The organism is Aeromonas sp. SCS5, assembly GCF_001887375.1.
In the GTDB taxonomy this organism is placed as follows: domain Bacteria; phylum Pseudomonadota; class Gammaproteobacteria; order Enterobacterales; family Aeromonadaceae; genus Aeromonas; species Aeromonas jandaei.
Map to the genome: position 1 here is coordinate 1 of NZ_LFCS01000021.1, position 45862 is coordinate 45862.

General features: G+C 60.9%; 47 protein-coding genes. 21 read left to right on the forward strand and 26 right to left on the reverse strand.

Translation table 11 applies throughout. From position 1 onward, the window contains the following. The first annotated feature begins 235 nt into the window (after positions 1–235). Positions 236–778, forward strand: coding sequence for a gamma carbonic anhydrase family protein (locus BS300_RS20040; protein ID WP_071914942.1), 543 nt, complete (start codon positions 236–238; stop codon positions 776–778). An 85-nt stretch (positions 779–863) separates the two neighbouring features. Here the strand turns inward: BS300_RS20040 and polA are convergent, their stop codons facing one another. Next, positions 864–3617: a DNA polymerase I gene (polA, locus tag BS300_RS20045; protein WP_071914892.1), complete on the reverse strand. Its 2754-nt coding sequence runs from the start codon at positions 3615–3617 to the stop codon at positions 864–866. A 400-nt stretch (positions 3618–4017) separates the two neighbouring features. On the opposite strand from polA, the gene elbB reads away from it, so the two are divergent. After that, a complete protein-coding gene (gene elbB, locus BS300_RS20055; RefSeq protein WP_071914944.1) occupies positions 4018–4668 on the forward strand; it encodes an isoprenoid biosynthesis glyoxalase ElbB in 651 nt (216 codons plus the stop codon). Positions 4669–4740: 72 nt separating this feature from the next. Here elbB and BS300_RS21395 read toward each other — a convergent pair whose 3' ends face one another. From BS300_RS21395 to BS300_RS20075, 4 genes are all read right to left on the reverse strand, one after another. After that, entirely contained in the window at positions 4741–4950 is a 210-nt protein-coding gene (locus BS300_RS21395) for a cell division protein ZapB (protein ID WP_033113622.1), read from the reverse strand. A gap of 167 nt (positions 4951–5117) precedes the next feature. Beyond that, a complete protein-coding gene (locus BS300_RS20065) occupies positions 5118–6398 on the reverse strand; it encodes a hypothetical protein (protein WP_071914894.1) in 1281 nt (426 codons plus the stop codon). 20 nt (positions 6399–6418) lie between these two features. Then, positions 6419–7198: a serine O-acetyltransferase gene (gene cysE / locus BS300_RS20070; RefSeq protein ID WP_071914897.1), complete on the reverse strand. Its 780-nt coding sequence runs from the start codon at positions 7196–7198 to the stop codon at positions 6419–6421. A gap of 8 nt (positions 7199–7206) precedes the next feature. Further along, positions 7207–8118 carry a cation diffusion facilitator family transporter gene (locus BS300_RS20075; protein WP_071914899.1) on the reverse strand — a complete coding sequence of 304 codons (912 nt, stop codon included), beginning with the start codon at positions 8116–8118 and terminating at the stop codon, positions 7207–7209. A gap of 85 nt (positions 8119–8203) precedes the next feature. Between BS300_RS20075 and BS300_RS20080 the strand changes: the two genes are divergently transcribed. From BS300_RS20080 to trmL, 3 genes are all read left to right on the forward strand, one after another. Next, complete coding sequence (locus BS300_RS20080) at positions 8204–8899, forward strand: response regulator (RefSeq protein ID WP_071914902.1); 696 nt, start codon at positions 8204–8206, stop codon at positions 8897–8899. Continuing rightward, positions 8881–10251 (forward strand): ATP-binding protein, encoded by a 1371-nt coding sequence (locus BS300_RS20085; protein ID WP_239693846.1) that lies wholly within the window; start codon positions 8881–8883, stop codon positions 10249–10251. The genes BS300_RS20080 and BS300_RS20085 overlap by 19 nt, the downstream gene beginning before the upstream one ends. Positions 10252–10325: 74 nt before the next feature. Beyond that, positions 10326–10790: a tRNA (uridine(34)/cytosine(34)/5-carboxymethylaminomethyluridine(34)-2'-O)-methyltransferase TrmL gene (gene trmL / locus BS300_RS20090; protein WP_042030399.1), complete on the forward strand. Its 465-nt coding sequence runs from the start codon at positions 10326–10328 to the stop codon at positions 10788–10790. Positions 10791–10803: 13 nt separating this feature from the next. Here trmL and dinF read toward each other — a convergent pair whose 3' ends face one another. The 4 genes from dinF to lexA form a co-directional block, all read right to left on the reverse strand. Further along, entirely contained in the window at positions 10804–12165 is a 1362-nt protein-coding gene (dinF, locus tag BS300_RS20095) for an MATE family efflux transporter DinF (RefSeq protein ID WP_071914904.1), read from the reverse strand. Positions 12166–12167: 2 nt separating this feature from the next. Next, on the reverse strand, positions 12168–12794 hold the full coding sequence (locus BS300_RS20100) for an SCO family protein (RefSeq protein ID WP_042030396.1): 627 nt from the start codon (positions 12792–12794) through the stop codon (positions 12168–12170). Between the two features lie 206 nt (positions 12795–13000). After that, on the reverse strand, positions 13001–13216 hold the full coding sequence (locus BS300_RS20105; protein WP_083593557.1) for a hypothetical protein: 216 nt from the start codon (positions 13214–13216) through the stop codon (positions 13001–13003). Between the two features lie 461 nt (positions 13217–13677). Then, positions 13678–14304 carry a transcriptional repressor LexA gene (gene lexA, locus BS300_RS20110; protein ID WP_071914908.1) on the reverse strand — a complete coding sequence of 209 codons (627 nt, stop codon included), beginning with the start codon at positions 14302–14304 and terminating at the stop codon, positions 13678–13680. A 204-nt stretch (positions 14305–14508) separates the two neighbouring features. Between lexA and plsB the strand changes: the two genes are divergently transcribed. Continuing rightward, positions 14509–16932 (forward strand): glycerol-3-phosphate 1-O-acyltransferase PlsB, encoded by a 2424-nt coding sequence (gene plsB, locus BS300_RS20115; RefSeq protein ID WP_071914910.1) that lies wholly within the window; start codon positions 14509–14511, stop codon positions 16930–16932. A 68-nt stretch (positions 16933–17000) separates the two neighbouring features. On the opposite strand, the gene ubiA is transcribed toward plsB, so the two are convergent. Together ubiA and BS300_RS20125 are read right to left on the reverse strand one after the other, a co-directional pair. Beyond that, positions 17001–17870, reverse strand: a complete 870-nt coding sequence (gene ubiA / locus BS300_RS20120) for a 4-hydroxybenzoate octaprenyltransferase (protein ID WP_071914913.1) — start codon at positions 17868–17870, stop codon at positions 17001–17003. Next, on the reverse strand, positions 17867–18403 hold the full coding sequence (locus BS300_RS20125) for a chorismate lyase (protein ID WP_043851864.1): 537 nt from the start codon (positions 18401–18403) through the stop codon (positions 17867–17869). Before BS300_RS20125 ends, ubiA begins: the two co-directional genes overlap by 4 nt. A gap of 145 nt (positions 18404–18548) precedes the next feature. Between BS300_RS20125 and BS300_RS20130 the strand changes: the two genes are divergently transcribed. Both BS300_RS20130 and BS300_RS21250 read left to right on the forward strand, forming a co-directional pair. Beyond that, positions 18549–18986 (forward strand): flagellar basal body-associated FliL family protein, encoded by a 438-nt coding sequence (locus BS300_RS20130; RefSeq protein ID WP_033113609.1) that lies wholly within the window; start codon positions 18549–18551, stop codon positions 18984–18986. 111 nt (positions 18987–19097) lie between these two features. After that, the gene (locus BS300_RS21250) at positions 19098–19262 is read left to right on the forward strand and encodes a hypothetical protein (protein WP_104016832.1); all 165 of its coding nucleotides are present in this window, start codon (positions 19098–19100) and stop codon (positions 19260–19262) included. Positions 19263–19280: 18 nt separating this feature from the next. Here the strand turns inward: BS300_RS21250 and BS300_RS20135 are convergent, their stop codons facing one another. The 4 genes from BS300_RS20135 to BS300_RS20145 form a co-directional block, all read right to left on the reverse strand. Continuing rightward, positions 19281–19613: a DUF2799 domain-containing protein gene (locus tag BS300_RS20135; protein WP_071914915.1), complete on the reverse strand. Its 333-nt coding sequence runs from the start codon at positions 19611–19613 to the stop codon at positions 19281–19283. Between the two features lie 138 nt (positions 19614–19751). Continuing rightward, positions 19752–19877: a hypothetical protein gene (locus BS300_RS21560; RefSeq protein ID WP_255940094.1), complete on the reverse strand. Its 126-nt coding sequence runs from the start codon at positions 19875–19877 to the stop codon at positions 19752–19754. Between the two features lie 73 nt (positions 19878–19950). Further along, a complete protein-coding gene (locus BS300_RS20140) occupies positions 19951–20931 on the reverse strand; it encodes an MDR family oxidoreductase (protein WP_071914917.1) in 981 nt (326 codons plus the stop codon). Positions 20932–20965: 34 nt separating this feature from the next. Next, positions 20966–21988, reverse strand: a complete 1023-nt coding sequence (locus BS300_RS20145; RefSeq protein ID WP_041210783.1) for a LacI family DNA-binding transcriptional regulator — start codon at positions 21986–21988, stop codon at positions 20966–20968. 251 nt (positions 21989–22239) lie between these two features. Here BS300_RS20145 and BS300_RS20150 point away from each other — a divergent pair, with 251 nt between their 5' ends. The 3 genes from BS300_RS20150 to BS300_RS20160 are packed head-to-tail and all read left to right on the forward strand — an operon-like array spanning position 22240 to position 24317. Beyond that, positions 22240–22683, forward strand: a complete 444-nt coding sequence (locus BS300_RS20150; RefSeq protein WP_071914919.1) for a PTS sugar transporter subunit IIA — start codon at positions 22240–22242, stop codon at positions 22681–22683. Between the two features lie 35 nt (positions 22684–22718). Further along, a complete protein-coding gene (locus tag BS300_RS20155; protein ID WP_005356014.1) occupies positions 22719–23006 on the forward strand; it encodes a PTS sugar transporter subunit IIB in 288 nt (95 codons plus the stop codon). Positions 23007–23057: 51 nt separating this feature from the next. Further along, on the forward strand, positions 23058–24317 hold the full coding sequence (locus tag BS300_RS20160) for a PTS ascorbate transporter subunit IIC (protein ID WP_071914948.1): 1260 nt from the start codon (positions 23058–23060) through the stop codon (positions 24315–24317). A 78-nt stretch (positions 24318–24395) separates the two neighbouring features. Here the strand turns inward: BS300_RS20160 and waaA are convergent, their stop codons facing one another. Beyond that, a complete protein-coding gene (gene waaA, locus BS300_RS20165) occupies positions 24396–25661 on the reverse strand; it encodes a lipid IV(A) 3-deoxy-D-manno-octulosonic acid transferase (protein ID WP_071914921.1) in 1266 nt (421 codons plus the stop codon). 1 nt (position 25662) lies between these two features. Beyond that, entirely contained in the window at positions 25663–26697 is a 1035-nt protein-coding gene (gene waaF / locus BS300_RS20170; RefSeq protein ID WP_071914922.1) for a lipopolysaccharide heptosyltransferase II, read from the reverse strand. 208 nt (positions 26698–26905) lie between these two features. Here waaF and BS300_RS20175 point away from each other — a divergent pair, with 208 nt between their 5' ends. Beyond that, positions 26906–27682, forward strand: a complete 777-nt coding sequence (locus tag BS300_RS20175; RefSeq protein WP_031227896.1) for a glycosyltransferase family 2 protein — start codon at positions 26906–26908, stop codon at positions 27680–27682. A 333-nt stretch (positions 27683–28015) separates the two neighbouring features. Here BS300_RS20175 and BS300_RS20180 read toward each other — a convergent pair whose 3' ends face one another. Beyond that, entirely contained in the window at positions 28016–29053 is a 1038-nt protein-coding gene (locus tag BS300_RS20180; RefSeq protein ID WP_071914924.1) for a glycosyltransferase family 9 protein, read from the reverse strand. A 134-nt stretch (positions 29054–29187) separates the two neighbouring features. Here BS300_RS20180 and coaD point away from each other — a divergent pair, with 134 nt between their 5' ends. Beyond that, the gene (gene coaD / locus BS300_RS20185) at positions 29188–29673 is read left to right on the forward strand and encodes a pantetheine-phosphate adenylyltransferase (protein WP_071914926.1); all 486 of its coding nucleotides are present in this window, start codon (positions 29188–29190) and stop codon (positions 29671–29673) included. A 73-nt stretch (positions 29674–29746) separates the two neighbouring features. On the opposite strand, the gene BS300_RS20190 is transcribed toward coaD, so the two are convergent. The 6 genes from BS300_RS20190 to radC all read right to left on the reverse strand — a co-directional run bounded on the left by BS300_RS20190 (position 29747) and on the right by radC (position 33418). After that, a complete protein-coding gene (locus BS300_RS20190) occupies positions 29747–30619 on the reverse strand; it encodes a VirK/YbjX family protein (protein WP_071914929.1) in 873 nt (290 codons plus the stop codon). A 176-nt stretch (positions 30620–30795) separates the two neighbouring features. Further along, entirely contained in the window at positions 30796–31608 is an 813-nt protein-coding gene (gene mutM, locus BS300_RS20195) for a bifunctional DNA-formamidopyrimidine glycosylase/DNA-(apurinic or apyrimidinic site) lyase (RefSeq protein ID WP_041210777.1), read from the reverse strand. A 34-nt stretch (positions 31609–31642) separates the two neighbouring features. Beyond that, entirely contained in the window at positions 31643–32098 is a 456-nt protein-coding gene (locus tag BS300_RS20200; protein ID WP_071914931.1) for a hypothetical protein, read from the reverse strand. A gap of 93 nt (positions 32099–32191) precedes the next feature. Continuing rightward, positions 32192–32359 (reverse strand): 50S ribosomal protein L33, encoded by a 168-nt coding sequence (rpmG, locus tag BS300_RS20205; RefSeq protein WP_005307500.1) that lies wholly within the window; start codon positions 32357–32359, stop codon positions 32192–32194. A gap of 11 nt (positions 32360–32370) precedes the next feature. Further along, a complete protein-coding gene (gene rpmB, locus BS300_RS20210; protein WP_005307492.1) occupies positions 32371–32607 on the reverse strand; it encodes a 50S ribosomal protein L28 in 237 nt (78 codons plus the stop codon). 136 nt (positions 32608–32743) lie between these two features. After that, the gene (gene radC / locus BS300_RS20215) at positions 32744–33418 is read right to left on the reverse strand and encodes a DNA repair protein RadC (RefSeq protein WP_033113596.1); all 675 of its coding nucleotides are present in this window, start codon (positions 33416–33418) and stop codon (positions 32744–32746) included. A gap of 148 nt (positions 33419–33566) precedes the next feature. On the opposite strand from radC, the gene coaBC reads away from it, so the two are divergent. The 5 genes from coaBC to pgi all read left to right on the forward strand — a co-directional run bounded on the left by coaBC (position 33567) and on the right by pgi (position 38964). After that, positions 33567–34769 (forward strand): bifunctional phosphopantothenoylcysteine decarboxylase/phosphopantothenate--cysteine ligase CoaBC, encoded by a 1203-nt coding sequence (coaBC, locus tag BS300_RS20220; RefSeq protein WP_071914933.1) that lies wholly within the window; start codon positions 33567–33569, stop codon positions 34767–34769. Between the two features lie 81 nt (positions 34770–34850). Beyond that, complete coding sequence (gene dut / locus BS300_RS20225; RefSeq protein WP_005339498.1) at positions 34851–35309, forward strand: dUTP diphosphatase; 459 nt, start codon at positions 34851–34853, stop codon at positions 35307–35309. Between the two features lie 68 nt (positions 35310–35377). Beyond that, complete coding sequence (gene slmA, locus BS300_RS20230) at positions 35378–35974, forward strand: nucleoid occlusion factor SlmA (RefSeq protein WP_005339495.1); 597 nt, start codon at positions 35378–35380, stop codon at positions 35972–35974. A gap of 165 nt (positions 35975–36139) precedes the next feature. Next, on the forward strand, positions 36140–36976 hold the full coding sequence (locus BS300_RS20235) for a mechanosensitive ion channel domain-containing protein (protein WP_041210774.1): 837 nt from the start codon (positions 36140–36142) through the stop codon (positions 36974–36976). A 338-nt stretch (positions 36977–37314) separates the two neighbouring features. Beyond that, positions 37315–38964: a glucose-6-phosphate isomerase gene (gene pgi, locus BS300_RS20240; RefSeq protein WP_005339491.1), complete on the forward strand. Its 1650-nt coding sequence runs from the start codon at positions 37315–37317 to the stop codon at positions 38962–38964. Positions 38965–39120: 156 nt separating this feature from the next. Here the strand turns inward: pgi and ilvC are convergent, their stop codons facing one another. After that, complete coding sequence (gene ilvC / locus BS300_RS20245) at positions 39121–40602, reverse strand: ketol-acid reductoisomerase (protein WP_041210772.1); 1482 nt, start codon at positions 40600–40602, stop codon at positions 39121–39123. Positions 40603–40823: 221 nt separating this feature from the next. Here ilvC and ilvY point away from each other — a divergent pair, with 221 nt between their 5' ends. Next, positions 40824–41717, forward strand: a complete 894-nt coding sequence (gene ilvY / locus BS300_RS20250) for an HTH-type transcriptional activator IlvY (RefSeq protein WP_071914935.1) — start codon at positions 40824–40826, stop codon at positions 41715–41717. Here the strand turns inward: ilvY and BS300_RS20255 are convergent. Continuing rightward, positions 41706–42572 (reverse strand): hypothetical protein, encoded by an 867-nt coding sequence (locus BS300_RS20255; protein ID WP_071914938.1) that lies wholly within the window; start codon positions 42570–42572, stop codon positions 41706–41708. The two genes, ilvY and BS300_RS20255, sit on opposite strands and share 12 nt — an antisense overlap. 191 nt (positions 42573–42763) lie before the next feature. On the opposite strand from BS300_RS20255, the gene BS300_RS20260 reads away from it, so the two are divergent. Both BS300_RS20260 and BS300_RS20265 read left to right on the forward strand, forming a co-directional pair. Further along, the gene (locus tag BS300_RS20260; protein ID WP_019446537.1) at positions 42764–42955 is read left to right on the forward strand and encodes a hypothetical protein; all 192 of its coding nucleotides are present in this window, start codon (positions 42764–42766) and stop codon (positions 42953–42955) included. A 73-nt stretch (positions 42956–43028) separates the two neighbouring features. After that, positions 43029–45605 carry a bifunctional acetate--CoA ligase family protein/GNAT family N-acetyltransferase gene (locus tag BS300_RS20265; RefSeq protein WP_071914940.1) on the forward strand — a complete coding sequence of 859 codons (2577 nt, stop codon included), beginning with the start codon at positions 43029–43031 and terminating at the stop codon, positions 45603–45605. Positions 45606–45862: the final 257 nt, after the last annotated feature.

A 45862-nucleotide genomic window follows, 5' to 3' on the forward strand; every position in this document is an offset into this window, starting at 1 on the left:
GCCTTATTTGCAAAGGCTTTTCGAGGTTATCGACTTGGCTTTCTGCGTTACCGCTTGCCGTGTCGATGGAGGCGCATTATAGGGAGTGAATTCGTTCTGGCAACCCCTCTCCTGCAATAAAATTGCAAAAAACTGCTCTTTTTTAGTTATTCATCTCCAACCACAGCTTTTATACAAACTTATCCACAGAAACAGCCTTCAGGTTGTTAGAATGGCCGAAAACAAGGAGGCCAAGATGGACTTGCGACTGAGACCTTACAAAGGAAAACGCCCACAACTGGGCAAGCGAGTATATGTAGACCCCTGCGCCACCCTGGTGGGCGATATCGAGCTGGCCGACGACGCCAGCATCTGGCCCATGGTGGCGGCACGGGGAGATGTGAACCATATCCGCATCGGCGCCCGCAGCAATATTCAGGACGGCACCGTATTGCACCTGACCCGCAAGAGCGCCAGCAACCCGACCGGCTATCCGCTACTGATCGGTGAGGATGTCACGGTCGGCCACAAGGCGATACTGCACGGCTGCACCATCGGCAACCGGGTGCTGGTCGGCATGGGTGCCATTCTGCTTGATGGCGTCGTGGTTGAAGATAATGTGATGATCGGCGCAGGTTCGCTGGTGCCACCGGGCAAGCGACTCGAGTCGGGCTTTCTATATATAGGTAATCCCGTCAAACAGGCTCGCCCGCTCAAGCCGGCCGAGGTCGCCTTCCTCAAAACCTCGGCCGACAATTATGTGCTGCTCAAGGATGAGTATCTGCAAGAGACCTTATAGGGCTGGCAGAAACAGGAAGCCCGGCATGATGCCGGGCTTCGCTTCTTATATAGCTATATAGCCGTGCAGAACGGCTGACCGGAGATCAGTGGGCCTGATCCCAGTTGTCGCCGGTGCCCGCCTCCACCACCAGCGGCACATCCAGTTCGGCTGCGGCAGACATCTTCTCCTTGATGATGGCGATGTACTCCTCCAGCTTCTCTTCACGGATCTCGAACACCAGTTCATCGTGTACCTGCATCAGCATGCGGATCGACTCATCTTCAATCCCACGGATCCAACCATCCACGTTGATCATAGCGCGCTTTATGATGTCGGCAGCCGTACCCTGCATGGGCGCGTTGATTGCGGCCCGTTCGGCGGCCTTGCGCAGACCGGCGTTGCGGGACTTGATATCCGGCAGATAGAGGCGACGGCCAAACAGGGTTTCGACATAACCCTGGGCTTCCGCCTGCTGACGGGTGCGCTCCATATACTCCAGCACGCCCGGATAGCGTTCGAAGTAGAGATCCATGTACTTCTGCGCCTCGGCACGGCCGATACCCAGCTGCTTGGCCAGACCGAAGGCGCTCATACCGTAGATGAGACCAAAGTTGATCGCCTTGGCGCTGCGGCGCATGTCGCTGGTCACCGCATCGAGTGCGACCCCGAATACCTCGGAAGCGGTTGCCTTATGGATGTCCTTGCCCTCAGCGAAGGCGGTCAGCAATCCCTTGTCGCCAGAGAGATGCGCCATAATGCGCAGCTCGATCTGGGAGTAGTCCGCCGCCACCAGCTTGTAACCGGCGCACGGGATAAAGGCCTGCCGGATCCGGCGCCCCTGTTCGTTGCGCACAGGAATGTTCTGCAGGTTGGGATCGGTGGAGGAGAGCCGACCGGTCGCCGCCACCGCCTGATGATAGGAGGTGTGTACCCGTCCGGTCTGCGGCTTGATCATCAGCGGCAGCTTGTCGGTGTAGGTGGACTTGAGCTTGGCCAACCCACGGTGCTCCATCAGGAGGCGCGGCAGCTCATAGGTCTCCGCCAGCTCGGCCAGCACCTCTTCCGCAGTGGATGGTGCTCCCTTGGGGGTCTTTTTGATGATCGGCAGCCCCAGCTTGGTGAAGAGGATCTCCCCCAGCTGCTTGGGCGAGGAGAGGTTGAACTCCTGTCCGGCCAGCTCGTGGGCCTGTTTCTCCAGTTCCGCCAGACGCACTTCGATCTCCTGACTCTGCTGATGCAGCAGCTTGGGTTCGATAGTGGTACCGAGTCGCTCCATCCGCGCCAAAACCGGCAGCAGCGGCAATTCGATCTCGCTGAATACTTTGGCGAGGCCCGGCTCGGCAGAGAGCTTGCCCCACAGCGCCTGATGCAGACGCAGGGTGATGTCGGCATCTTCCGCTGCGTAAGGAGCCGCCTGCTCCAGCTCGATCTGGTTGAAGGTGAGCTGCTTGACCCCCTTGCCGGCGATATCCTCGAACGAGATGGTCTCGGCGTTCAGATACTTGCGAGCCAGTGAATCCATGTCGTGACGGCTGGCAGTGGAGTTGAGCACATAGGACTCGAGCATGGTGTCGTAGGCGATACCCTGCAGCTCGATGCCGTGATTGAGCAGCACGTTGCGGTCGTACTTGAGGTTCTGCCCTACCTTGAGGCGGGCCGGATCTTCCAGCAGCGGCTTGAGCTTGCCGAGTACCACGGCCTCGGTCAGCTGCACCGGCGCCCCCAGATAGTCGTGGCCGAAGGGGACGTAAGCCGCCTTGCCCGGCTCGATGGCAAAGGAGACGCCAACGACCCGCGCTTCCATATAGTCGAGACTGGTGGCCTCGGTATCGAAGGCAAACAGCGGAGCCGCCTGCAGACGGGCCAGCCAGTCGTCGAATTCAGCCTCGTCCAGAATGCAGCGATAGTCGGTCTCGATGGCGGCTACCGGGGCGGCACCGTCATCATCACCTTCGGCTTCGATCTCATCAGCGCCGCCGGATTCCAGCTCTTTGATCAGGTTGCGCAGCTCGTACTCGCGATAGACCGCCAGCAGAGCCTCCTTGTCGATGGGGCCGAGCTGCAGCTCTTCCAGACTCTGATCCAGCGCCACATCGGTCTTGATGGTGGCCAGCACATAGGAGAGGCGCACCTGCTCCTCCTGTTCGCGGAACTTGTCGGCGAACACCTTGGAGCCACGGAAACCGAGTGCAGCCACCTTGTCGAGGTTGGCGGCGATCTCGTCGATACTACCGATCCCCTGCAGCAGGGCCAGTGCGGTCTTCTCGCCAACGCCGGTCATGCCGGGGATGTTGTCCACCTTATCCCCCATCAGGGCCAGGTAGTCGATGATGAGCTCGGGCGGTACGCCGAACTTCTCGATCACCCCTTCCCGATCGGTCTTCACGTCCTTCATGGTGTCGATCAGGGTGACATGGTCGGAGACCAGCTGCGCCATGTCCTTGTCGCCGGTGCTGATCAGCACCGGCAGCTGCTTCTCGGTCGCCTGACGGGCCAGAGTACCGATCACGTCGTCGGCCTCCACCCCTTCCACCATCAGGAAGGGGAAACCCATCGCCTTGATCATCTGGTGGATGGGGGCAACCTGGCTGCGCAGATCGTCCGGCATGCTGGCCCGGTTGGCCTTGTATTCGGGATAGATGTCGTCGCGGAAGGTCTTGCCCTTGGCATCGAACACCACGGCCACGTGGCAGTCGGGGTACTGCTTGCGTAGGCTGCGCATCATGTTGGCCATGACACGGACGGCGCCGCTCGGCAAACCGGTCGAGGTGCGCAGATCGGCCTGCTGGGAGGCAAAGAAGGCGCGGTAAAGATAAGAGGAGCCGTCGACCAGAATAAGGGGATTGCTAGGGGCCATGAAATCGTCCTGCCAGAGATAAACAGCCGCTAGGATGCCACAGGGCCCCCCTCACACCAAGGGGGGCAGATACCCGGCAAAAAGAGCCAGACAAGCCTCAAATCTGTGGATAACTCTGTGCTCAAAAATGGAGTCGCGGAAAAACCACCGTGACAACTCTGTGGATAAAAAACAAAAAATACATACATAACAATATGTTGGGATCACAAAAACTGATCGCCAGACCATGAGAATGATCTCGATCAATGTGGAAAAAAATTTAAGGGAGTAGGTACGGCAGGATCCGAAACGAAACAATCCTAGCACAGCAAGATGACTTGACCAGCGGATGGCGAGCGATAACCATACAAAAGTACAACAATCCATCTTGGCTCACATTTTCAACAACAAGGAGTTTGCCATGAAAAAAGTGGCCGTGATTTTGAGTGGCTGCGGCGTCTTTGACGGGGCAGAAATTCATGAAGCCGTCATCAGCTTGCTGGCACTGGCACGTCAGGGTGCTGCCGTACAGTGCTTCGCTCCGAATGTCACGCAGCTCCATGTGATCAACCACCTGACCGGTGAAGTGAGCGAGGGGGAAAGCCGCAACGTGCTGGTCGAAGCGGCGCGTATCTGCCGTGGCCAGATAAAGGATGTGGCCGAGCTGGATGCAGCCGATTATGACGCCCTGCTGGTACCCGGTGGCTTTGGCGCAGCCAAGAACCTGTGCGACTTCGCCATCAAGGGGGCGGAGTGCCAAATCCAGCCTGATGTGCTGAAGGCGTGCCAGAGCTTTGCCAGTGCCAACAAACCGGCCGCCTACATCTGTATCGCTCCGGCCATGATCCCGCTCATCTACGGCGCCGGCACCCTGGCCACCATAGGCCATGACGAAGGCACCGCCAACGCCATCGAGGCGATGGGTGGCAGCCACCTCAACTGTCCGGTCAACGAGTTCGTGGTGGATCAGGAGCGCAAGGTGATCTCTACTCCTGCCTACATGCTGGCCAGCAATATCGTAGAAGCGGCAGACGGTATCGAGAAAACCGTCAAGCAGCTGCTGGCACTCTGATTGACCAGCCGACCAAAACAAACGGGCCGCTCATGGAGCGGCCCGTTTTCAATTCTCGCGGATAGCGACCGATCAGATGCTTTCGCCCATCTGATCCATCTTGCCCAGCAGGGCACGCAGACGCTCCTGCCATGCAGCGTGCTCGTTGCGCAGCTGATGGTTCTCGTCTTGCAGCTTGGTGTTCTGCTCTTTCAGATCGTCCAGTTCCATCTTCAGCAGGGAGATGTTGTCGACGGCGGATTGTACTTTGGATTCGAGTTGCTCAAGGACTTCTAGTGACATATGCATACCTGTTTGTTCAATTGCGATGCCCCACAGAGGGCGATTCAAGCGCGTGGAGCCAGCATACCCCGAGCCTATCGGCACAAACAAGCCAGTGCGCTGCAAAATGCCTCTTCCACAGAGGTATTGTCTAAATATGCGTCTATTTTTCTCGCATCCTGCGCAGCTTACCGGTGAAGAGCGATATAGCCCCCCATCAGCAGGCAGCCAACCCCGTACATCAGCAGGCCATAGAGCAGGTTGCCACGCAAGATGGCCGCAGCACTCAGGTTGTAACGGGAGGCCAGCGCCAGATTGGATCCGGAGAGCGGGCTGGTGCCCGTGGCAATCCCCCACCCCAGCAGAAAACACATGCCGAGCAGGCTGGGATCCGGTGACAGAGGCCAGAGCAACGGTGCCAGTCCGGAGATACTGATGAGCGGGTGTACCCCGACGATGGCGACCAGCAGGATCAGCAAGAGTGCGAGAGATGCCTCCAGCCAGCCGAAGTGGTTGAACAGCGGTAAACCGTGCCCGCCACCGAGACCGATGACCGACACGGCGCTGTTGATGCCGGCAGCCAGCAGGCCAGCCCCCAGAAACAGCACCAGCTGACCACCGATGGCAGGAAAGCGCTCCACCACCTGCCTTTTGAGCGCGGCCTTGCGGCCGGTATGCGGCATAAACAGCAGCGCCAGCAAGGGTGCCACCAGCGCGATAACGGCCATGATGCCGAGATCTGGCCAGATCTGCTTGATGAGCAGCACCAGCCCGGCCAGGGTGATCGGCAGTCCCAGGGTCTGCAGCCGCAGCGGATAGCCGGCAAAATCCGCCACCCCGATCCGCTCTACCTGCCAGGCCGTTATCGTCATAGCCAGCAGGGTCGCCACCACGCCAAACGGCAAGATGTTCGACAGCCTGAGGCCCGGTGCGTAAGTGAGTGCCACCGCCATGGCGACAAAGAAGGGGGACCAGAAGGCGGCGACACAGAAGATGCGGCTCAGCACCAGCACCTGACGTCGCTCAAGGGTACCGTTACGCTCCAGCCGATCGCCGATGATAAAAAGCACCGAGAGGTTGATGACGGCCCCCAGCAGATTGAGGCTGGCCATGGTGCTCCACAGCCCCTTGCGCCCTTGCCATGAGGTAGTGCCGGTCAAGAGACCCGAGGTAGCGAGATTGAGGGTGCTCACCGCAGCAAACATGGTGAGCATATTGATGTTGGGCAGCAGCCAGGCATCGGCACTGAAGCTGGCACCCCGCCACCAGGAGAAGAGCAACAGCACAAACGCAGCACCGTAAAGTGCCAGCGCCTGCCGTCTGGCTGCACCGGCCAGCCAGGGCCAGGTAAGCAGGGAGGCAGCCCAGGCAGCAATGGCCGCCGGCCAGGGAGAGAACCCCAGATAGAGATGCAGCAGGTTTAGCAGCCACATCCCCAGGATCAGATAACCCGACCAGCGTTTGGCCATCGACTACTCCGGCCGGGAGATCAGAGGCACTGATCCATATCCAGTGAAGGCTTGTCGCACTCCGGGCGACCGACGATCTTGGCGGGTACGCCCGCGACTGTGGTATGGGGTGGCACCGGGTTGATCACCACGCTGCCGGCGCCGATTTTGGCGCCCATGCCCACTTCGATATTGCCGAGCACCTTGGCGCCCGCCCCTATCATCACCCCTTCGCGGATCTTGGGATGGCGATCGCCACTCTCTTTGCCGGTACCACCCAGCGTCACGCTCTGCAGGATGGAGACGTCATCTTCAATCACCGCCGTCTCGCCCACCACTATGCCGGTGGCGTGGTCAAACATGATCCCCTTGCCGATGCGGGCGGCCGGATGCACATCGACCCCGAATACCACCGAGATCTGGTTCTGCAGGTAGAGCGCCAGCGAGCGGCGCCCCTGACGCCACAGCCAGTTGGCGACCCGATAGCCCTGTAGGGCATGGAACCCCTTGAGGTAGAGCAGCGGAGTGGAGAAGAGGTCAACCGCCGGATCGCGATCCTGTACGGCACAGATGTCGGCGGCAACCACGGCCAGCAGCTCCGGCTCGCTGCGCAGCGCCAGCTCGATCACCTCGCGCAGGGCGATGGCGGGCATGGTGGCGCTGTCGAGCTTGTTGGCCAGCTGGAAGCTGAGGGCCGAGCGCAAATTCTTGTGATTGAGAATGGTGGAGTGGAAGAAGCTGGCCAGCATCGGCTCCTGGGCCGCCATGCACTGTGCTTCTTGCTGAATTTTCTGCCAGGTTTTGGCAACCAGATCATCCATGTTGCAGCCTACTGTTGTTCAGGGTGAGGGCTCTGTTGTTCTTTTGTCAGCACCGAGATGGGGTCCATGTGGATAATTACGTCCATTCGCTCGAAAGCCTGGCGCACGGCCAGCTCGGCTTCATCGGCGATTTGATGGGCCTTGACCAGAGGGATCTGGTCATCCAGCTCCAGGTGCAGCTGCACAAAGCGGGTCGGCCCCGACTGGCGGGTGCGCAGATCGTGGACGCCGTGAACCCCTTCGACGGCGCAGCAGAGGGCCATTATTCTCGCTTGTTCTTCGGCTGGCAACTGACGATCGAGCAGCGCCTGCACCGATTCGTAACCAATATGCAACGCACCCCACAGCAGGAACAGACCGATCAAGATGGCAAACAGGCCGTCGGCCCAGTACCACCCCAGTCCTGCCAACACCAGCGCCAGCAGCACCCCGGCGTTGAGCAGCAGATCAGAGCGGTAGTGCAGCATGTCGGCCTTGATGGCGACGCTGTTGGTCTTGCGAATGACAAAGCTCTGGAAGCTGACCAGCAGCAGGGTCAGCACGATGGAGCCACCACTGACCCAGAGGCCCGCCTCCAGCCGCTCGATGGGTGCCTGCTTGAGCAGCGACGAGATGCCGTGCATCACCAGCAGCAAAGCGGAACCCGAGATAAAGGCCGACTGGATGAGTCCGGCCAGCGACTCGGCCTTGCCGTGACCGAAGCGGTGCTCGTCATCGGCAGGGGCCAGCGCATAACGGATGGCCAGCAGGTTGATGATGGAGGCGCTCACATCCATAAAGGAGTCAGTCAGGGATGCCAGCAAGGTTGATGAATCTGTCATCAGCCAGGCGATCAGTTTGCCGATGATGAGCAGGGTGGCGGTCGTGACGGCCGCCATGCTGGCAAAGGTAACCCAACGGGAATATTGTTGATGGCTCAAAACCGGCTTTCCTCTGGCGATGAAAAACTTATTATACCCTGACCCCGGCGTCAGTTTGGCGCGAAAATCTGCGGAATAATACCCGATGAACAGAATACTCCTGGTCGACGACGATCTTGAATTGACCCAGTTGCTCACCGAAATTCTGACCCTGGAGGGATTTCAGGTCACGGTCGCCGAGGATGGTGAAGAGGGGCTGCAACGACTGGCAGAGCAGAGCTTCAATCTGGTACTGCTCGATGTGATGATGCCCAAACTCAACGGCTTCGCCATGCTGGCCAAGCTGCGCAAGACCCATGAAACACCGGTACTGATGCTGACCGCCCGTGGCGACAGCCAGGATCGGGTCAACGGTCTTGAGGCGGGGGCCGACGACTATCTGGCCAAGCCTTTCGATGACCGGGAGCTGCTGGCCCGAGTGCGCGCCATCCTGCGCCGTACCCAGAGCGCCCCGCCCCAGCGCGGCAACTCCTCCGACGAAGTCAGCTTTATGGACATAGTGCTGCAACCCGGCCTGCAGCAGGCCCGCTGCGGTGAGCAGCTGCTGGAGCTGACCGCCACCGAGTTCGGCCTGCTGGAGTGCCTGCTGCGCAACCCTGGCCAGATCGTCAGCAAAAGCCACCTCTCCGAGCATGTGCTCGGCAAGAAGCTGGAGCCCTTCGATCGCGCCATCGACATGCACCTGAGCAACCTGCGCAAGAAACTGCCGGAGCGCGCCGATGGTCAGCCCCGCTTCAAAACCGTACGGGGGCGCGGCTATCTGTGGCTCGAGCAAGAATAAAGGGGGGCACCTCCCTCAACGGGATCTCGACCCACATCTTCCTCTGGTTCTGGTTTATGTTGCTGGTGATCCTCGCGGCAGTGATCAGCCTGCCGACGCTCGATCCCCGCAACCAGATCCCGCTGCCCACCCACGAGGTGGCGCGGATGCAGAACAATGTGCAGGCGCTGCTCAATGCCGCCGACCCGGATCAGGATTTCGATCTGGCCAAGGCGATGGACAAGATTGCCATGCTGCCGGTGGACAACGTCTATATCCGCGACGAGAAGGGGCAGATCCAGTCCACCACCCATCCACGCAAGTTCGTGGTGCGCTTCATGGTGGATGCCGATGACCCGGGTAAGCCCATGCTGCGCAACGAGCACCGCAAGGCGATCGCCGGCCCCTTTCTGATGCAGCATCACGGCCACAGCTACCACGTCTATTTCGGGCTCAATGCCGAAAACCCCTACCTGTTCTTGTTCATTCAGGTGCTGGATCACCCGATCCGCATTCTCGGGGTGGCCATGCTGATCAGCACACCGCTCTGTCTGCTGCTCGCCTGGCGGTTGACCCGCCCGATCCTGCAGTTGCAGAAATCAGTCTCCCAGCTGGCAGCCGGCAACCTTGAGGTGCAGATCCCCAACCTTGGCCGCCGCGACGAGATCGGCCAGCTGGCCGACCATGTCAGCCGCATGGTGGATACGCTCAAGAGCATGATCCAGAAGCAGAAACAGCTGCTTTCAGACATCTCTCACGAGCTGCGCAGCCCCTTAACCCGGATGCAGCTGGCGCAGGCGCTGATCCGCCGCAAGCAGGGCGATAGCGCCGAGCTGGCCCGGATCGAATCGGAGATAGGCCGACTGGACAAGCTGATCGGTGACCTGCTCGACCTGTCGCGGGTACAGCAACATGTGGAGGCCCCCGTCGTGCAGCCGCTGGCCGACCTGCTGGAACCCATGCTCGAAGATGCCATGTTCGAGGCGAACCAGAGCGGCAAACAGCTCAGGCTGCCGCAACTGCCGACCGAGGCGATCCAGATGTGGCCGGAGCTGCTCTCGCGAGCCATCGAGAACCCGCTGCGCAACGCCCTCAAATATGCCCGCGAGTTCATCAAGGTGGAGTGGTATCGGGATGGCAAGGAGTGGGTGATGACCATTCGGGATGACGGGCCCGGCGTACCCGACGAGCAGCAGCCGCTGCTGTTCCAGCCCTTCTTCCGGGTCGATGATGCCCGCAATGCCAAGACCGGCGGAACCGGGCTGGGGCTGGCCATCGCGGCGGAGGCGATCCAGCGTCACGGCGGCACCATTGCCGCCAGCAACAACCACCCGACCGGCCTCACCGTCACCATCAAACTACCGGTCGCCTGACCCTTTTCATCGGCACGGGCGCTGGGTATGCTGGCGCCCCTTCTTGCCTTTACATCTCTTTGCAGGAGCTCGTCATGCTCGATATCGTCCTCTACCAGCCGGAAATTCCGCCCAATACCGGCAATATCATCCGGCTTTGCGCCAACACCGGATACCGGCTCCATCTGATCGAGCCGCTGGGATTTGAGTGGGATGACAAGCGGGTGAAGCGGGCAGGACTCGACTATCACGAGTTTGCCGAGGTGAAGCGCTGGCCGAGCTATGAAGCCTTTCTGGCAGAAGTGGCGCCCAAGCGGGTATTTGCCTGCACCACCAAGGGACGCACTGCGCACTCGGCCGTGCAGTTTGCCCTTGGCGACGCCCTGCTGTTCGGGCCAGAGAGCCGCGGTCTGCCCATCGAGATCATCGAGAGCCTGCCATTCGAGCAGCGGGTACGCATTCCCATGCTGCCCCAGAGTCGCAGCATGAACCTCTCCAACGCGGTCTCGGTCTTTGTCTACGAGAGCTGGCGTCAGCTCGGTTATCCCGGCGCCATGTAAGCGCCACAGATGATCAGTGGCGGGCGTCCAGCAGGCGCCCGCTTCGCTCCAGTCGCCAGCAGCTGATCCCGAGCGACAAGCCACGCCCTACCATCAGCGCGGCCATCGCAGCCCACAGTGCCGCAACACCCCACGACTGACAGAGCCACCAGATCGGGAAGAAACCGCCAAACGCCGCCAACAGCATGCTGTTGCGCATCTCCTTCGCCCGGGTCGCCCCGATGAATACGCCATCCAGCAGGAAACACCAGACCGCCAGCAAGGGCATCACTACCAGCCAGGGCAGGTGGCGGGTTGCCTCTGCCACGACCGCCGGAATATCGGTGATGTAGCCGATAAGGTGGCTACCGAAGAGGGCAAATACCAGAGTAAAACCGCTGGCAATGAGGGCCGCCCAGCCCAGATTGAGCAGGATGGCCTCCCGCAACCGGTGCCGATCCCGCAAGCCGATGGCCCGCCCGACCATGGCCTCGACGGCATAGGCGAAGCCATCGAGCCCGTAGGAGATAAGCATCAGGAAGTTGAGCAGCACTGCATTGGCCGCCACCGCCACATCGCCCAACCGGGCACCTTGCAGAGTCATAAAGGCAAAACAGAGCTGCAGGGATAAGGAGCGCAGGAAGATATCGCGGTTGAGGCCAAGCAGCCGCACCATGGGAGCAAGCTGGCGCCAGCGCTGCCAGCCATCCTGCCACACCGTCGGCGCCAATTGCCGCAGCTGACGAGATACCAGCCAGATGCCGACTCCCAGCGCGCAGTAATCGGCCAGCACCGAGGCCGCCGCCACGCCGCGCACCTGCCAGCCGAGCCCCAGCACAAACAGGGCGTCGAGCGCCATGTTGACCAGATTGGTGAGGATCAGCATCACCATGGGGCTGCGGGCATCCTGCATCCCCAGCAGCCAACCCATGATCACCAGATTGCAGAGCGCCGCCGGAGCGCTCCAGATCCGCACCGCCACGTACTGGCCAGCATAGAGCTGCACCTCGGGCGAGCCGCCGCTCAGGGCAATTAGCCATGGCAACAGGGGAAACAGCAGCAGAAGCAGGACCAGCCCGAGGGCAACGGCCAGCCCCAACCCGCGCAGCAGGGTATCGATCTGGGCCCGCCCGTCGGCAGCACCGTGAGCCTGCGCCGTCAGTCCGGTGGTGGACATTCGCAGAAAGCCGAGCAACCAGAAGATGAGATTGATGAGGGTCGCCCCGACCGAGACGCCCCCGAGAAACCAGGCCTGCCCGAGATGACCGATCACCCAGGTGTCCACCAGCCCCAGCAGGGGGGTGGTGATATTGGAGAAGACCATCGGCAGGGCGAGGGCAAAGACGGCGCGGTGGCGAGAAGGATCTCGCCACCAGGGAGCAACAGAGTGCGTCACTCTCAGTGACCTGTCAGCTTCAGGATGCGGGAGAAGTCGGAGAGCATGCTATCCATCTGTACCAGCGGTACCTGGCCGCGCTCCACCTTGGGCCTAAATACCCCCTGCAACTTGCCCTTGGGGTTGATGAGGACGATGGAGGCGGAGTGATCGATCAGGTAATCCTTCTCCCCCTCCTTGGCGATGGAGTAGACCAGCCCCAGATTGCGCACAAACGGGAACAGCTTGTCGTGTGGCGCCGTCGCAGCCTTGAACTCGGGGTTGAAGAAGGCGGTATAGGTCTTGAGACGGGCAGGATCATCGCGCTGGGGATCCGCCGATACAAAAACCACCTGAGTGGTCGGTGCCAGCTTCTTCAGCTGATCGTAGACGGAGCGTATATCGGCCAGCGTGGTGGGGCAGATATCGGGACAATAGGTGTAACCGACGAAGAGAAAGGTCCAGTGGCCCAGCAAGTTGGCCGGGGTGAATGGCTTGTTGTCGGCATCGATCAGCTGGAAGTTGTTGATGTCCCGCCCGACCGGATAGTAGTCAGCATGCTCCGGCCGTTTTGGCTGGGTGAGGTAGAAGGCAAGGATCAGGCAGCCTGTCAGCAGCAGAAACAGCAGGGGATAGCGAAGCTTCATCATAACAAGAGACCCTTTCGGTTCAGTACACACAGCATCGATAGCCAGACAGGTGGGGGATTGTACCCCAGCAGGGCATGAACTGGAGACTCCTTGTACACGGCTCTGTCAGGAACAGACCGTTTGGTTCAATTAAGCAGCAACCGCAAAAACAAAAACCGGCTCTTGAGCGAGCCGGTTTTGTGAGTCTCTGGCGCCATCCATCCCCTTCACGGGCGGTTAATGCGCCTCCGCTGCAGCATTTTACCGAGCGCTCTGGCACTGATGGGGATCACGGGGGCCAACCAGTTTTCCTGCGACTTGGCAACACCATGGCTCCGCTTGAACAACAGCACCAGCTGTACCACCTTCTCTTTCGGGCAACCCAGCCAGAGCGTCCAGTGCGAGCCCTTGTGGTGCAGCCAGAGCCCATAGAACCAGGTCAACCGGCTGCCTCTGAAAAAACGGGTGATGGAGGATACCGGTGCCAGTTCCCTCACCCCTGTATCCCATGGAGATCTCGATGCCATAACCAGTCCTCCCTGACCGACAAGTTATGCTGTTTCGCCTGCCCGACTCTGCCGGCAGCACGGCGACTTGCCATACCACGAGTGACGCCCCATGGCAGGGGCGCCCCCTCTCCCTTCATATCCCGTGAAGGTGCATTGTCCACGCTTGTTCTGACTTTGCCCCTATTACCCGCCACAGGCCGGCAACGCATGGCAAGAAGTCTCTTTATTGGCGAGACCCTGATTTGAGCATATATCCGAAATGAATGATTGGCAGCCACTCCCTTCGTCGAACACCTGTCGAGTCTTGTAGCAATAGGCGAGTGGCAGGGCTAACAGGAAAGGCGCAAAAAACAAAACGGCCTCCCGCAGGAGGCCGTCTCATGGCAAAGGGATAATTACATCCAGTCGGCGTTGCGGATCACGCCGACGGCCAGACCTTCGATAGTGAGGTGCTGGCTGGAGAGATCCACCTTGATGGGGGAGAGCTCTTCGTTTTCCGGCAGCAGCCACACCTGGCTACCCTTGCGCTGGAAGCGCTTGACGGTGACATCCTCATCAAGACGAGCCACCACCACCTGACCGTTGCGCACCTCCTGAGTCTTGTGCACCGCCAGCAGGTCGCCATCCAGAATGCCGATGTTCTTCATGCTCATCCCCTGCACCCGCAGCAGAAAATCTGCCCGCGGATGGAACAGGGCGGGATCCACCTGATAGTGGCTCTCGATATGCTCCTGCGCCAGGATAGGTTCACCGGCAGCCACCTTGCCAATCAGGGGCAGGCCGCTCTCTTCCAGCACCTCTTCCTCCTCTTCAAGCAGCAGGCGGATGCCGCGGGACGTGCCCGGCATGATCTCGATGACCCCTTTTTTGGCCAGGGCCTTCAGATGTTCTTCGGCCGCATTAGCCGACTTGAAACCAAGCTTCTGGGCAATCTCGGCGCGAGTCGGCGGCATGCCGGTTTCGCTCATATTCGCCTTGATCAACTCCAGCACTTCGGCCTGGCGGGGAGTAAGGGGTTTCATAGAATGGGCACCTGTCTTTTTATACAGCACACTGGCAGTATATACAGTGCAGTGACCAAGGCAAGGCAGAGCTGACATTTGTCGCGACAAACCGCTCATTTATCGCTGTTTTGATCCTGCGCAGCTGACTCATCGTACCTCTCGGCGACAAGGGGCCGCCGATTTGCTATGCTCACGCCGCATTTTTTTGGAGAGCAGACGCACATGTCCCTAGGACAGAAGATTTCCAGAGCCATCTTGCAATGGCCGGTCAGCGGCTTGGTCAATCACAAGAGCCTGCCGGAAAATCCCATCACAGAACTCAATCTGGATCCGGCCAGACCCATCGTCTACGCCCTGAAGACCAGTTCGATCACTGACCTGATGACCCTGCAGCAATGCTGTGAGGATCTCGGTCTGCCCGGCCCCTTCACCCCGCTGGAGCTTAACGGCCAGCTGCTGCCGCGCTATGTCTGTCTGGATCGTCCGCCTCCCCTGTTTGGCAAACGCAGCAAACCGCTCCCCTTCCTGCAGGAGTTCCACCAGCTGCTGGATCTGCACAAGCAGGATCCCGAGCTGGATATCCAGGTGGTGCCCGTCACCCTGTTCTGGGGTCGTGCGCCGGGTCGGGAAGGCGAAGAGGCATCCGGCTGGAACATCATCAGCAGTCTGGCGCCGAACCGACTGAAGAAAGCGCTCATCGTGATCCTCAAAGGTCGCGAGAATCTGGTGCGCTTCTCGCCGCCGCTCTCCCTGCGCTATATGGCGGACAAACATGGCACCGACGAAGGGATCGCCCACAAACTGGCGCGGGTGGCTCGTACCCATTTCAGCCGCCAGCAGCTGGCCGCCACCGGCCCGAAACTGCCGAACCGCCACCTGCTGTTCAAACAGCTGCTCGACTCCGAAGTGATCCAGCAGGCGATTGAAGAGGAGGCCCAGCGCGAAGGGATCAGCCTCGAGAAAGCCAAGAAGCGGGCTCACGGCTATATGGACGAGATCGCCTCCGACTTCTCCTATCGGCTGATCCGTCTCGGCGAGAGTTTCCTCGGCTGGCTGTGGAACAAGCTCTACCGCGGGCTCTCCGTCAACGGCGCCGAGAAGGTACGCCAGCTGGCACAGGAAGGGCACGAGATCGTCTATGTCCCCTGCCACCGCAGCCACATGGACTACCTGCTGCTCTCCTACGTCATCTATCACCAGGGGATGGTACCGCCCCATATCGCGGCGGGCATCAACCTCAACTTCTGGCCGGCTGGCCCGATTTTCCGCCACGGCGGCGCCTTCTTCATCCGCCGCACCTTCAAGGGCAACCCGCTCTACAGCACGGTATTTCGTGAATACCTCAACCTGCTGTTCGCCAAGGGTTACTCGGTGGAGTACTTCACCGAGGGTGGCCGCTCCCGTACCGGTCGCCTGCTGCCACCCAAGACCGGCATGCTGGCGATGACCCTGCAGGCGATGATGCGCGGGCTGGACAGACCGGTCACTCTGGTGCCCGTCTATCTGGGTTACGAGCACGTGATGGAGGTGAACACCTACCACAACGAGCTCAAGGGCAGCCGCAAGGAGAAAGAGAGCTTCCTGCAGGTGCTCGGCATCCTGCGCAAACTGCGCAACTACGGCCGCGGCTTCGTCAACTTCGGCGAACCGCTGACCCTCAACAGCTACCTGAGCGAGCATATTCCCGACTGGAAACAACACATCGGGGAAGAGGAGCGTCCGGAGTGGATGGCGGGTACCGTCAACGAACTGGCCGAGCTGCTGATGACTCGCATCAACGGGGCTGCCGCGGTCAATGGCCTGACCCTGAGCGCGCTGGCACTGCTGGCCGCCGAGCGTCACGCCCTGACCCGCGACGAACTGCAGGCCCAGCTCAACACCTATCTGGATCTGCTCAAGCAGGTGCCCTACAGCCCGCACAGCACCATGCCGGCCGAAGATGCCGCTACCCTGCTGGATCAGGCGATGGAGCTCAACAAGTTCGAGGTGAGCGAGGACAAGCTGGGCCAGATCATCAGTCTCGACCGCTATCAGGCGATCCTGCTGACCTACTACCGCAACAACATCCTCCACCTGTTCGCCATGCCCTCGCTGGTAGCAGCCCTGATCGAGCGCTGCGAAGGGATCTCCCACAGCGAGCTGCTGGCCCGCTGCATCGACATCTATCCGCTGCTCAAGACCGAGCTGTTCCTGCGCTACGAAGAAGATGAGCTGCCGGAGCTGGTCGAGGCCCTGCTGGCCGAACTGCAGCGTCAGCAACTCATCGAGGCGCGCGATGGCGGCTACTGGGTCAACCCGGCCAACCAGATGCGCCTGCTGCTGCTGGCGGAGAGCATTCAGGAGACCCTGCAGCGCTACGCCATCGTGCTGACCCGGGTGCTGGCCCAGCCCCATATCGAGGCGGAGCAGCTGGAAGCGGACGGCCTGATGATGGCAGAGCGCCTCGGCACTTTGCACGGCATCAACGCCCCCGAGTTCTTCGACCAGAAGCTGTTCAGCACCCTGATCCACACCCTGCGCAAGGAGGGTTACTTCTCCTCCGACTGCAAGCCGGATCTCGGCCGCTTCCAGGCTCTGGCCGACAACATAGTGCCGCTGCTGAGCAACAAGATCCGCCGTACCATTCAGGCGGGCAACCAGCTCTGATCTGCAACGCAAACAAAGAAGGCCGCATGATGCGGCCTTCTTTTTATCGGAGTTTGCGCGGGAACAGGTCACGCCAGCAGGTAATCGAGCACCACGCCGATGAAGATCAGCGCCCCTACATAGTTGTTGTTGAGAAACGCCTTGAAGCAGGCTTCACGCTCACGCTCGCGGATCAGCCGCTGCTGGTAGACGAAGAGCACGCCAGCCCCCAGCAATCCCCAGTAATACCAGCCCCCCAGCGCCATCAGCTGGCCAACCACCAGCATGATCAGCAGGGTGCCCAGTTGCAACGCCCCGATGATCCGCTTGTCGTTGCGGCCAAACAGGATGGCGCTCGATTTGAGACCGAGCTTGAGGTCATCGTCCCTATCCACCATGGCGTACTGGGTGTCATAGGCGATGGTCCAGAGCAGGTTGGCCAGGAAGAGCAGCCAGGCAACCAGGGGCAGAGCATTGGCCTGCGCCGCATAAGCCATGGGGATCGACCAGGAGAAGGCCAGCCCGAGCACAAACTGCGGGTTGGAGATGAGCCGCTTCATGAAGGGGTAGCAGACCGCCAGCAACAGAGCGATAAACGACAGGCTGATGGTGAGCGGGTTCATGGTCAGCACCAGAGCAAACGAGATGAGCGCCAGCACGAAGAAGAGCGCCAGCGCCTCGCGTGGATCGACCCTGCCGGTCGGCAGCGGGCGCCCGGAGGTGCGTTTGACATGGCCATCGAAGTCGCGATCCGCATAGTCGTTGATGACGCAACCAGCCGAGCGCATCAGAAAAACGCCCACGGCAAAAACGATGAGGTTCCAGAGATTGGGGACACCACCTGCCGCTAGCCAGAGCGCCCAGAGGGTGGGCCACAGCAGCAGCAGGGTACCGATGGGTTTGTCGATGCGAGCCAACTGCATATAGGCCAGCCCTCGCTCCTTGGTCAACAGATTCACTCCAGCTCCTTGTTACAGACGAGAGAAGGCAGAAACAGCTCGTGCACCAGCAGTGGCCACGGCCCCAGAAACAGGCGGGAGCGGCGCCCCCAGACCACGGCTGCCGGACAGCGGGGGTTGGCGGCGATCTCGAAGCGCGCCACTTGCAGATGATCGCGCCGCGCCGGCTCGTGGCCGAATATCCGCTCGCCGAGCGGCTGCTCGCCAAGATCGGCCAGCCCGCTTCCCTCCAGCGCCACATCGGCAAACAGGGTCCAGCCCAGAACCGCCGGCCCCCGATCGCCGTGCAGGATCACCTCGCGGCAGATCCCGGCCGGGGTGGGCGCATCCACCAGCCACTGCTCATCGGCAGTGAGAGAGACCTGATGATTGCCAAGCCACTCCACCGAAAAGTGGCTATTGTGCTGGCGCAGCCGCCGGGTCATTGAGCCCGGCTCCAGCAACCAGGGGCGCAGCGAGGCTGGCAATTCACAACTTTCCGGAGCCAGCCAGCTACCCGAGAGTGTGAGGGGAACAGTCAACTCGGACTTCACAACATCACCATCCAGAGATTTCCGTGTTCAGGTTAAAATCCGGTTTATTATCCGTAAATCAATCGCGAAATGTAAGAACATCCGTGCTTGACGGCCCCGATGGCAGCATCAAAAATGGGGTATCTCTTGCTGATGAGCCATCCATATGAAGCTATTCAAATTTCTGCTGGTATTGTTGCTGAGCTGCGGTGCACTTCAGGTCTATGCCTCCGGAGGAGAGGAGCCGCCCGCAGAGGGAGAAGCGGCCGCCGCTCCCAAACCCGGCTTCTACTATCACCTGCTCGATCCGGACATCATCACCAACTACCTGAGCGATGGCAAAACCCTTGGCTACGTCCGGGTGACGGTAGAGTTGATGGCAGCCAACGAGGGCGACCTCAAGCTGCTGGAGCAGCATGATCCGCTGATCCGCGACGCCATCATCCGCCTGATGGGCAGCAAGAGTGCTGACCAGATCAAGTCTCTGGTCAGCCGCGAAGAGCTGCGCAAGGAGTGCGAAGCCAAGGCAAACGAGCTGCTGGTGAAAGAGACCGGCAAGAAAGCGGTGCGCGAGCTCATCTTCACCAAATTCCTCTACCAGTAACGTTTCATTCGCAAACCCGCCAGCAGGGATTCTCCCCGGCTGGCGGGTTTGTCGTTTATTCGAAATGAAAATTGATTACAATACGCCCGTCGAGTCGTAGAGGTAATCGTTATGGGCAGCAAGACCCTGTGTGAGTGGCGCCGCCACGAAATCCCCACTGATCTCAAAGCGCTGCGCAAGATAATCCGCAAGCCCAAATTCGTCTGCGGCAAATGTGCCCGCAGCGCCAACGAGAAAGGCTACCTCTGCCAGCCGCTGCGGCTGAAAGAGGAGTAACGCCTCCCCGTCAGGACGTTATTGATCCGTCCACCCCTGCCGTCCCTGTTCGAACAGCCGGCGGGCCTGCATGTCGTTCGGGCAAACGCCGCGATACTCTCCACCGGAGCGGCCGGCCAGATAGAGGTGCTCCGGGCGACAATACCAGGCCAGCCCTTTCTGGCGTCCCTGCTCCCACAGTTCGCTATCCACCTTCTTGCCGCACTGGGCCTGATGGAACTCGACCCGATCGGCGGTGAACCCCACCTTGCCATCCGCCTCCCCGACATCGCTCCACACCTTCTCGCAGGGATCGTTGTTGGAGGCGCAGCCACCCAGCAGGGCTGCCAGCAGTATGATGGTGAGTCGCATAGTCATCCTTGAGTGTCGTTTGAGCAGTTCATTCTTATCCAGCCACCCGGTGACCACAAGAGGCACACGCCAGCCCTGTGAGCGCCGCAAAAAAAATCAGGCGGGCACAATGCCCGCCTGTTCATTCAATGCTGTGGTTCACTGGTCATCGAAAGGGTCATCATCCTGCCAGCTTTCGTCTTCCCACTGATCCAGCTCCTCTTCCCAGGATTCCGGCTCCCAATCATCGTCTGACGAGTCGTAATCCGGCTTGTGTCCACCCATCTTCACTCTCCTTGGATAGTTCACCCGCAATCCAATTTTATCCGGAAATGTCGGGCTCGCCAGTCGTCAGAGTTCAAAGTTTGACCAGAGTGCGCCCCGCGATTTGACCCAGCGTGATGGCCTCGGCAGCCTCGACTACCTGCTCCAGCCCGATCTCGGTGACCGCCTGAGCAAAGAAGCTGGCTGGCAGATCCCGTGCCAGTCGCTGCCACGCCAGTTGACGACGTGCCAGCGGGCACATCACCGAATCGACCCCCTGCAGCCGTACATTGCGCAGGATAAAGGGCATCACGCTGGTCGGTAGATCGAAGCCCCCCGCCAGCCCGCAGGCGGCCACGGCACCGCCGTAGTTCATCTGGGCCAGCAGTTTGGCCAGTACCTGACTGCCGACAGTATCGATGGCACCGGCCCACAACTGTTTCTCCAGCGGTTTGGCAGGCTCCAGAAGCTCGCTGCGCGGCACGATGCGGCTGGCACCGAGCGCAGTCAACATGGCACCCTGCTCTTCGGGGCGGCCGGTCAGCGCCGCCACCTGATAGCCAAGGGCCGCCAGCAGGGCGACCGAGGTGGCCCCCACACCGCCTGCCGCACCGGTGACCAGCACCTCACCGCTTGCCGGGGTAATGCCCGCCTCTTCCAGCGCCAGCACGCAGAGTATGGCGGTAAGTCCGGCGGTGCCGATGCACATGGCTTGCCGCTCATCGAGCCCGGCGGGCAGCGGCACCAGCCAGTCGCCCTTGACCCGCGCCTGTTCGGCCATGCCGCCCCAGTGCCCTTCGCCCACGCCCCAACCGGTCAGCACCACCTTGTCGCCGGGCTGATAGCGGCTGTCGGCAGACTCGAGCACGGTACCGGCGAAGTCGATGCCGGGCACCAGCGGCCACTGACGCACAATCTTGCCCTTGCCGGTGATGGCCAGCCCGTCCTTGTAGTTGATGGAGCTGTAGCTCACCGCTACCCGCACCTCTCCCTCCGGCAACTGGCTCTCGGTCAGTCGGGTCAGGGTCGGAATGGTCTTGCCGTCTTGGTTTTCCAGTAACAGAGCCTTGAACATGGTTGCCTCTTTGATGGGGATTGAAACGGAACGGTTAGCTGCTTTGGCGCTTTTGCAGCTGAAAATCGAGAGCCAGTGCCGTACCGGTTACCAGCTCTCCGGCCAGTTGGCGCAGGATCAGCCCGGCGGCCTCCTGCCCCATTTTGCGATAGGGGATCCGAACCGAGGTCAGGGTCGGATAACAGGCGCGCGCCACATCCAGATCATCAAATCCGGCGATGGCGAGTTTGCCCGGCACATTCAAATGGCGACGCTGACACTCGAACAGCACGCCGGCCGCCAGCTCGTCGTTGACGCAGATAAGTGCATCGAGCTCTGGCCAGCGCAGCAGGAATTCACCCAGCATGGTCGCCCCCGTGCTGAAGTTGGGGCGCTCCGAGGTGTTGATGATGGCATCGGGAGAGAGGTAGTTGTCGAGCAGCGCCTTGTGCCAGCCCTGCATCCGCTGTTGCAGCATCCACTGCTCCTGACGGGCACAGAGAAAACCGATATTGCGATAGCCACGTTCGATCAGGTGGCGGGTCAACTCATAACCAGCATCGAAGTTGGAGACTCCCACATTCATGTCGATGGGGCTGCGGGCCATGGCACCCACCTCCACCACCGGCAAACGGGCAGCTTTCAGGCGGGCACGGATCGTCTCGCCGGGATCGCCACCAAACAGCACCACCGCCGCCGGATTGTGCTGCAAGAAGCTGGTCAGCAAGCTCTCTTCCTGCTGTTTCAGATGCTGGGCATCCCCCAGCATGATCTGATAACCCTCGTCGAGCAGGGCCTGTTGCAGGCCCGCAATCATCTCGCCACAACCGGCATCCGCCAGACTGGGCACTATGACCACTATGGTCTGGGAGATACCCGACGCCAGCGCACCGGCGGCACGATTGGGGATATAGCCGAGCTCTTCCACCGCGGCTTCGATACGCTCGCGCATCTTGTCGGAGACCAGTTCGGGGGTGCGCAGGGCACGGGAGACCGTCATGGCCCCCACTCCGGCCAGCTGGGCCACATCGTTGAGGGTCACCCGACCCGTGCTACGGCGCTTTTTCGCTTCTGACATCCATCCCTTCCTCGGCTTGCGGCTGCTCACTTTAAGGCAAAAGAGCGCCACTGACTATTTGCTCAGGGCCGATTCTACTCTCTTTCCCCTACCGCAGGGGCAGGATGGCTCCCGTTAATGGGTGAAGTGATAGCGCTATCACAGTTTCATGTTAGCGCTATCTGATAGCGCTAACTTTCGCGATCACCCTCACAGTATCACCACCGCAAGATCGATAGATTGGCGCCATCTTAACTAGCCGGATCACTACCATGCTGACTCAACTGCTGACCGAGGATGTCATCCGCATCGAACCCGCAGCCCGCGACTGGCGCCACGCCATCGAGCTGGCCACGGCGCCCCTGCTGGCCAATGGCACCATCGAACCCTCCTACGTGGCGGCGCTGTTTCGCTCTCATGAGGAGCTCGGCCCCTACTACGTACTGGGCCCCGGTCTGGCGATGCCCCACGCTCGCCCCGAGGACGGAGTCAACCGGCTGGGTCTGGGGCTGACCGTCATCAAGCAGGGGGTCAACTTTGATTCCCAGGGCAACGACCCGATCCGGCTGCTGATCACCCTGGCCGCCAGCGACAGCAACTCCCACGTGGAGACCATCGCCCAGCTGGCCGAGCTGTTTATGAATGAAGAGGACGTGGCGGCCATCATTGCGGCCGACACCAAAGACGACATCCTGCGCATTCTGGCGCGCTACTGATCTGCGCCACGGCGCACCTGACAGAGGAAGAGACAATGAAAATTCTGGTTGTATGCGGTCACGGTCTGGGCACCAGCCTGATGATGGAGATGAGCATCAAGAGCATCCTGAAAGAGCTGGCTGTCACCGCCGAGGTGGATCACCGCGATCTGGCCTCCGCCGGCAGCGAAACCGCCGAGATCTTTGTCGCCACCCGCGACATCGCCGAGCAGCTGCAATCCATGGGCGTCAACGGCCGTCTGGTGGCCCTCGACAACATGGTCGACAAGGCCGCGATGAAAGAGAAGCTCGCCACCGCCCTGCGCGAACTGGGCGCCCTCTAAGGATCCTCCATGCGGCCTGCGGGCCGCATCTTCCATTGCCAGGAGCTGACCATGGAATTTTTCAACTTTCTGATGTTTGACGTGCTGTCCGAGCCCGCCGTGCTGGTCGGCCTGATCGCGCTTATCGGCCTGATTGCCCAGCAGAAACCGGTGACCGAGTGCATCAAGGGCACGGTCAAAACCATCATGGGTTTCGTCATTCTGGGGGCCGGTGCCACCCTGGTGATCAACTCGCTGGGTGACTTCGCCGTTATCTTCCAGCACGCCTTCGGCATCAAGGGGGTCGTCCCCAACAACGAGGCCATCGTCTCCATCGCCCAAACCTCGTTTGGCAAGGAGATGGCGATGATCATGTTCTTCGCCATGCTGGTGAATATCCTGATCGCCCGTCTGACTCCGTGGAAATTCATCTTCCTGACCGGTCACCACACCCTGTTCATGTCGATGATGGTGGCGGTGATCCTCTCTGCCGGCGGCATGAGCGGCGTGCCGCTGATCGCGGTGGGCAGTCTGGTGGTCGGCGTCGCCATGGTCTTCTTCCCGGCCATCGCCCACCCCTTCATGAAGCAGATCACCGGCTCAGATGACGTGGCACTGGGCCACTTTTCCACCTGCTCCTACGTGCTCTCCGCCCTGATCGGCGCCAAGTTCGGCAACAAGGCCCACAGCTGCGAAGATGTGCAGGTACCCAAGAGCCTGCTGTTCCTGCGCGATACCCCGGTGGCCATCTCCTTCACCATGGGCATCATCTTCCTGGTGACCTCCGCCTTCGCCGGCCCCGAGTTTGTCTCCAGCGTCGCCAAGGGCAAGCACTGGTTCATGTTCTCCCTGATGCAGTCCATCACCTTCGCGGCGGGCGTCTACGTCATCCTGCAAGGTGTGCGGATGGTCATCGCCGAGATCGTACCGGCCTTCAAGGGTATCTCAGACAAACTGGTACCGAACGCCAAGCCGGCACTCGACTGCCCCATCGTCTTCCCCTACGCCCCCAACGCCGTGCTGATCGGCTTCCTGTCGAGCTTTGCCGCCGGTCTGGTGGGGATGGCGCTGCTCTACGCCATGGGCCTGACCGTCATCATCCCGGGCGTGGTACCGCACTTCTTCGTCGGCGCCGCTGCCGGGGTCTTCGGCAACGCCACCGGTGGTCGTCGCGGCGCCATTTTGGGCTCCTTCGCCAACGGCCTGCTGCTGCTCACCATTCTGCCGGTGTTCCTGCTGCCGGTGCTGGGCGACCTCGGCTTTGCCAACACCACCTTCAGCGACTCCGACTTCGGTGTGGTCGGCATCCTGCTGGGGCTGATCGTTCGCTAATTCCGGTCACCGCCAAAAACAAAACGGAGCGCATCGCGCTCCGTTTTTTTATGGCCGGGCTGTATGAAAGGCTGACACTCAGTCGTTCTCCAGCGCAGTGAGGCAGTGCGAGAGAGTACGTGCCAGCGCACCCTGATTGCGCAGCACCACGGCGCGGGCCTGCTCCCCCATCTCGCGGCGGGCGTTGCCGTCGGCAAACAGCTGGCTCACCCGCTCGCCCAGCTCGGCGGCATTGGCCACGATGGCGGCGCCCCCCTGAGCCACCAGCTGGCGGGTAATGTCGCTGAAGTTGAAGTAGGCAGGGCCGGTCAGGCAAGGCTTGCCGAGGGCCGCCGGCTCCAGCAGGTTGTGACCGCCGATCTTCACCAGACTGCCGCCAACGAAGGCCACATCGGCCGCCGCCAGCATCAGCGGCAGCTCGCCCATGGTATCGCCGAGATAGACCTTATCCTGTGCTCCAACCGCAGCATGACTGGTGCGCCGCACGCAGCCGTAAGGGGCACACAGCTCGGCCACCCGGTCGAACCGCTCGGGGTGGCGCGGCACCAGAATGAGCAGCGCGTCGGGATGGCGTTTGAGCAGCAGATCGAAGGCGGCCAGCACCTGCTCATCCTCACCCAGATGGGTACTGGCGGCGATCCAGACCGGCCGCTCGGCGCCCAGCTGCTGGCGCAGGGCGCGCCCCTTGGTCTGCACCTCGTCACCAAACTGGATGTCGAACTTGATGGAGCCGGTCACCGCCAGCCGCGAACGCTCGATGCCGAGGCGGGCGAAGCGGTCGGCGTCATCCTGATGCTGACAGAGCAGATGGGTCAACGGCCGGCTCAGTGCGTCGAAAGCGCCGTGGAAGCGGGCATAACGCTGGCAGGAACGCTCGGAGAGGCGGGCGTTGATGATGGTCACCGGCAGGTGGCGCGCCTCGCAGGCGGCCAGCCAGTTAGGCCACAGCTCGGTCTCCATCACCCAGAGCGCGCGCGGCTTGAAGGTGTCGAGAAAGGCCGCAATGGCCCAGGGGTAGTCGAGCGGCGCGTAGCGATGGATCACCAGATCCCCCAGCTTGGCAGCCTGATCGGCGCCGGTGCGGGTGGTGGTGGTGAGCAGGATCGGCAGATCGGGCCGCTCCGCCTTGAGGGCGCGAATGAGCGGCGTGATGGCCAGCGTCTCCCCCACGCTCACCGCATGGATCCAGAGCGGCGCCTCCTGTTCGGTGGCGGGCAGCCGCCCGAGATGCTCGGCCCAGCGCTTGCCAAAGCCGGGCTTGCCTTTCTTCGGCTTGTAGAGGGCCAGCAGCGCCAGCGGCAATCCCAGATGGATCAGCAGGTTGTAGAGCAGACGGTAGGGCATCTTACTGACTCTGCTCCAGCTTCTTGCAGGCATCGACCACCTGCTCCGGCGCCAGGTCGATCAGGCACTTGAGATGGCCGAACTTGCAGGTGCGCTTGAAGCAGGGGCGGCACTCGATGTCGGTGTGGACGATCTCGACCCGATCCGCCAGCGGCGGGGTGTAGAGCGGCGAAGTGGAGCCATAGACGCCCACCAGCGGCCGGTTGAGGGCGGCGGCGATGTGCATCAGGCCGGAGTCGTTGGAGATGACCCGGCTGGCCAGCGCCATCAGATCGATCGCCTCGTGCAGGCTGGTCTTTCCCGCCAGCACGTGGCAGTTGGGGCGAGTCAGCAGGTTGACCCGATCCCGGATGGTATTGGCCACCGGCACATCCTTGTTGGAGCCGAAGATCCACACCTGCCACCCTTCGTCCAGATGCTGCTGGGCCACCACGGCGTAGTGTCCCTCCGGCCAGCGCTTGGCCGGGCCGAACTCGGCACCGGGGCAGAGCACCAGCACCGGACGGGCGCGATCCAGCCCCAGTCGCTCCAGTGCCTTGCTCTGGTTGACCAGATCGACGTGCAGAGAGGGGTGGGGAATTGTCGGAATATCGGCCCGGCTCTTCATCTGCGCCTTGGGATAGGCGAGCGCCAGATAGCCCTCCACCATCAGCGGGAAGGCGGATTTGTTGCTGCGCATATCGTTGAGCAGGCCGAAGCGGTGCTCCCCTTTCCAGCCGGTACGCACCGGAATGCGGGCAAACCAGGGGATCAGCGCCGACTTCATGGAGTTGGGCTGGACGATGGCCTGATCGTACTTCTCGGCTGCCAGCTGTTTGCCGAGGCGGCGGCGCGCCACCAGCTTGAAGTCACCGTGGCCGAGGGGCATGGTGATCGCCTTGTCCACCTCCGGCATCCGCTCCAGCAGGGCGCAGCACCAGGCGGGGGCCATCACGTGCAGCTCGCTCTCCGGATGGTTGGCCTTGATCGCCTTGTAGAGACTCTGGGACATCACCATGTCGCCGACCCAGGAGGGGCCGATCACCAATATTTTCATTACGCGTCTTCTCTCGGGTCTGGCCCGGCGGTTAATCATCACTGGGCGAGATTATGCCCCAAGAATGGTCGGATAAATAACAGAAGATCCTTGGTAGTCGCCTCGGCCAGCCGCCACCCGGGTCATGCCCCGGCCACGCTTTTAGGCTAGAATGGGCGCCAATTCGAGCATGTCCCGCCAGACGGGCAACAACCGAGAGCCCCATTTCGTGAAAAAACCGACTCTGGCTGCCGTTCTGATCGTCAAGAATGAAGCCGACAACCTGCGCAAGTGCCTCGCCTCCCTCGACGGACTGGTGGACGAGATCGTCATTCTGGACTCCGGCAGTCAGGACGAGACCCCGGCCATCGCCGCCGAATTTGGTGCCCGTTTCTTCGTCAACGCCAAGTGGCCCGGTTTTGGCAAGCAGCGCCGACTGGCCCAGTCCCATGTGCAGTCCGACTGGGTACTGTGGCTGGATGCCGACGAGCGACTCACCCCCGAGCTGAAAACCGCCATCGCCAACGTGATGGCCAATCCGGCCAGCGACACCATCTACTCGCTGCCGCGCCTCTCCTGGGTCTTTGGCCGCTTTATCCGCCACAGTGGCTGGTATCCGGATCGGGTGCTGCGCCTCTATCCCAAGGCACTCACCAGCTACAACGAGGCGCTGGTGCACGAGAAGGTGGAAGTGCGCGCCAACATGAAGATCGTCAACCTCTACGGCGACCTGCACCACTTTACCTATCGGGATCTGGAGCACTATCTGGTCAAATCGGCCGGTTATGCCCGCGCCTGGGCCGATCAGCGCACCGCTCGCGGCAAGAAGGGCTCCCTCAGTCAGGGGCTGATGCATGCCGTCGGCTGCTTCATCAAGATGTATCTGCTCAAGGCAGGCTTCCTCGATGGCAAGCAGGGGTTGCTGCTGGCGATCCTCTCCGCCCACTCCACCTTCGTCAAATACGCCGACCTCTGGGTGCGCCAGCAACCGCAGCAGCCGGAGTAGCGCCGTCCCCCACCGCAAGTTCGTCAATTCGCCCCTTGTTCCAGCGGAACAAGGGGCGAATTGCATGGTGGCAGATCGGGCGGAGCCCTTGCAGGGCGCGCAATGGCCATGACAGGAGGCGACAGGGGTTAACTCGATCGCTATAAGCTGAATTTATGGTTTTTGCTTACATGACCCAACTCCAGCTTATACCGGCAGGAACCGTGTCAGCGGGGTACTGAGAGGGGCGTAAAAGGGCTGTCGGGGGCAATGTCCGATCTGCGGGTCTATCAGCGGCGATCATCACCATACAAAACAGGGCCCCGCGGGGCCCTGTCTGCATTGCTACATAGGTTATTTGCGCCAGAAGGGCGCCGCCCAGCGGGCCATCTCCGGCACCATGGCCTTGGGATCGAGCTGGCTCATATCCTCCGGATGGTCGCTGTCCTCGGGCGGGCTGAAGGCGAGGTGACGTCCTTCGCTGTTGAGGGGCTTCCAGCGCAGCGGGGTGGCGGAGCGGCGCATCGGGAAGAAGCCGATGGTCGGCACGTCGAGCGCCCCGGCGATATGGAGCGGGCCGGTACTGCCGGCGATAAACAAAGCGGCGTTGGCCAGCACCTGACAGAACATCGGCAGACCGTCGCTGGAGCGGTAGATCCAGCCGTTGCCACCGTGGGCCAGTAGCTCGGCCGCCAGCTGTTCGGCCATCTTCTCCTCGCCAGGGCCAGCGGTGAGCACGCACTGCAGCTCGGGGCAGGCCTGGTTCAGCTTGATGATGATGCGGGCGTACTGCTCGATGGAGAGGTTGTTGGCCGAACCACCGCTGCCGGCGTGTACCATCAGCCAGGGGCGGCTGGCATCGAGCTTGAGCTTGGCCGCCAGCTGCTCGCGCACCTGCTGCAGGCTCGCCTCATCGAAACTGAGGAAGGGAGTCCTGGGCTCCACCACGGCGACCTGATGATCGGTCAGGAAGCGACGGATCAGCTCCAGATTGTACTCGGACTCCGGCTTCTGGGAGCGGGAGCGGCGCTGCACCAGACGCTGGTTGTAGAGCACCTGCGCCAGCTTGGTCGCCGGCGCCAGCCGGTAAGGGATGTGTGCCTTCCACACCAGCATGGCGTTGCGGGAGTTGGAGAAGAGGCAGATGGACGCGTCGAACGCCGCCGCCTTGATCCGGGCCAGCAGTGCCCGCTGTTGCTCCTTGTCGGCTCGCACGCCCGGATCGATGATCACCTCGTCAATCCAGGGGCAGAGCCGGGCCAGCGGGGCCGTGTAGGCCGGAACCAGGGCAGTCACATGACACTCCATGGAGCCTTTGAGCATGGCGAAGCTCGGCCACGCCAGCATGAAGTCACCAATCTTGTCATTGCGAACGACCAGAATACGTTTCATAAAAAATCCCTTTGCTCCCTGTCACCAATGCAGGGAGGCTTGATGCGCGATGGCGTATTCTTGCCTGATGCACTGCTATTCTCAAGCGACGACCTTATAATGCGACCAAATTTCCAGGTTGCAGGACCGCAAAGATGACTACCAGGGTGATCTATCCCGGGACATTTGATCCCGTTACCAATGGCCATGCCGACCTGATCGGCCGCGCCGCCAAGCTGTTTGACGAGGTGATCGTCGGCGTCGCCAACAGCCCGAGCAAGCGCCCGCTGTTCGATCTGGCGGAACGTGTCCAGCTTGTCCAGCAAGTGACCAGCCAGCTTCCCAACGTCAAGGTGGTCGGCTTCTCCGGGCTGCTGGTCGATTTTGCCAAAGAGCATCAGGCCAACGTGCTGATCCGCGGCCTGCGCGCCGTCTCCGACTTCGAGTACGAGTTCCAGCTGGCCAACATGAACCGCCGCCTGATGCCCACGCTTGAGAGCGTCTTCCTCACCCCGGCCGAGGAGAACTCCTTTATCTCCTCCACTCTGGTGAAAGAGGTGGCGCTGCACGGTGGCGACATCCGCCAGTTTGTCGACCCCGTGGTGGCGCAGGCCATCGCCGCCAAACAGCAGCAGCGCTAATCCCTCCCCTGATGGGCAGAAACGAACAAGGGCTACCCGCGGGTAGCCCTTGTTGCATCAACGCACTGCACGCCTAGCGGCGGGCAAACTGCTCGCGGATCGCCAGCTCCAGCTGATCGAGCCACTCGTAACGGCGCCGGTACATGGCCCGCTTCTTGGAGGCGATCTCCTCCAGCGGCTTGCGCGGCTGCAGCTGCAGGGCAACAAAGTTGGCATCCACATCCTGCGCGCCAAACTCCTGCCACAGCTCGTCGTAATCGGCTTGCAGGTTGGCTTTCTGCTTGCTGCTGTAACGCTTGGCCTGAAAAACGTGGGCCCGTTTGCGCACCGCCAGCACCTCGCCGCTGCCCATCGCCAGCGCCAGCTGCTGCACCAGTTGCACCAGCAGGGATTTGGGCCGTAGCCCCTGGCCCTCCTTGGTCAGCTCGCGCACCTTATCCTGCGCGTTGGCCACTCCGGGTTCCGGCCCCTGCATGGAGCCGATCACCAGATGCAGCTGCTCGGCGCTGCCAGCCAGCGAGAAGGCGCAGCTGTAGAGACGCAACCCCTCGCTATCGATGATGGAGAGCGCCAGCTCGGCCTCGCGGCGGAAGGTGCCGTCATGGCGCAGCACGATGCGGCAATCGCTCTGGGGATAACGCCCCAGCTCGATGCCACCCGCCAGATAGAGCGGCTCGACCAGCTGTGGATAGCAACTCAGCTGCAGCTGATAGTGGTTTTCCAGCATCTCGGCCCGCTGGCGGGCACTGGCACTGGCGAAGCGATAGGGACGCATCGGCTTGTCGAGCAGCTCGGGATAACGGGCCGGCAACGCCTTGAGCGGCTCTGCCTGAAACAGGGTAAAGACACGGGTCAGCTGCTCGCGGTAAAGCAGGCTGCGCAGCACGAACTTGCCGCGATTGAAGGTCTGGCGCTCGCTTCCCTCTGGATAGAGGTAACAGGCCATGGATTTTGCGCAATAGCGCTCCAGCCGGGATAAATATTCCCAGTCTATTGATTTAACAGTCATTTTTATTTCTCAAACCGCCTGAACGATCGAGATACTAGAGACAACTGTGCAAATCTTCAACAGCCGGGAAATACGCTGTTACAACTTTCCGCAAATTCGGTGAAAAAGTGCTCTTAACGCTGGCAATGGGAGCAAAATACCGTGGTTCTCTGGCCTATTTTCACTTCACTCAGCAAAGTCTGACAGTGGAAACAGGGCTGGCCGCCACGGCCGTAAACCTGCAGCTGCTGCACGAAATAGCCAGGCTTGCCGTCGGCACTGGTGAAATCCTTGAGGGTGGTACCGCCCTGCCTGATGGCTTCGGCCAGTACTCGCTTGATCTCGGCCACCAGCTTCTCCAGCCGCTCGCCACTGATATTGCCCGCTGCCCGTTTGGGGTGGATACCCGCCGCAAAGAGCGCCTCGTTGGCGTAGATGTTGCCCACCCCGACCACCACCTGATTGTCCATCAGGAACTGCTTGATGGCAGTGCTGCGCCCCTTGGCACGCTCACGCAGGTAATCACCATTGAAGGCATCGGTGAGCGGCTCCGGCCCCAGCTTGGCCAGCAGGGTATGCGCCTCGGCCGGATCGCGGGTCCAGAGCAGGGCACCGAAGCGGCGCGGATCGTTGAGCCGCAGCAGCTTGCCATTCTCCAGCTCGATATCCACGTGGTCGTGCTTCTCGGCCGGGGTGCCGATATCCAGCACCCGCAGGCTGCCGGACATCCCCAGATGGAGGATGGCAGTGCCGAAATCGGTCTCCAGCAGCAGATACTTGGCACGGCGGCGCACCCGATGGATCACCAGATCCACCAGCTCCTGAATTTCGCCGGGCACCGGCCAGCGCAGGCGGCCATCGCGCACCACCACTCGGGTGACCTTGATGCCGGTAAGCCAGGGAGAGATCCCCTGCCGGCTGACTTCTACTTCTGGCAATTCAGGCATTGGTACCTCGCAAACAGAGTCGACTGGTGGACAATCAGGGGGCAGGACGCATCAGGTCGCGATACTGCTCGGCAGTGAGGGAGAGCCAGAGGCCGGAGGGGAGCTGGGCACCATACTGGCCACTGTTCTGATAGAGGGCGATCGTCTGCGGGTCATTTTGCCCGGCAATCCACACCCTGAGGGTAACGGGGGTACCGCGTACCGCTTCGCCGGGTGGCAGCAGCCAGCCCTGCCAGCGCTCGATATGGGCCGCCAGCTGATTGCTGTCGAGCCCCAGATCCGGCCCGCTGCGCCAGCCCTGGCCGATCCGCTCAATCTGCCAGCTTGGCCCCTGCCAGGTGAGCACCACCGCATCCTCCGGCAGCAGTGGACGCGCGCGTTTGGCGCTGTTCTCCTGCTGGGCCAGTTCCAGCCGGTGCAGCAGGGTGATCACGATCAGTACCACCACGATGATCACATTGTTCCAGCCTTTGCGGCTCAGTTTGAACATGGCAAGCCTCCCTTTGAACCGGCAGTGTACTGAATTCGGCGCATAAAAAAACCCGGCACAAGGCCGGGTTTTTGGGAATGCAGCATCAAGTAATTACTTGATTTTGCCTTCCTTGTAGATCACATGCTGACGAACAACGGGATCAAACTTTTTGATCTCCATTTTTTCGGGCATGGTGCGCTTGTTTTTGGTAGTGGTATAGAAGTGACCAGTACCGGCGCTGGAGTTCAGGCGAATTTTCTCGCGAATACCTTTAGCCATGATCTAATTCCTTATACCTTAACACCGCTGGCGCGCAGTTCAGCCAGAACCACTTCAACGCCACGCTTGTCGATGATACGCATGCCTTTTGCGGATACGCGCAGGCTTACGAAGCGTTTTTCACTCTCAACCCAGAAACGGTGAGTGTGCAGGTTCGGCAGGAAACGACGCTTGGTAGCGTTGTTAGCGTGCGAACGGTTGTTACCAACTGCCGGGCGCTTGCCGGTTACTTGGCATACTCTAGACATGTCAGTCTCTCCAAATCTTACTTCATTGCTCGAGCAAATATCTGCCCCGCTGGCCTTCGATTGCGGGGCAAACAGAAGGCGGCATTTTATACAGCATCCGTGATCAAAGATCAACTAATACGGTGCCAGAGCACAGTTATAGCCAACCGCGCTCGGCAAAAGAAACCGTGATGCCATCACCGATCACCAAGTGATCCAGCACTCTGATATCGATCAGGGCCAAAGCGGCCGTGATCCGATCCGTGATCTGGCGGTCGGCCCTACTGGGCTCGGCGACGCCGGACGGGTGATTATGCGCCAGAATCACCGCGGCTGCATTATGTTTGAGCGCGATCTGCACGATTTCTCTTGGCCAGACGCTCGCCGAATCGATTGTGCCGTAAAAAAGCTCAACAAATTGAATGACTCTGTGCTGATTGTCGAGCAGCAGCAGGGCAAACACCTCGCGCGGCCGATCCCGCAACTGGGCCTGCAGATAGTCGCGAGTCAGCTGGGGTGAGGTGAGAGCATCGCCCCGCTGCAACTGCTGCGCCAGATGGCGTTTGGCCATCTCCAGCACCGCCTGCAACTGGGCATATTTGGCCGGGCCGAGGCCGTGTGCCTCGCAGAATGCGCGCTGATCCGCGCCCAGCAGATTGCGCAGCGATCCGAACTGATTCAACAGGTTACGGGAGAGATCGACCGCACTCAGGCCATTGACGCCGGTGCGCAGGAAGATGGCGAGCAGCTCGGCATCGCTGAGCACCGTCGGCCCCTGTCGCAGCAGCTTCTCTCTGGGGCGTTCATCTTCCGGCCACTCCTTGATGCTCATTTGTCTCTCCTCTCTCCCTGTTGAGGAAAAACATAGCAAATATTTGCGTGTTCCCCGCCACAACCCCTTGATGCCAACCCCTGTCGTCATCCCCTGCCTGTGGTATCTTAGCCGACCAGTCAAAGTGAGCCGGATAGAGAAACAGCAGATGAGATTGGCCGATAAACGCATCCTGTTGGGTGTCAGCGGCGGGATCGCCGCCTACAAGAGTGCCGAGCTGGTACGCCGTCTGAAAGATCAGGGTGCCGAGGTGCGGGTGGTGATGACCCGCTCCGCCAAGGAGTTCATCACGCCGCTGACCCTGCAGGCGGTCTCCGGCCATCCGGTGGCGGACAGCCTGCTGGATCCGGCTGCCGAAGCGGGCATGGGTCATATCGAGCTGGCCAAGTGGGCCGATCTGGTATTGATCGCCCCCGCCAGCGCCAACCTGATGGCGCGCATGGCTGCCGGCATGGCCGACGAACTGCTCACCACCCTCTGTCTGGCCACCCCGGCACCGGTCGCCCTGGCGCCCGCCATGAACCAGCAGATGTACCTCAACGCAGCCACCCAGGCCAACCTCAAGACCCTGGCCAGCCGCGGCGTCCTGCTGTGGGGGCCGGACTCCGGCAGCCAGGCCTGTGGCGATGTAGGCCCGGGCCGGATGCTGGATCCCCTCGAACTGGTGGAGCGCTGCTGCCAGCAGCTGGCCGCCGAGCCCTTGCTGGCGGGCGTCAAGCTGCTGCTGACCGCCGGCCCGACCCGCGAGGCCCTCGATCCGGTGCGCTACATCAGCAACCACAGCTCCGGCAAGATGGGCTACGCCATCGCCCGCGCCGCTCGTGAAGCGGGCGCCGAGGTGACGCTGGTGAGCGGTCCGGTAGCGCTGGCCACGCCGGCAGGGGTCACCCGCGTCGATGTCGAGAGCGCTGAGCAGATGCATCGGGCGGTGATGAGCCGGGTGGGCGAATGCGACCTCTTCATCGGCTGCGCCGCGGTTGCTGACTATCGCCCCGAGCAGGTTGCCAGCCAGAAGATCAAGAAGAGCGGTGACAACGATCAGATGGTGGTGAAGCTGGTGAAAAACCCCGACATCATTGCTGCCGTCGGCGCCCTTTCAGACAAACCCTTCACTGTCGGATTTGCCGCCGAAACCGTGGATGTGGAACAATACGCCCTCGATAAATTGCAGCGTAAGCGGTTGGACATGATCGCCGCCAACGATGTATCCCGCGAGGGGCAAGGCTTCAACGCCGATGACAACGCCCTGACCGTGTTCTGGCAAGGGGGCCAGGCGCCTCTGCCGCTGGCCGACAAGCTGACGCTGGCCCGTCATCTGGTTGCCCTGATTGCGTGTCACTATCGGCGCTAAGCGCCCCGAAAGAACAAGACTCACGGCGCCCCGCCTTGCCAAGAGGGGCGCCAACACAAGATCCAACTGAAAAAGCGATTCATGACAACACAAATTGAACTGAAGATTCTGGATGCCCGTATCGGTACCGAGTACCCGCTGCCCGCCTACGCTACTCCCGGCTCTGCCGGCATGGACCTGCGCGCTCTGCTGGATGCACCGCTGACTCTGGCTCCGGGCGATACCACTCTGGTACCGACCGGTCTGGCTATCCACATCCAGGATCCGGGTCTGTGTGCCACCATTCTGCCCCGCTCCGGTCTCGGCCATAAGCACGGCATCGTGCTGGGCAACCTGGTCGGTCTCATCGATTCCGACTATCAGGGTCAGCTGATGGTCTCGGTCTGGAACCGCGGCAAGGATGAGTTCACCATGCAACCTGGCGAGCGCATCGCCCAGCTGGTGATCATGCCGGTAGTTCAGGCCAGCTTCCAACTGGTCGATGAGTTCAACCAGAGCGAACGGGGTGAAGGCGGTTTTGGTTCTTCTGGTCGCCAATAACAGACCACACCAGCCTGATGGGCGGTGCCTAATAACAGAATCAAGCCATTGTTTTTTTAGGGGAATCCATGGCAAGCAGTAATCAGAAACAGAGTCGGCGCGATCAGATCCTGCAGGCGCTCGCCCATATGCTGGAAACCAGTCCCGGCCAGCGCATCACCACGGCCCGTCTGGCGGCCGAGGTCGGCGTCTCTGAAGCAGCCCTCTATCGACACTTTCCAAGCAAGGCGCGGATGTTCGAAGGGCTGATCGACTTTATCGAGGATTCCCTGCTGTCACGGGTCAATCTGATCATGGCGGAAGAGAAAGACACCATGGCGCGCTGCCACCACATCCTGCAGCTACTGCTGGTGTTCGCCGAGCGCAATCCCGGCATCACCCGCATCCTCAACGGCGATGCCCTGTTGGGCGAGCACGACCGGCTGCGGGATCGCATCAGCATCCTGTTTGACAAGCTGGAGACCCAGATCAAGCAGGTACTGCGGGAGAAGCGGCTGCGCGAGGGGCAGGGCTTCCAGCTCGATGAGACCATGCTGGCCAATCTGCTGCTGGCCTATACCGAGGGCCGCATCAGCCAGTTTGTCCGCTCCGAGTTCAAACTCAAGCCTACCGCCGGCTTCGAGGATCAGTGGCAGTTTATCCGCAGCCAGCTGCTGCAGAGCTGAGCGGCAGCGCTTTTCACCGAGCATGAAGAAGGGAGGCCTTGGCCTCCCTTCTTTTTTGTGGCAGCTTTTTATGGCAGTAAAATAAGCACCAGATGCGACCCGGACTGTCGCGCTGCGATGTTAGATTCATGCGCCATAAACCTTTAGCACCCGAAAGGACATCCTATGGAACCCGAAATCATTACCGAAGCGCAGACCTGGCTGGTCAATAACCAGGGCCTGCTGATCGAGTATGCCGTCAACATCGCGGCCGCCCTGCTCACCCTGCTGGTCGGCTATATCGCAGCCAATCTGCTCAGCGGTGGCGTGGTAAAAGTGATGCAGGCGCGCAAGCTCGACACCACAGTCACCCACTTCGTCGGCAGCATCCTCAAGTACGCCATTCTGGTGTTCGTGGTGATCGCTGCGCTGGGCCGGGTCGGGGTGCAGACCGCCTCCTTCGTCGCCATCATCGGTGCCGCCGGTCTGGCCATCGGTCTGGCGCTGCAAGGCTCGCTCTCCAACTTTGCCGCCGGCTTCCTGCTGATCATCTTCCGCCCCATCAAGGCGGGCGAGTTTATCGAAGTGGCAGGCACGTCTGGCGTGGTGCAATCCGTTCAGCTGTTCACCACCACCCTCACCTCCGGTGACAACAAGATGGTGGTAGTACCGAACTCCGCCATCCTTAACGGCACCATCGTCAACTACTCGCGCATGGATACCCGCCGCGTCGATATGACCTTTGGTATCGGCTACGGCTCCGACCTGCGCAAGGCCAAGCAGATCCTTGAGCGTCTGGTGAACGAAGAGCCGCGCATCCTGAAAGATCCGGCTGCCACCATCGCCGTCGCCGCGCTGGCCGACTCCTCGGTCAATATCGTGGTGCGCCCGTGGGTCAAGACCGGCGACTACTGGGGTGTCTGGTTCGACTTCCACGAGAAGGTGAAACTCACCTTTGATGCCGAAGGGATCGAAATTCCCTTCCCGCAGATGGTGATGCACATGCAAAAACCGCAGGCGTGATCGCGGTAAAGCGGCAATCAACAATGCCAGCCCTCGGGCTGGCATTGTCATTTCTGGCGCGCCATCCGCTGCATAATCAGGCCGGCGGAATGAAAACAATTTCAGAGCCGCGGGCCAGCCCCAATCATGAGCGAGCGCAAGATCCCCCTTGCTTTCGTGACTCATAATCCCGATGTTCTGGTTGTATACTCCCGACGGTTGCCCCATTGCGGTAAAAGACAATCGGTAAAACTCTGTTACACGGGCCGCCCGGCCGGCTCGCTATAATGCTCGGATAATAAGGTTTGGCGGGACCTTGCCTGCAAGGTTCAAACACAACTTGGCATTTCAGGAATCCTATGAAAAACATCAATCCAACCCAAACCCAGGCCTGGCAGGCACTGGAAGCCCACTTTGCTGCAAACAAAGAGACCCGACTCAAGGATCTGTTCGCGCAGGACCCGAAGCGCTTTGACAAGTTTTCCCTTACCTTCGGCGGCGACATCCTGGTTGATTACTCGAAGAACCTGATCACCGAAGAAACCCTCAAGTTGCTGGTTGATCTGGCCAAAGAGACCGATCTTCGCAGCGCGATCGATGCCATGTTCAATGGCGACAAGATCAACATGACCGAAGGCCGCTCAGTACTGCACGTAGCCCTGCGCAACCGCTCCGACCGCCCCATCGAGTGCGACGGCAAGGACGTGATGCCGGAAGTGAACGCCGTACTGGCCAAGATGAAAGGCTTCTGCGAGAAGATCATCTCCGGCGAGTGGAAAGGCTACACCGGCAAAGCGATCCAGCATGTGGTCAACATCGGTATCGGTGGCTCCGATCTCGGCCCGGTAATGATCACCGAGGCACTGCGTCCCTACAAAAACCACCTGCAGATGCACTTCGTCTCCAACGTCGATGGCACTCACATCGCCGAGACCCTGAAGAAGATCGATCCGGAAACCACCCTGTTCCTGGTGGCCTCCAAGACCTTCACCACCCAGGAGACCATGACCAACGCCCTGACCGCCCGCGACTGGTTCATCAACATCGCCGGTGACAAGGCCCACGTTGCCAAGCACTTCGCAGCCCTCTCCACCAACGGCAAGGCTGTGGCCGAGTTCGGCATCGACACCAACAACATGTTCGAGTTCTGGGACTGGGTTGGCGGCCGCTACTCCTCCTGGTCTGCCATCGGCATGCCCATCGCCCTCTCCGTCGGTTTCGAGAACTTCGAAGCCCTGCTGCAAGGCGCCTTCGAGATGGACATGCACTTCGCCACTGCCTCCTATGAGCAGAACGTGCCGGTGCTGCTGGCGCTGATTGGCCTGTGGTACAACAACTTCTACGGTGCCGAGTCCGAAGCCATTCTGCCGTACGACCAGTACATGCACCGCTTCCCTGCTTACTTCCAGCAGGGCAACATGGAGTCCAACGGCAAGTACGTGGATCGCAACGGCAAGCCGGTTGACTACCAGACCGGCCCCATCATCTGGGGTGAGCCGGGCACCAACGGCCAGCACGCCTTCTACCAGCTGATCCATCAGGGCACCAAGCTGATCCCCTGTGACTTCCTGGCGCCGGCCATCAGCCACAACCCGATCGGTGACCACCATCCGAAACTGCTGGCCAACTTCTTCGCCCAGACCGAGGCGCTGGCCTTCGGCAAGAGCAAGGAAGAGGTTGAAGCCGAGTTCCTGGCTGCAGGCAAAACCCTGGAGCAGGTCAAGGATCTGGTGCCGTTCAAGGTATTCGAAGGCAACCGCCCGACCAACTCCATCCTGTTCAAGAGCCTGACCCCGAAAACCCTGGGTGCCCTGATCGCCATGTACGAGCACAAGATCTTCGTACAGGGCGCAATCTGGAACATCTTCAGCTTCGACCAGTGGGGCGTGGAGCTGGGCAAACAGCTGGCCAACAAGATCCTGCCGGAGCTGGGCAACAACGAGGCTGTCACCAGCCACGACTGCTCCACCAACGGTCTGATCAACACCTGGAAAGCGTGGAAAGCCTGATTTATCCGGCCTTTCTGAATGCAAAAGCCCCGCTCGATGAGCGGGGCTTTTTTATGACTGTCAGGCTGATTTTTCTGGCTGGCCGGTCGGGTGTCCAGTCCGACCGGCGACGGGGATCGTCATCCCCGCCCCTTCATCATCCTGCCCGATGCAGACTTAACCGCCGACGGCGATGCGTTTCATGTCTTTCATATAACCGCGCAGTACCTGACCGATTTTCTCGATCGGGTGGTTGCGAGTCGCTTCGTTGGCCGCCAGCAGCGCCAGGTTATCCACGCTCTGCCCTTCCGCCTTGCTGGCACCCAGATCGCCCGCTTTCAGGGTCGGCATGAAGTGCTCGCGCAGCAAGGGCACGGCGGCGTTGGCGAACAGGTAGTTACCGTACTCAGCGGTGTCAGAAATAACCACGTTCATCTCGTACAGACGCTTGCGGGCAACGGTGTTGGCAATCAGCGGCAACTCGTGCAGGGATTCGTAGTAGGCAGACTCCTCGTAGATACCGGAAGCCACCATGGTCTCGAACGCCAGCTCGACACCCGCCTTGACCATGGCCACCATCACCACGCCATTGTCGAAGTACTCCTGCTCGGCAATCTTGCCTGCAAACGCCGGCGCGTTTTCGAAGGCAGATTTGCCGGTCTCTTCGCGCCAGCCGAACAGCTTGGCATCGTCTTCGGCCCAGTCGGCCATCATGCCGCGGGAGAACTCACCGGCGATGATGTCGTCCATGTGCTTCTCGAACAGCGGGCGCATCAGGGTCTTGAGCTGCTCGGAGAGCTCGAAGGCGCGCAGCTTGGCCGGGTTGGACAAGCGGTCCATCATCAGACTGATGCCACCCTGTTTCAGGGCTTCGGTGATGGTCTCCCAGCCGAACTGGATCAGCTTGCCGGCGTAGGCCGGGTCTGTGCCTTCGGCAACCAGCTTGTCGTAGCAGAGCAGAGAACCGGCCTGCAACATGCCGCAGAGGATGGTCTGCTCGCCCATCAGGTCGGATTTCACTTCTGCCACGAAGGAGGACTCCAGCACGCCGGCACGGTCGCCGCCGGTGGCAGAGGCCCACGCCTTGGCGATGGCCATGCCTTCGCCCTTGGGATCGTTCTCCGGGTGAACGGCGATCAGGGTCGGTACGCCGAAACCGCGCTTGTACTCTTCACGCACCTCGGTGCCCGGGCACTTGGGCGCCACCATCACGACCGTGATGTCGGAGCGGATCTGCTGACCCTCTTCCACCACGTTGAAGCCGTGGGAGTAACCCAGCGCGGCGCCCTGCTTCATCAGCGGCATCACGGTTTTCACGACGTCGGAGTGCTGCTTGTCCGGAGTCAGGTTCAGCACCAGATCGGCGGTCGGGATCAGCTCTTCATAGGTGCCGACCGCGAAGCCGTTGTCGGTAGCCTTCTGCCAGGAGGCTCGTTTCTCGGTGATGGCGGCCTTGCGCAGGGCGTAGGAGATATCCAGCCCGGAGTCGCGCATGTTCAGACCCTGATTCAGACCCTGGGCACCACAGCCCACAATCACCACCTTCTTGCCCTTCAGCACGTTGCAGCCGTCCGCGAACTCTTCGCGCTGCATGAAACGACACTTGCCCAGCTGGGCCAACTGCTGACGCAGGTTCAAGGTGTTGAAATAGTTAGCCATGGTGATTGCTCCGTTCGATTGATTCCATGCCGGGTAGCGGCGTTGTCTGAACCACTATAGCGCGGGACACTTATTGCCTGAACTGATATATTCGAAACAGTACGTTGCAATAACTGAAATGTTAGCCCTTCATAATCGCCTGCTGAATGTACCGCGAGATGGCAGAAACAAGCCGCCAACCGCTGGATATCGGGCACACATGCCGCGCCAGGAGCTGAAAGATGGACCTTCGCAATCTCGAGCTGTTTCTCCACCTCGCCGACTCCCTCCACTTCGGCAAGAGCGCCGATGCCATGGCGGTCAGCCCCTCCACCCTGAGTCGCGCCATCCAGCGACTGGAGCAGGAGACCGGCTGCGTGCTGTTCGAGCGGGACAACCGCTCGGTGCGGCTTACCCCCGCCGGCGAGAAGCTGCGGGAGTTTGGCGGCGGCCTGTTGCAGGAGTGGCGTCAGCTCAAACAGGAGCTCAAACGCAGCGATGAACCGCTGCAGGGGCGGCTGCGGGTCTTCTGCTCGGTCACTGCCAGCTACTTTCTGCTGCCCGAGGTACTGGAGCGCTTTCGCCGCCGCTACCCCCAGCTGGAGATCAAGCTGGAGACCGGTGACCCGGCGCTGGCGGTGGACAAGATCCTGGCCGATGAGGCCGATCTCGCCATCGCCGCCCGCCCCGATGCTCTGCCCGCCAAGCTGGAGTTCGCCAGCCTGCAGCTGGTACCGCTGGTCTTTATCGCGCCGCGCAACGCCCCGCAACTGAACCAGTGGTTCCGTCAGGGAGAACCTGATTGGGAGCAGCTGCCGGTCATCCTCTCCGAGCAGGGGCTGGCCCGCAAACGCAGCGATCAGTGGTTTCGCAACAAGGGGATCGCCCCCAACATCTACGCCGAAGTGGCGGGTAACGAGGGGATCGTTGCCATGGTGGCGCTCGGGTGCGGCGTGGGGCTGGTGCCGGCGGCGGTGATCGACCATAGCCCGCTCGGCGACAAGGTGCGGATCATCGACCTCAAGCCCGCCTTCAAGCCATTTGATGTGGGGATCGGGGTGCTCAAGAAGCGACTGGAAGAGCCGCTGATCCGCGCCTTCTGGGATACGGCACAGAACCAGAACTCACTGCGCTGAGACGGGCTGGTAGATGAGCGTCGGGTCGGCCATCATCTTGCGACTCGACAACGGCAGATCAGGATTGTTCAGCTCGAGGCGCTGCCGCTGGTCGAGCTGCAAACGGCGGATGGTGCTGCCAAACCCCTCCTCGAAGATCCGGTCAAAATCCCCAGTTTGCCGCGCCCGCTGCAGGCCAAGCTCGATGCGCTGCGCCAGCTCCGGATATTTGGGCGAAACAAAGAAGAGCAGCGCCAGCGGATAGCGAAACACCAGATGGGGCTCGATGGCCAGATCCGGGTGCTGTTTCAGCTCATCCTCGACCTCGATGACGGAGCGCAAAAAACAGTCGAAACGCTGCTTGCGCAACATGTTGAACAGCGCTTCGTAGAGGTTGCCCGCCATCACATTGAGGCCGTTGGCCCTCAGCAACTGGGTGTCAGGCCAGGATCTGTGCTGGCCGATGATGAGCCCAGAGCGGCGCCAGTCGGCCAGCGAATGAATGGCGGCAAAGCGCCCCTCATCCCCCTGCCGGATCAGACAAACCCGCCAGCCGAGCAGCCCCTTGGCCAATGGAATGTGTACCGCCAGCAGATCCCTTTCCCGCTCCTCATCGGGGGCAAACACTCCTACCTGAACCAGCTCGCCGCTGTGCAGCTCTTTCACCGTCCGCCCCTGTTCCATCGGCGGGCTGGAGACCAGCTGGTAGGGGCCATATTCAGGCACCGTCAGATCTAGAGAGAGCCGCAGCAACTGCACCACTGCCGGGTTGGGATGCTCCAGCAGCAGATTCCAGGTGCGGATCGACTGCACGGCAGCCGACGTATCCGCCGCCCACAGCCACAACACCATGCACCACAATCCGACTCGCTTCATTCCCTGCACCATCCAAGCGCCATGCTTCTGGTCATACTATAACGCCAGCCAAGGGCCTGATGCGGCGTTCGCTGCCAGATGTGTGAACCTTCTCCTGTCCCGTCTCATGTCAGAAGTGACAATAGGCAAACCGGGCAAGGGATCGCAGACTGAATATTCGCCATCATCGAACTACATCAGGGAGGAGCACCATGAAACAGCATCTGGTCGAGATCAAGGGATCAACCCTGTTTGAGGAGTATTTGCAGAGCATGGGTCTGCCCAGCACCTTGCTGGACAGGGAGCAGGAGATCTATCTGCAGGAGCGTCACCTCGGTGCCATCCGCCGGGTACAGGGGGAGCTGCGCTTTTACCTGCGCGCCAACGCCCTGAACAAACGGTGATCGGGAGCCGGTCACAGAACCTGCAACAAAGAGGTATTAGACTGGTATCTTCCCCCTTTCGACGGGAGTGCCCATGAACGCAAGCGGTCTGGATCGGCTGTTCAAACCCCAATCAATCGCCATCATCGGCGCCTCGACCGATCCGCACAAAGCGGGCCATGTCATCGTTCGCCATCTGCTGGCGGGCCACTTCAAAGGGCCCATCCTGCCAGTCACCCCGCGCAGCAAGGCAGTGGCCGGCGTGCTGGCCTATCCCGACATTGCCAGCCTGCCACTGGCTCCGGATCTCGCCATCATCTGCACTCGCCGGGAGCGGGTCATCCCCCTGCTGGAGGCGCTTGGCCAGAAGGGAGCGGGCGCAGCCATCATCCTCGCTGCCGATTTTTCACAAGATGAGCGGCAGGAGCTGAAACGGCTCTGCAAACAATACGGTATCCGCCTGCTCGGCCCCAACAGCATGGGGATGCTGCTGCCCGGTCAGGGGCTCAATGCCAGCTTTTCACCGATTGCCGCCAAGCCCGGGCAGGTCGCCTTTCTCTCCCAGTCTGCCGCGGTCAGCACCACCATTCTCGACTGGGCCAAGCAGCATGAGCTGGGATTCTCTGCCTTTATCTCCCTTGGCGATCACTGCGACATCGACTTCGGCCAGCTGCTGGACCAGCTCTCCCGCGACAGCGTGACCCGCGCCATCCTGCTCTACATGGACAAGCTGCACGATGCCCGCCATTTTCTCTCGGCGGCGCGAGCGGCCTCGCGCAACAAGCCGATCCTGGTGCTCAAAAGCGGACGCCACGATCCGGCCCACGGCCTCGACAACGTCTATGACGCCGCCATCCGCCGCGCAGGCATGTTGCGGGTGCGGGATACCCACGAGCTGTTTGCCGCAGTGGAAACCCTGAGCCACTCCATGACCCTCAAGGGCGAACGGCTCGCTATCATCTCCAACGGCCGCGGGCTGGCCAATATGGCGGTGGATGTGCTGCTGGAGCGGGGCGGCAAACTGGCACGCCCACCGCTCGATATCGGCAGCGATGCCACCATTACCACCTATCAGGGGGCGCTGGACAACCTGCTCGGGGAAGAGGGGATCGATGCCATCCTGATCATTCATGCCCCCTCGCTCACAGCCCCCAGTGCACCACTGGCCAGCCATCTTATCGCCCACCTGAAACAGCACCCCAGAGCTCGCCGTTTCAATATCCTTACCAACTGGGCGGGAGAGTACTCGGCGCAGGAGGGGCGCAAACTCTTTACCGAAGCGGGCATCCCGACCTACCGTACCCCGGAAAGCGCCATGGCCGCCTTCATGCACATGGTGGAGTACCGCCGCAACCAGAAGCAGCTGATGGAGACCCCCGCCTCCCTGCACGGCAACCAGCTCAATATCGAGCTCTGCCAACAGCTGATCCGCCAGGCGCAGGAGCGCAAACAGCTGAGGCTGGATACCCATCTCGCCCACCCCATCTTGCAAGCAGCCGGGCTCGCAACATTGCCCACCTGGATCGTCACCGACGCCATCGAGGCAACCCTGACAGCCGAGCAGATCGGCTACCCGGTGGCAGTCAAACTCCGTTCGCCCGATATCCTGCACAAATCTGCTGTGCACGGTGTGGTACTCAATCTGCGTACCTCGGCCGAAGTAGCACAGGCTGCCGATGCCATTCTGGACAGGGTGAAACAGCACGATCCCGGCGCCCGTATTGAAGGGTTGCTGGTACAGCGTATGGCGCGGCGCAGTGGCGGTCTGGAGCTTCGGGTTCGTATCCAGCAAGACGCCATCTTTGGCCCCGTCATCCTGCTCGGTGAATCGGGGGCGGAACCACAGGAGATGGTTGCAGCGCTGCCGCCCCTCAATCAGGCGCTGGCCCGTTACCAGATCATCGGTGCGCTCAAGAGTCGCAAGATCCGTGAACATGCCACTCCGGATCGGCTGGATATCGATGCCCTCGGTCAAGTGCTCTGCCAGCTATCCGAACTGCTGCTCGCCTTCCCGCAAATACAGGAGCTGGATCTTCATCCGCTGCAAGCCTGTGGCACCGAGATGGTAGTGCTGGATGCCAGCGTCACGCTGGCCGACCCAGCACTTCCACCCGCCAGTCGGCTGGCTATCCGCCCCTACCCGACCGAGCTGGAGGAAGGGGCCTGGCTCAAGGATCAGAGTCATGTTCTGCTGCGCCCCATTCGCCCGGAAGATGAACCGGCTCACAAACAATTCGTGCTGCAGGTTTCCGATGAGGACAGGTACAAACGCTTCTTCGCCGACGTGGGTGAGCTGGGTCACGAAGAGTTGGCCCGCATGACCCAGATCGATTACGACCGCGAAATGGCCTTTGTCGCCGTAGGGCAGGATGGGGAGCGCAAAGATCAGATTCTCGGGGTGGTGCGCGCCATCTCGACGCCGGATCTCAGCGATGCCGAATTCGCCATTCTGGTTCGTTCCGACCTGAAAGGATTGGGGCTCGGCAAACTGATGATGGAGAAGATAATCCGCTACGCCTGCGAACAGGGCATTGGCCAGCTCTCCGGCATGACCATGCCCAGTAATCGCGGCATGGTAACCCTCGCCAAGCGCCTCGGCTTTACCATTGATGTCCAGATGGAAGAGGGAGTGGTCAATATGGCTCTTTCCTGTGGCGCTGGCGTAGGGTGACTGGGATGGATGGCTGCGAGTAATCCAGCATAAATGGTTGTGAATTATTCAAAAATGACTGTGATTACACACCAAAAGGAGGGAATGGCTGGCCTGCCAGTGCCCCCCCCTCAGGCAAAAGCTACTGTTCAGTGGCTTCTGGATGCTGAAAATGCCAAAGCCCGGTCTGATAACCGGGCTTTGGTGTCTATTCAGGCGTGCAACGCTGTGGCCAATCGACAAATCGCCCATAGCAAAAAGGCCTTCCCAATCGGGAA

Excerpts from the sequence above, each read along its gene's own strand:
- BS300_RS20040 (WP_071914942.1), top strand. The coding sequence starts at position 236 with ATGGACTTGCGACTGAGACCTTACAAAGGAAAACGCCCACAACTGGGC.
- polA (WP_071914892.1), bottom strand. The coding sequence starts at position 3,617 with ATGGCCCCTAGCAATCCCCTTATTCTGGTCGACGGCTCCTCTTATCTT.
- elbB (WP_071914944.1), top strand. The coding sequence starts at position 4,018 with ATGAAAAAAGTGGCCGTGATTTTGAGTGGCTGCGGCGTCTTTGACGGG.
- BS300_RS21395 (WP_033113622.1), bottom strand. The coding sequence starts at position 4,950 with ATGTCACTAGAAGTCCTTGAGCAACTCGAATCCAAAGTACAATCCGCC.
- BS300_RS20065 (WP_071914894.1), bottom strand. The coding sequence starts at position 6,398 with ATGGCCAAACGCTGGTCGGGTTATCTGATCCTGGGGATGTGGCTGCTA.
- cysE (WP_071914897.1), bottom strand. The coding sequence starts at position 7,198 with ATGGATGATCTGGTTGCCAAAACCTGGCAGAAAATTCAGCAAGAAGCA.
- BS300_RS20080 (WP_071914902.1), top strand. The coding sequence starts at position 8,204 with ATGAACAGAATACTCCTGGTCGACGACGATCTTGAATTGACCCAGTTG.
- trmL (WP_042030399.1), top strand. The coding sequence starts at position 10,326 with ATGCTCGATATCGTCCTCTACCAGCCGGAAATTCCGCCCAATACCGGC.
- BS300_RS20100 (WP_042030396.1), bottom strand. The coding sequence starts at position 12,794 with ATGATGAAGCTTCGCTATCCCCTGCTGTTTCTGCTGCTGACAGGCTGC.
- lexA (WP_071914908.1), bottom strand. The coding sequence starts at position 14,304 with ATGAAACCCCTTACTCCCCGCCAGGCCGAAGTGCTGGAGTTGATCAAG.
- plsB (WP_071914910.1), top strand. The coding sequence starts at position 14,509 with ATGTCCCTAGGACAGAAGATTTCCAGAGCCATCTTGCAATGGCCGGTC.
- BS300_RS20130 (WP_033113609.1), top strand. The coding sequence starts at position 18,549 with ATGAAGCTATTCAAATTTCTGCTGGTATTGTTGCTGAGCTGCGGTGCA.
- BS300_RS21250 (WP_104016832.1), top strand. The coding sequence starts at position 19,098 with ATGGGCAGCAAGACCCTGTGTGAGTGGCGCCGCCACGAAATCCCCACT.
- BS300_RS20135 (WP_071914915.1), bottom strand. The coding sequence starts at position 19,613 with ATGCGACTCACCATCATACTGCTGGCAGCCCTGCTGGGTGGCTGCGCC.
- BS300_RS21560 (WP_255940094.1), bottom strand. The coding sequence starts at position 19,877 with ATGGGTGGACACAAGCCGGATTACGACTCGTCAGACGATGATTGGGAG.
- BS300_RS20140 (WP_071914917.1), bottom strand. The coding sequence starts at position 20,931 with ATGTTCAAGGCTCTGTTACTGGAAAACCAAGACGGCAAGACCATTCCG.
- BS300_RS20145 (WP_041210783.1), bottom strand. The coding sequence starts at position 21,988 with ATGTCAGAAGCGAAAAAGCGCCGTAGCACGGGTCGGGTGACCCTCAAC.
- BS300_RS20150 (WP_071914919.1), top strand. The coding sequence starts at position 22,240 with ATGCTGACTCAACTGCTGACCGAGGATGTCATCCGCATCGAACCCGCA.
- BS300_RS20155 (WP_005356014.1), top strand. The coding sequence starts at position 22,719 with ATGAAAATTCTGGTTGTATGCGGTCACGGTCTGGGCACCAGCCTGATG.
- BS300_RS20160 (WP_071914948.1), top strand. The coding sequence starts at position 23,058 with ATGGAATTTTTCAACTTTCTGATGTTTGACGTGCTGTCCGAGCCCGCC.
- waaA (WP_071914921.1), bottom strand. The coding sequence starts at position 25,661 with ATGCCCTACCGTCTGCTCTACAACCTGCTGATCCATCTGGGATTGCCG.
- waaF (WP_071914922.1), bottom strand. The coding sequence starts at position 26,697 with ATGAAAATATTGGTGATCGGCCCCTCCTGGGTCGGCGACATGGTGATG.
- BS300_RS20180 (WP_071914924.1), bottom strand. The coding sequence starts at position 29,053 with ATGAAACGTATTCTGGTCGTTCGCAATGACAAGATTGGTGACTTCATG.
- coaD (WP_071914926.1), top strand. The coding sequence starts at position 29,188 with ATGACTACCAGGGTGATCTATCCCGGGACATTTGATCCCGTTACCAAT.
- BS300_RS20190 (WP_071914929.1), bottom strand. The coding sequence starts at position 30,619 with ATGGCCTGTTACCTCTATCCAGAGGGAAGCGAGCGCCAGACCTTCAAT.
- mutM (WP_041210777.1), bottom strand. The coding sequence starts at position 31,608 with ATGCCTGAATTGCCAGAAGTAGAAGTCAGCCGGCAGGGGATCTCTCCC.
- BS300_RS20200 (WP_071914931.1), bottom strand. The coding sequence starts at position 32,098 with ATGTTCAAACTGAGCCGCAAAGGCTGGAACAATGTGATCATCGTGGTG.
- rpmG (WP_005307500.1), bottom strand. The coding sequence starts at position 32,359 with ATGGCTAAAGGTATTCGCGAGAAAATTCGCCTGAACTCCAGCGCCGGT.
- rpmB (WP_005307492.1), bottom strand. The coding sequence starts at position 32,607 with ATGTCTAGAGTATGCCAAGTAACCGGCAAGCGCCCGGCAGTTGGTAAC.
- radC (WP_033113596.1), bottom strand. The coding sequence starts at position 33,418 with ATGAGCATCAAGGAGTGGCCGGAAGATGAACGCCCCAGAGAGAAGCTG.
- coaBC (WP_071914933.1), top strand. The coding sequence starts at position 33,567 with ATGAGATTGGCCGATAAACGCATCCTGTTGGGTGTCAGCGGCGGGATC.
- dut (WP_005339498.1), top strand. The coding sequence starts at position 34,851 with ATGACAACACAAATTGAACTGAAGATTCTGGATGCCCGTATCGGTACC.
- slmA (WP_005339495.1), top strand. The coding sequence starts at position 35,378 with ATGGCAAGCAGTAATCAGAAACAGAGTCGGCGCGATCAGATCCTGCAG.
- BS300_RS20235 (WP_041210774.1), top strand. The coding sequence starts at position 36,140 with ATGGAACCCGAAATCATTACCGAAGCGCAGACCTGGCTGGTCAATAAC.
- pgi (WP_005339491.1), top strand. The coding sequence starts at position 37,315 with ATGAAAAACATCAATCCAACCCAAACCCAGGCCTGGCAGGCACTGGAA.
- ilvC (WP_041210772.1), bottom strand. The coding sequence starts at position 40,602 with ATGGCTAACTATTTCAACACCTTGAACCTGCGTCAGCAGTTGGCCCAG.
- ilvY (WP_071914935.1), top strand. The coding sequence starts at position 40,824 with ATGGACCTTCGCAATCTCGAGCTGTTTCTCCACCTCGCCGACTCCCTC.
- BS300_RS20255 (WP_071914938.1), bottom strand. The coding sequence starts at position 42,572 with ATGAAGCGAGTCGGATTGTGGTGCATGGTGTTGTGGCTGTGGGCGGCG.
- BS300_RS20260 (WP_019446537.1), top strand. The coding sequence starts at position 42,764 with ATGAAACAGCATCTGGTCGAGATCAAGGGATCAACCCTGTTTGAGGAG.
- BS300_RS20265 (WP_071914940.1), top strand. The coding sequence starts at position 43,029 with ATGAACGCAAGCGGTCTGGATCGGCTGTTCAAACCCCAATCAATCGCC.